General features: G+C 67.4%; 56 protein-coding genes (1 of these 56 cut by a window edge). 32 read left to right on the top strand and 24 right to left on the bottom strand.

All coding sequences use genetic code 11. The features are described 5' to 3' along the window. Window positions 1-67 precede the first annotated feature (67 nt). The 8 genes from ACMGDM_RS15355 (at window position 68) to ACMGDM_RS15320 (ending at window position 9,426) form a co-directional block, all read left to right on the top strand. Window positions 68-1,024 carry a cupin domain-containing protein gene (locus ACMGDM_RS15355; RefSeq protein ID WP_436804990.1) on the top strand — a complete coding sequence of 319 codons (957 nt, stop codon included), beginning with the start codon at window positions 68-70 and terminating at the stop codon, window positions 1,022-1,024. 23 nt (window positions 1,025-1,047) lie between these two features. Continuing rightward, window positions 1,048-3,051: an outer membrane protein assembly factor BamB family protein gene (locus tag ACMGDM_RS15350; protein WP_436804989.1), complete on the top strand. Its 2,004-nt coding sequence runs from the start codon at window positions 1,048-1,050 to the stop codon at window positions 3,049-3,051. Window positions 3,052-3,074: 23 nt separating this feature from the next. Next, window positions 3,075-3,512: a c-type cytochrome gene (locus tag ACMGDM_RS15345; protein WP_436804988.1), complete on the top strand. Its 438-nt coding sequence runs from the start codon at window positions 3,075-3,077 to the stop codon at window positions 3,510-3,512. Between the two features lie 88 nt (window positions 3,513-3,600). Beyond that, window positions 3,601-4,788, top strand: a complete 1,188-nt coding sequence (locus ACMGDM_RS15340) for a CaiB/BaiF CoA transferase family protein (protein WP_436804987.1) — start codon at window positions 3,601-3,603, stop codon at window positions 4,786-4,788. Next, complete coding sequence (locus ACMGDM_RS15335; protein ID WP_436804986.1) at window positions 4,785-5,561, top strand: enoyl-CoA hydratase; 777 nt, start codon at window positions 4,785-4,787, stop codon at window positions 5,559-5,561. The genes ACMGDM_RS15340 and ACMGDM_RS15335 overlap by 4 nt, the downstream gene beginning before the upstream one ends. Before the next feature lie 7 nt (window positions 5,562-5,568). Then, window positions 5,569-6,714 carry an L-lactate dehydrogenase gene (locus tag ACMGDM_RS15330; protein ID WP_436805169.1) on the top strand — a complete coding sequence of 382 codons (1,146 nt, stop codon included), beginning with the start codon at window positions 5,569-5,571 and terminating at the stop codon, window positions 6,712-6,714. A 55-nt stretch (window positions 6,715-6,769) separates the two neighbouring features. Beyond that, the gene (locus ACMGDM_RS15325) at window positions 6,770-8,104 is read left to right on the top strand and encodes an amidohydrolase family protein (RefSeq protein ID WP_436804985.1); all 1,335 of its coding nucleotides are present in this window, start codon (window positions 6,770-6,772) and stop codon (window positions 8,102-8,104) included. After that, window positions 8,101-9,426, top strand: a complete 1,326-nt coding sequence (locus tag ACMGDM_RS15320; protein ID WP_436804984.1) for an MFS transporter — start codon at window positions 8,101-8,103, stop codon at window positions 9,424-9,426. The genes ACMGDM_RS15325 and ACMGDM_RS15320 overlap by 4 nt, the downstream gene beginning before the upstream one ends. Window positions 9,427-9,445: 19 nt before the next feature. Here the strand turns inward: ACMGDM_RS15320 and ACMGDM_RS15315 are convergent, their stop codons facing one another. From ACMGDM_RS15315 to ACMGDM_RS15305, 3 genes are all read right to left on the bottom strand, one after another. After that, window positions 9,446-10,177, bottom strand: coding sequence for a GntR family transcriptional regulator (locus ACMGDM_RS15315; RefSeq protein WP_436804983.1), 732 nt, complete (start codon window positions 10,175-10,177; stop codon window positions 9,446-9,448). 233 nt (window positions 10,178-10,410) lie between these two features. Continuing rightward, complete coding sequence (locus tag ACMGDM_RS15310; protein WP_436804982.1) at window positions 10,411-11,451, bottom strand: ferritin-like domain-containing protein; 1,041 nt, start codon at window positions 11,449-11,451, stop codon at window positions 10,411-10,413. An 11-nt stretch (window positions 11,452-11,462) separates the two neighbouring features. Then, entirely contained in the window at window positions 11,463-12,446 is a 984-nt protein-coding gene (locus ACMGDM_RS15305; RefSeq protein ID WP_436804981.1) for a ferritin-like domain-containing protein, read from the bottom strand. 265 nt (window positions 12,447-12,711) lie between these two features. Between ACMGDM_RS15305 and ACMGDM_RS15300 the strand changes: the two genes are divergently transcribed. Beyond that, window positions 12,712-13,011, top strand: a complete 300-nt coding sequence (locus tag ACMGDM_RS15300; RefSeq protein ID WP_436804980.1) for a hypothetical protein — start codon at window positions 12,712-12,714, stop codon at window positions 13,009-13,011. Window positions 13,012-13,344: 333 nt separating this feature from the next. Further along, complete coding sequence (locus ACMGDM_RS15295) at window positions 13,345-13,620, top strand: hypothetical protein (RefSeq protein WP_436805168.1); 276 nt, start codon at window positions 13,345-13,347, stop codon at window positions 13,618-13,620. A gap of 150 nt (window positions 13,621-13,770) precedes the next feature. Here ACMGDM_RS15295 and ACMGDM_RS15290 read toward each other — a convergent pair whose 3' ends face one another. Both ACMGDM_RS15290 and ACMGDM_RS15285 read right to left on the bottom strand, forming a co-directional pair. Then, complete coding sequence (locus ACMGDM_RS15290) at window positions 13,771-16,194, bottom strand: bifunctional diguanylate cyclase/phosphodiesterase (protein ID WP_436804979.1); 2,424 nt, start codon at window positions 16,192-16,194, stop codon at window positions 13,771-13,773. A gap of 626 nt (window positions 16,195-16,820) precedes the next feature. Continuing rightward, a complete protein-coding gene (locus tag ACMGDM_RS15285; RefSeq protein WP_436804978.1) occupies window positions 16,821-17,984 on the bottom strand; it encodes a class I SAM-dependent methyltransferase in 1,164 nt (387 codons plus the stop codon). A gap of 193 nt (window positions 17,985-18,177) precedes the next feature. On the opposite strand from ACMGDM_RS15285, the gene ACMGDM_RS15280 reads away from it, so the two are divergent. From ACMGDM_RS15280 to ACMGDM_RS15240, 9 genes are all read left to right on the top strand, one after another. Next, entirely contained in the window at window positions 18,178-19,461 is a 1,284-nt protein-coding gene (locus tag ACMGDM_RS15280) for an MFS transporter (protein WP_436804977.1), read from the top strand. 194 nt (window positions 19,462-19,655) lie between these two features. Next, a complete protein-coding gene (locus tag ACMGDM_RS15275) occupies window positions 19,656-20,609 on the top strand; it encodes a hypothetical protein (protein ID WP_436804976.1) in 954 nt (317 codons plus the stop codon). 59 nt (window positions 20,610-20,668) lie between these two features. After that, the gene (locus tag ACMGDM_RS15270; RefSeq protein ID WP_436804975.1) at window positions 20,669-20,986 is read left to right on the top strand and encodes a hypothetical protein; all 318 of its coding nucleotides are present in this window, start codon (window positions 20,669-20,671) and stop codon (window positions 20,984-20,986) included. Between the two features lie 214 nt (window positions 20,987-21,200). Continuing rightward, window positions 21,201-21,329: a hypothetical protein gene (locus tag ACMGDM_RS15265; protein ID WP_436804974.1), complete on the top strand. Its 129-nt coding sequence runs from the start codon at window positions 21,201-21,203 to the stop codon at window positions 21,327-21,329. 74 nt (window positions 21,330-21,403) lie between these two features. Next, on the top strand, window positions 21,404-21,823 hold the full coding sequence (locus ACMGDM_RS15260; RefSeq protein WP_436804973.1) for a DoxX family protein: 420 nt from the start codon (window positions 21,404-21,406) through the stop codon (window positions 21,821-21,823). 171 nt (window positions 21,824-21,994) lie between these two features. Beyond that, on the top strand, window positions 21,995-22,504 hold the full coding sequence (locus tag ACMGDM_RS15255) for a phosphatase PAP2 family protein (RefSeq protein WP_436804972.1): 510 nt from the start codon (window positions 21,995-21,997) through the stop codon (window positions 22,502-22,504). A 382-nt stretch (window positions 22,505-22,886) separates the two neighbouring features. Then, window positions 22,887-23,630, top strand: a complete 744-nt coding sequence (locus tag ACMGDM_RS15250) for a response regulator (protein ID WP_436805167.1) — start codon at window positions 22,887-22,889, stop codon at window positions 23,628-23,630. Between the two features lie 14 nt (window positions 23,631-23,644). Further along, complete coding sequence (locus ACMGDM_RS15245; RefSeq protein WP_436804971.1) at window positions 23,645-24,568, top strand: cytochrome-c peroxidase; 924 nt, start codon at window positions 23,645-23,647, stop codon at window positions 24,566-24,568. A gap of 32 nt (window positions 24,569-24,600) precedes the next feature. Next, on the top strand, window positions 24,601-26,934 hold the full coding sequence (locus tag ACMGDM_RS15240; protein ID WP_436804970.1) for a DAHL domain-containing protein: 2,334 nt from the start codon (window positions 24,601-24,603) through the stop codon (window positions 26,932-26,934). Between the two features lie 455 nt (window positions 26,935-27,389). Here ACMGDM_RS15240 and ACMGDM_RS15235 read toward each other — a convergent pair whose 3' ends face one another. From ACMGDM_RS15235 to ACMGDM_RS15220, 4 genes are all read right to left on the bottom strand, one after another. Then, window positions 27,390-27,749, bottom strand: a complete 360-nt coding sequence (locus tag ACMGDM_RS15235) for an efflux RND transporter periplasmic adaptor subunit (RefSeq protein WP_436804969.1) — start codon at window positions 27,747-27,749, stop codon at window positions 27,390-27,392. Window positions 27,750-27,974: 225 nt separating this feature from the next. Then, entirely contained in the window at window positions 27,975-28,517 is a 543-nt protein-coding gene (locus ACMGDM_RS15230) for a VOC family protein (RefSeq protein WP_436804968.1), read from the bottom strand. Between the two features lie 208 nt (window positions 28,518-28,725). Continuing rightward, the gene (locus ACMGDM_RS15225; protein WP_436804967.1) at window positions 28,726-29,529 is read right to left on the bottom strand and encodes an alpha/beta fold hydrolase; all 804 of its coding nucleotides are present in this window, start codon (window positions 29,527-29,529) and stop codon (window positions 28,726-28,728) included. Window positions 29,530-29,567: 38 nt separating this feature from the next. Then, window positions 29,568-29,987: an Ohr family peroxiredoxin gene (locus ACMGDM_RS15220; protein ID WP_436804966.1), complete on the bottom strand. Its 420-nt coding sequence runs from the start codon at window positions 29,985-29,987 to the stop codon at window positions 29,568-29,570. A 119-nt stretch (window positions 29,988-30,106) separates the two neighbouring features. On the opposite strand from ACMGDM_RS15220, the gene ACMGDM_RS15215 reads away from it, so the two are divergent. Then, complete coding sequence (locus ACMGDM_RS15215; RefSeq protein ID WP_436804965.1) at window positions 30,107-30,562, top strand: MarR family winged helix-turn-helix transcriptional regulator; 456 nt, start codon at window positions 30,107-30,109, stop codon at window positions 30,560-30,562. 23 nt (window positions 30,563-30,585) lie between these two features. Here the strand turns inward: ACMGDM_RS15215 and ACMGDM_RS15210 are convergent, their stop codons facing one another. From ACMGDM_RS15210 to ACMGDM_RS15190, 5 genes are all read right to left on the bottom strand, one after another. Continuing rightward, window positions 30,586-31,347, bottom strand: a complete 762-nt coding sequence (locus tag ACMGDM_RS15210) for a winged helix-turn-helix domain-containing protein (RefSeq protein ID WP_436804964.1) — start codon at window positions 31,345-31,347, stop codon at window positions 30,586-30,588. A 92-nt stretch (window positions 31,348-31,439) separates the two neighbouring features. Next, window positions 31,440-33,053 carry a GMC family oxidoreductase gene (locus ACMGDM_RS15205; RefSeq protein WP_436804963.1) on the bottom strand — a complete coding sequence of 538 codons (1,614 nt, stop codon included), beginning with the start codon at window positions 33,051-33,053 and terminating at the stop codon, window positions 31,440-31,442. Window positions 33,054-33,293: 240 nt separating this feature from the next. Then, window positions 33,294-34,499: a benzoate/H(+) symporter BenE family transporter gene (locus ACMGDM_RS15200; protein WP_436804962.1), complete on the bottom strand. Its 1,206-nt coding sequence runs from the start codon at window positions 34,497-34,499 to the stop codon at window positions 33,294-33,296. 75 nt (window positions 34,500-34,574) lie between these two features. After that, window positions 34,575-35,657, bottom strand: a complete 1,083-nt coding sequence (locus ACMGDM_RS15195; RefSeq protein WP_436804961.1) for a GAF domain-containing protein — start codon at window positions 35,655-35,657, stop codon at window positions 34,575-34,577. 397 nt (window positions 35,658-36,054) lie between these two features. Beyond that, the gene (locus ACMGDM_RS15190) at window positions 36,055-37,338 is read right to left on the bottom strand and encodes a cytochrome P450 (protein WP_436804960.1); all 1,284 of its coding nucleotides are present in this window, start codon (window positions 37,336-37,338) and stop codon (window positions 36,055-36,057) included. 205 nt (window positions 37,339-37,543) lie between these two features. Here ACMGDM_RS15190 and ACMGDM_RS15185 point away from each other — a divergent pair, with 205 nt between their 5' ends. Beyond that, window positions 37,544-38,002 carry a lysozyme inhibitor LprI family protein gene (locus tag ACMGDM_RS15185; RefSeq protein WP_436804959.1) on the top strand — a complete coding sequence of 153 codons (459 nt, stop codon included), beginning with the start codon at window positions 37,544-37,546 and terminating at the stop codon, window positions 38,000-38,002. Between the two features lie 28 nt (window positions 38,003-38,030). Here the strand turns inward: ACMGDM_RS15185 and ACMGDM_RS15180 are convergent, their stop codons facing one another. Next, window positions 38,031-38,894 (bottom strand): alpha/beta fold hydrolase, encoded by an 864-nt coding sequence (locus ACMGDM_RS15180; protein WP_436804958.1) that lies wholly within the window; start codon window positions 38,892-38,894, stop codon window positions 38,031-38,033. Window positions 38,895-39,308: 414 nt separating this feature from the next. Here ACMGDM_RS15180 and ACMGDM_RS15175 point away from each other — a divergent pair, with 414 nt between their 5' ends. Then, window positions 39,309-40,037 (top strand): hypothetical protein, encoded by a 729-nt coding sequence (locus ACMGDM_RS15175; RefSeq protein WP_436804957.1) that lies wholly within the window; start codon window positions 39,309-39,311, stop codon window positions 40,035-40,037. Between the two features lie 116 nt (window positions 40,038-40,153). On the opposite strand, the gene ACMGDM_RS15170 is transcribed toward ACMGDM_RS15175, so the two are convergent. Next, entirely contained in the window at window positions 40,154-40,540 is a 387-nt protein-coding gene (locus ACMGDM_RS15170) for a winged helix-turn-helix transcriptional regulator (protein WP_436804956.1), read from the bottom strand. Between the two features lie 533 nt (window positions 40,541-41,073). Here ACMGDM_RS15170 and ACMGDM_RS15165 point away from each other — a divergent pair. The 6 genes from ACMGDM_RS15165 to ACMGDM_RS15140 all read left to right on the top strand — a co-directional run bounded on the left by ACMGDM_RS15165 (window position 41,074) and on the right by ACMGDM_RS15140 (window position 45,874). Continuing rightward, window positions 41,074-41,892, top strand: coding sequence for an SAM-dependent methyltransferase (locus ACMGDM_RS15165; RefSeq protein ID WP_436804955.1), 819 nt, complete (start codon window positions 41,074-41,076; stop codon window positions 41,890-41,892). 197 nt (window positions 41,893-42,089) lie between these two features. Continuing rightward, window positions 42,090-42,737: a LysE family translocator gene (locus tag ACMGDM_RS15160; RefSeq protein ID WP_436804954.1), complete on the top strand. Its 648-nt coding sequence runs from the start codon at window positions 42,090-42,092 to the stop codon at window positions 42,735-42,737. A gap of 22 nt (window positions 42,738-42,759) precedes the next feature. Then, entirely contained in the window at window positions 42,760-43,098 is a 339-nt protein-coding gene (locus ACMGDM_RS15155) for a hypothetical protein (protein ID WP_436804953.1), read from the top strand. Window positions 43,099-43,243: 145 nt separating this feature from the next. Next, window positions 43,244-44,605 (top strand): DUF418 domain-containing protein, encoded by a 1,362-nt coding sequence (locus ACMGDM_RS15150; RefSeq protein ID WP_436804952.1) that lies wholly within the window; start codon window positions 43,244-43,246, stop codon window positions 44,603-44,605. A 156-nt stretch (window positions 44,606-44,761) separates the two neighbouring features. Then, a complete protein-coding gene (locus tag ACMGDM_RS15145; protein WP_436804951.1) occupies window positions 44,762-45,352 on the top strand; it encodes an FMN-dependent NADH-azoreductase in 591 nt (196 codons plus the stop codon). 96 nt (window positions 45,353-45,448) lie between these two features. After that, entirely contained in the window at window positions 45,449-45,874 is a 426-nt protein-coding gene (locus ACMGDM_RS15140; protein WP_436804950.1) for an Ohr family peroxiredoxin, read from the top strand. A 184-nt stretch (window positions 45,875-46,058) separates the two neighbouring features. On the opposite strand, the gene ACMGDM_RS15135 is transcribed toward ACMGDM_RS15140, so the two are convergent. The 3 genes from ACMGDM_RS15135 to ACMGDM_RS15125 form a co-directional block, all read right to left on the bottom strand. After that, window positions 46,059-46,568 carry a cupin domain-containing protein gene (locus ACMGDM_RS15135; protein ID WP_436804949.1) on the bottom strand — a complete coding sequence of 170 codons (510 nt, stop codon included), beginning with the start codon at window positions 46,566-46,568 and terminating at the stop codon, window positions 46,059-46,061. A 262-nt stretch (window positions 46,569-46,830) separates the two neighbouring features. Continuing rightward, window positions 46,831-47,619, bottom strand: a complete 789-nt coding sequence (locus ACMGDM_RS15130) for an SDR family oxidoreductase (protein ID WP_436804948.1) — start codon at window positions 47,617-47,619, stop codon at window positions 46,831-46,833. Further along, window positions 47,616-47,951 (bottom strand): nuclear transport factor 2 family protein, encoded by a 336-nt coding sequence (locus ACMGDM_RS15125; RefSeq protein ID WP_436804947.1) that lies wholly within the window; start codon window positions 47,949-47,951, stop codon window positions 47,616-47,618. The genes ACMGDM_RS15130 and ACMGDM_RS15125 overlap by 4 nt, the downstream gene beginning before the upstream one ends. Before the next feature lie 95 nt (window positions 47,952-48,046). On the opposite strand from ACMGDM_RS15125, the gene ACMGDM_RS15120 reads away from it, so the two are divergent. Further along, window positions 48,047-48,940 carry a LysR family transcriptional regulator gene (locus tag ACMGDM_RS15120; RefSeq protein WP_436804946.1) on the top strand — a complete coding sequence of 298 codons (894 nt, stop codon included), beginning with the start codon at window positions 48,047-48,049 and terminating at the stop codon, window positions 48,938-48,940. A gap of 101 nt (window positions 48,941-49,041) precedes the next feature. On the opposite strand, the gene ACMGDM_RS15115 is transcribed toward ACMGDM_RS15120, so the two are convergent. The 5 genes from ACMGDM_RS15115 to ACMGDM_RS15095 form a co-directional block, all read right to left on the bottom strand. Then, on the bottom strand, window positions 49,042-50,955 hold the full coding sequence (locus tag ACMGDM_RS15115; RefSeq protein ID WP_436804945.1) for a M61 family metallopeptidase: 1,914 nt from the start codon (window positions 50,953-50,955) through the stop codon (window positions 49,042-49,044). Window positions 50,956-51,068: 113 nt separating this feature from the next. Next, entirely contained in the window at window positions 51,069-51,797 is a 729-nt protein-coding gene (locus ACMGDM_RS15110; RefSeq protein WP_436804944.1) for an SDR family oxidoreductase, read from the bottom strand. After that, window positions 51,794-52,471, bottom strand: a complete 678-nt coding sequence (locus tag ACMGDM_RS15105; protein ID WP_436804943.1) for a DedA family protein — start codon at window positions 52,469-52,471, stop codon at window positions 51,794-51,796. Before ACMGDM_RS15105 ends, ACMGDM_RS15110 begins: the two co-directional genes overlap by 4 nt. Next, window positions 52,468-52,845, bottom strand: a complete 378-nt coding sequence (locus ACMGDM_RS15100; RefSeq protein ID WP_436804942.1) for a hypothetical protein — start codon at window positions 52,843-52,845, stop codon at window positions 52,468-52,470. Before ACMGDM_RS15100 ends, ACMGDM_RS15105 begins: the two co-directional genes overlap by 4 nt. Before the next feature lie 9 nt (window positions 52,846-52,854). Next, window positions 52,855-53,646: a MipA/OmpV family protein gene (locus ACMGDM_RS15095; RefSeq protein WP_436804941.1), complete on the bottom strand. Its 792-nt coding sequence runs from the start codon at window positions 53,644-53,646 to the stop codon at window positions 52,855-52,857. A 280-nt stretch (window positions 53,647-53,926) separates the two neighbouring features. On the opposite strand from ACMGDM_RS15095, the gene ACMGDM_RS15090 reads away from it, so the two are divergent. The 3 genes from ACMGDM_RS15090 to ACMGDM_RS15080 form a co-directional block, all read left to right on the top strand. Next, window positions 53,927-54,934: an AraC family transcriptional regulator gene (locus ACMGDM_RS15090; RefSeq protein ID WP_436805166.1), complete on the top strand. Its 1,008-nt coding sequence runs from the start codon at window positions 53,927-53,929 to the stop codon at window positions 54,932-54,934. A gap of 154 nt (window positions 54,935-55,088) precedes the next feature. Then, window positions 55,089-56,063, top strand: a complete 975-nt coding sequence (locus tag ACMGDM_RS15085) for an SDR family oxidoreductase (protein ID WP_436804940.1) — start codon at window positions 55,089-55,091, stop codon at window positions 56,061-56,063. A gap of 38 nt (window positions 56,064-56,101) precedes the next feature. After that, on the top strand, window positions 56,102-56,237 hold the beginning of the coding sequence (locus ACMGDM_RS15080; RefSeq protein ID WP_436804939.1) for a DUF2147 domain-containing protein. It continues 320 nt past the right edge of the window; the window shows 136 of its 456 coding nt (coding positions 1-136); the start codon lies at window positions 56,102-56,104; its stop codon lies beyond the right edge, outside the window.

The following is a 56,237-nucleotide window of genomic DNA, read 5'->3' as shown; positions in this document are numbered from 1 at the left end:
CATACAAGATTGCACCTGTCCATACAAACGGTGCGCCTACGGGCAGCGTCGCAAAAAGGAGAGTGGGATGAAAGGGTTGCTGTACCTGTGCGGCGCACTCGCGACGCTCGGCGGCGGGGTCGCGGCCTCTGCCCAATTCTCCGGGCGCGAGGATCCGATGCCGGTCACCCAGCCCAAAATGCCGGGCGAGTATTGGGCGCCCAAGCCCACGCAGCCGACCGCTTACAGCGCCCCCAATAAGGTCCATTGGAAGCTCGCCGACATCCGCGCGGCGCATCGCGGCCAGAGCGACTGGGTCCATCCCGTCGTGCGCAACCCCGAGCAGGACGCGGACTACGTCTCGCTCGGCGCGGGCAAGAAGACCAAGCCGCGCTTCTTCGCCGACGACCGCATCATGTTCATCGTGTGGGACGGCAGCCTGCGCGTGACGATCGACGGCGCCGAGCCCTTCACCGCGACCAAGGGCTTCATGGTCAGCGTGCCGTTCCGCCACGTCTATTCGGTCGAGAATGTTGGGCAGCAGCCCGCGGTCTGGTTCGAGGTGCGCCAGGCCGGCACTGCACCGCTCTACCCGGCCAGCGAGACCCCCGATCCGGTCAAGGGCCGCACCTATGTCAAGGTGACGGGCAACCCCGGCCCGGCCAAGGACCGCGACACCAACCCGATCTACGTCGACTTCTTCAAGACGATCGCGGTCGGCGACAAGCCGTACAACGGCAAGTTCGTGTGGGACGATCACTGGACCTCGAACATCCTTCGCGGCAAGGCCGCGGACGCGGTGCCGCCCGACACCAACAAGGGCCATTTCCACACCGAGTGGACCGAGTTCTGGTTCATCATGGAAGGCAAGATCGGCTACAAGATCGAGGGCTATCCCTATTTCACCTCGGAGCCGGGCGACGTGGTGACCGCGGCGCGCGGGCGCTGGCACCGCGCCGGCAACGATCCCAGCGCGCCGATGTCGACCCGCATCCCGATCAATCCGCGCCCCGTCATTCTCCACAACTTCGAGCCGGCGCACTGAGGCGGCCGGCAGGGGATCGCGTGATGCGCTTCACCCGACGCGCGCTGCTGGCGCTGCCGCCGCTCACGCTGCTCGCGCTGCGCGCGCCCTTCGCGGCGGCGCAGGTCAGCCCGCGGCAGCGCGCCCCCGGCGACACCGACTGGCGGCACTATGCCAACGATCTGGCGAGCACGCGCTACGCCGCGCTCGACCAGATCAACGCGGCGAATTTCGACAGCCTCGAGGTGGCGTGGCGCTTCCGCACCGACTCGCTCGGCGCGCGCCCCGACTATCAGCTCGAGGCGACGCCGCTGGTGGTCAACGGCGTGATCTACTCCACCGCCGGGTCGCGCCGCGACGTGGTCGCGCTCGACGCCGCGACCGGCGAGCTGTTGTGGATCCATCGCGAGGATGAGGGCGAGCGCGCGCGCAAGGCACCGCGCCAGCTCTCCGGGCGCGGCGTCTCCTACTGGACCGACGGCACCGAGGAGCGGCTGCTCTACGTCACGATCGGCTACCGGCTGATCGCGCTCGACCCGCGCACCGGCCAGCGCATCCCCGGCTTCGGCAGCGACGGCGCGGTCGATCTCAAGACCGAGTTCGACCAGGAGATCGACTTGATCGAGGGCGACGTCGGGCTCAACTCGACCCCGCTCGTCGCCAAGGACACGGTGGTGGTGGGCGCCGCGCACACCGCGGGCAACGTCCCCAAGACGCGCGACAACGTTCGCGGCTACGTGCGCGGCTATGACGCGCGTACCGGGCGACGAAAGTGGATCTTCCACACCATCCCGCGCCCCGGCGAGTTCGGCTATGACACCTGGCTCGACGGCACCGCGACGATCGGCAACGCCGGCATGTGGTGCCAGATCTCGGCCGATCCCGCGCTCAACCTCGCCTATCTCGGCATTGAGCTGCCGACCGGCGACGTCGGCGGCCAGTACCGCCGCGGCCCCGGCCTGTTCGGCGAGAGCATCGTCGCGGTCGACCTCGATAGCGGCGAGCGCAAGTGGCACTACCAGCTCGTCCACCACGGGCTGTGGGACTATGATATTCCCTGCGCCGCGATGCTGCTGGACGTGCCGGTCGGCGGGCGCACGCGGCAGCTGCTCGCGCAGCCGACCAAGCAGGGCTTCCTCTACGTGCTCGACCGCGCCACGGGCAAGCCGATATGGCCGATCCCCGAGCGCAAGGTGCCCAAGGGCGACGTGCCCGGCGAATGGTACGCGCCGACCCAGCCGATCCCGTCGCGCCCGCCCGCGTATGACGTCCAGGGCGTCGGCGACGACGACCTGATCGACTTCACCCCGGAGCTGCGCGCCAAGGCGCTGGCGGTGGCGAAGAACTATCGCCGCGGCCCGCTCTTCACCCCAGCCTCGATGTTCGAGCGCGAGGGCACCTGGGGCACGCTCACCGCGCCCAATTTGACCGGCGGCACCAACTGGCCCGGCGGCGGCGCCGATCCCGAGACGGGCGTGGTCTACGTCTATTCCAAGACCGTGGCCGACGTGATGAGCGAGCTGCCCAACGACGATCCGAAGCGCTCCGACTTCGCCGTCATCAACGTGCGCGGCATGCCCGACGCGCCGCGCCGCGGCGACCATACGTACGGCGCGCTGACGGTAGAGGGGCTGCCGCTGCTCAAGCCGCCTTACGGAAGGATCACTGCGATCGACCTCCGGCGCGGCGCGCATCTGTGGCAGGTGGCGCACGGCGAGACCCCCGACACGGTGCGCAACCATCCCAAGCTCAAGGGCATGACCATCCCCAAGACGGGACGCCCGGGCAACGTCGGGCCGCTGGTGACGAAAACGCTGGTGATCTGCGGCGAGCCCGGCGTCTTCACGCTGCCGGACGGGCGCCGCGGCGCGATGCTGTGCGCCTATGACAAGGCCAGCGGCGAGCAGAAGGGCGCGGTCTACATGCCCGCGGGCCAGACCGGTGCGCCGATGACCTACATGCTCGACCAGCGCCAGTACATCGTCATCGCGATCGGCGGGGGCGCGTACAGCAGCGAGCTGGTCGCCTTCCGTCTTCCCGCCGCGTGAGCGGCCCGTCCTCAGAGGTGCGCATGACCCATCCGTCGCTCCGCCCGTTGCTCGCCGTCGCGCTGGTCGCGCTGCCCGCGGTGGCGCTGTCGCAGGCCGCGCCGCGCAGCGTCTGGGGCGGCGTCTACAGCGCGGTGCAGGTGCAGCGCGGCGCCGCGGTCTACGCCGCCAGCTGCGCGAGCTGCCACGGCGACGCGCTCGGTGGCAACGACCAGGCGCCCGCGCTGGCGGGCAGCGGTTTCCTCGCCAATTGGAACGGCCAGACCGCGGCGGCGCTGTTCACGCGGATCAAGACGACCATGCCGCTCGACAATCCCAACTCGCTCGGCGCCGCGAAGGTGGCAGACGTCGAGGCGATGATCCTGTCGAAGAACGGCTTCCCCGCGGGCACCGCGGACCTGCCGAGCGACCCAGGCGCGCTCGGCGCGATCGCCATCACGCAGGACAGACCGGGATCATGAGCACGCGCCAGCCCTTGCCGCCTCGCGCGAAAGTTGTATGCAATTCGCGTAAGATGAATACACATAGGCGCCGAGGGGCGGGGCGGGGATGATGACGGGCGATCAGCCGCTGGCGGGGATCCGGGTGCTCGACGTGTCGCAGGTGATGGCGGGGCCATTCTGCTGCATGCTGCTGGGCGACATGGGTGCCGACGTCATCAAGGTGGAGCCGCCGCACGTCGGCGACAGCTCGCGTCGCTCGATGGGCTTCCGGCTCAAGGGCGAGGACAGCCCCGGCTTCCTCGCGCTCAACCGCAACAAGCGCAGCATCGTGCTCGACCTCAAGGACGCGGCCGACCGCGACACCTTCTACGCTTTGGTCGACACCGCCGACGTGCTGGTGGAGAACGGCCGTCCCGGCGTCGCGGCGCGGCTGGGCATGGGCTATGAGACGCTGCGCGCGCGCAACCCGCGGCTGATCTACGCCAGCATCTCGGGCTTCGGTGCGAGCGGACCCTGGGCGGCGCGGCCCGGCTACGACCTGATCGCGCAGGCGATGTCGGGGCTGATCAGCGCGGTCGGCCTCCCCGACGCCGAGCCGGTCAAGAACACCACGCCGGTGGGTGATCTCGGCTCGGCGCTGTTCGCGGCCTATGGCATCCTGTCCGCGCTGCTCGTGCGCGAGCGCACCGGCGAGGGGCAGCTCGTCACCGCCTCTCTGTTCGAGGCCGCGCTCGGCTTGTCGGTGTGGGAGACCGCGGAGCTGTGGGGCACCGGCAAGAGTCCGCGCCCGCTCGGCAGCGCCAATCGCATGTCCGCGCCCTATCAGGCGGTGGAGGCGGCGGACGGCTGGTTCGTCTTCGCCGCCGCCAACCAGAAGCTCTGGCTCGCGCTGCTCGGCGTGATCGATCGCGCCGAGCTGGCGGACGACCCGCGCTTCGTCGACAACAGCGCGCGCGTTGGCAACGCGCGCGAGCTGATCGAGCTGCTGCGGCCCAGCTTCCGCGCGCGGGCGGTGGCGGAATGGGTCGAGGCGCTGCTCGCCGCCGGCGTGCCGGCCGGGCCGATCCTCGACTACGCCCAGTCGACCACCAGCGAGCACGCGCAGGCGCGCGCGATGGTGCAGGACATACCGCACCCCGTAGAGGGCAGCATCAAGGCGCTGGGCTTCCCGGTGAAGCTGTCGGCGACGCCGCAGCAGGTCCGCTATCCCCCGCCGCTGCTCGACCAGCACGGCGACGAGATCCGCGGCGAGCTGCGCGCGGCGGGCCGGCTGGCGCAGGGCGCCACGGCGTGAGCGCGGGCGTCACCCGCTACGAGAAGCAGGGCGCGGTCGCGCGCATCACCTTCGACCGCCCCGCGGCCTATAACGCGCTCACCTGGGACATGTGGCGCGGGCTGGGCGAGGCCTGCGCCGCGATCGCCGCCGACCGCGAGGTGCGCGTCGTCACGCTGCGCGGCGCGGGGGGCAAGGCGTTCGTCTCGGGCACCGACATCGCCGGCTTCAGCGACTTTACCGGCGGCGAGCAGGGCGTTGCCTATGAGGCCGAGATGGACGGCTATGTCGGCGCGGTCGAGGCGCTGCCCCAGCCGGTGATCGCGATCGTCGACGGCTGGGCGGTCGGCGGCGGGCTGGCGCTGGCGTTCGCGAGCGACTTCCGCGTCGCCGCCGCGGGCGCGCGGTTCGGCTCGCCGCTGGCAAGGACGATCGGCAACTGCCTGTCCGCGCGCGGCTATGGCCGACTGGTCCAGCATGCCGGCGTGGCGATGGCGAAGCGGCTGCTGCTCGGTGCCGAGATCGTCGACGCGGCCGAGCTGCACGCGCTCGGGCTGGTCAATGCGGTGGTCGCGCCCGCGGAGATCGACGCCACCGTTGCCGCGCTGGTCGAGCGGCTGCTCGCGCACGCGCCGCTGACGATGGCGGTGAGCAAGGAGGCGATCCGCCGCGCCGCGGTCGCCGCGCAGCCCGACATCGCCGACCTGATCGCGCGCGTCTACGGCAGCGCCGACTTCGCCGAGGGCGTGCGCGCGTTCCTCGCCAAGGACACGCCGCAGTGGCGTGGCGCGTGAGCGGGCGATGATCGCCGCCTCGGTCGACGATTTCCGGGAGATGGCGCGGCGGCGCCTGCCCGATTTCCTGTTCGAATATATCGACGGCGGCTCCTATGCCGAGGAGACGCTGCGCGCCAACACCGCCGACCTCGCCGCGCTGCGGCTCCGCCAGCGCGTGATGCGCGACGTCGACGGGCTCAGCCTGCGCACGACGCTGATGGGGCAGGCGGCGGACTTCCCGGTGGCGCTCGCGCCGATCGGGCTCGCCGGGCTGTACGCGCGCCGCGGCGAGGTGCAGGCGGCGCGCGCGGCGGCGGCGGCGGGGGTGCCCTTCATCCTCTCCTCCTCGTCCTGCTGCGGGATCGAGGAGGTGGCCGCGGCGGCGCCGCTGATGCTCCAGCTCTACATCATCAAGGACCGCGGCTTCATGGAGGACCTGCTCGCGCGCACCGCCGCCTTGGGGGTCGAGACGCTGGTGCTGACGGTCGACCTGATCGTGCACAGCCCGCGCCGCCGCGACGTGCGCACCAGCCTGACCGGCGACCAGGGCGCGGCGGCGCGGCTGCGGCGCGCCGTGGAGATCGCACGCCATCCGGCATGGGCATGGGACGTCGGCGTGCGCGGGCGGCCGCACACGCTCGGCAACTATGCCGCCAAGATGCCGGGCGGCGCGGGGCTGGCCGAGTTCACCGCCTGGGTCAGCCGCAACTTCGACGCCTCGGTCACCTGGGCCGACCTCGACTGGCTGCGCCGGCATTGGCGCGGGCGGCTCGTCATCAAGGGCGTGCTCGACGCCGAGGACGCGCGCGACGCGGTCGCGGCCGGGGCGGCGTCGATCATCGTCTCCAACCACGGCGGCCGCCAGCTCGACGGTGCGCCTTCCGCGGTCGCGGCGCTGCCGCGCGTGGTAGAGGCGGTCGACGGGCGCGCCGAGGTGCTGATGGACGGCGGCATCCGCTCGGGCACCGACATCCTGCGCGCGCTCGCGCTCGGCGCGCGCGGCGTGCTGCTCGGGCGCGCCTGGGCCTATGCGCTCGGCGCGCAGGGCGGGGCGGGGGTGACGCGGATGCTCGCGCTGCTGCGCCACGAACTGGCGGTCGCGATGGCGTTGGCGGGGCAGCGCGACGTGACGGCGGTCGGGCGCGACGTGCTGGTCGCGCCGCCGCGCTGAGCGATCGCTCATGCCGCACCGCCGCTTGATGCTGGAACAGCCTGGGAGGATGACGATGCGACGGACGATGACGGGTGCGGCGCGATGGGCATCGCTCGCGGCGCTGCTGCTGGCCGGTGCGGCGCAGGCGAAGCCGGTGCTCTATCGCGGCTTCACGCTGATCGACGGCACTGGCGCGGCGCCGCGCGCGGGGCAGGCGATGCTGGTCGACGGCGCGCGGATCCGTTGGATCGGCGCGCAGGGCAAGGCGCCGAAGCGGCGCGGCGTGCGCACCGTCGACCTCGGCGGCAAATATCTGATGCCGGGGATCATCGATCTCCACATCCACATCGGCACCGTGCGCGACCTCGCCCAAAAGGCGGAGTATTTCACGCCCGAGTCGGTGCGGCGCGACCTGCGCACCTATGCCGCCTTCGGGGTGACCACGGTGCAGTCGATGGGCACCGACAAGGACAGCGTGCTCGCCATCCGCGACGCCGGGCGGGACGGCCCGCAGACGATGGCACGACTGCTGACCGCGGGGCAGGGGCTGGTGTTCAAGGGCGGCTATGGCGGCGTGCCGGGGATCAACCATCCCGTTGCGACGCCGGAGGAAGCCGCCGCCGAGGTCGACGCGCAGGCGCGCAAGGGCGTCGACTATATCAAGCTGTGGATGGACGACGAACTCGGCGCGATGCCGAAGATGCCCTATGCGATCAGCAAGGCGATCATCGACGCCGGACACCGCCGCGGCAAGCGCGTGCTCGCCCATGTCTTCTACCTCGCCGATGCCAAGATGCTGGTGGCGCAGGGGATCGACGGCTTCATGCACAGCGTGCGCGACAGGCCGGTCGACGCCGAGCTGATCGACGCGATGAAGGCGCGCGGTGTGTGGCAGGGCGCCGGCACGCTCAGCCGCGAGGCTGCGGTCTATGCCTTCGCCGCGGACAATCCGCGCACCCGCGACCCGTTCTTCCGCCAGGCCGCCGACCCCGCCACAATCGCGGGGCTGGAGAGCCCCGAGCGCGAGAGAACGATCGCGTCGAGCCGCATCTATCCCGCGCTGCCCAGGATCGACGAGCAGGCGCGCGACAATGAGTTGGCGCTGGCGCGCGCCGGCGTGCGCTACGGCTTCGGCACCGACGCGGGGCCGCCGGGGCGGCTGCCGGGCTATTCCGAGCATTGGGAGCTGGAGCAGCTGGTGAAGGCCGGCTTCACCCCGACGCAGGCGATCCACACCGCGACCGGCCGCTCGGCGCAGTGGCTCGGCACCGGCGACCGCGGCGTGATCGCCCCCGGCCGGCTCGCCGATTTCGTCGTGCTCGACGCCGACCCAACGCGCGACATCCTCAACAGCCGCCGCATCGCCGCGGTCTATGTCGGGGGCAACAAGGTGCCGTCGGTCCGATGAGCGGGGTGCCGCTCGCCGCGGCGCCGGCACCCGAGGCGGCCGGGGCCGCCGCGGCGGCGCGGCCGACGCGGGTGCGCCACGTCGTGCTGTGGCTCACCGTGCTGGCTTACATGATTACCTATATGGACCGCGTGGTCATCTCGGTGACCGGGCCGATGATCCAGCAGGAATATGGAATCGGCGATCGTGCCTGGGGCTGGGTGCTGGGGGTGTTCCAGATCGGCTACGCGTTGTTCCAGATCCCGGGCGGCTGGCTCGGCGACCGCTTCGGTCCGCGCCGCGTGCTCACCGCGGTGGTGGTGTGGTGGTCGAGCTTCACCGCGCTGACGACCGCGACGTGGAGCATCGGCTCGCTGATCGCCTGCCGCTTCCTGTTCGGCTGCGGCGAGGCGGGCGCCTTCCCCAACGCGACGCGCTCGCTCAGCCGCTGGATGCTGCCCTCCGAGCGCGGCTTCGCGCAGGGCGTGACGCATGCGGGCGCGCGGCTCGGCGCGGCGCTGACGCCGTTGCTGGTGGTGTGGCTGATGATCCACCTCGGCTGGCGCGCGCCGTTCCTGATCTTCGCCGGGCTGGGGCTGGTCTGGGCCGCAATATGGTTCGGCTATTACCGTGACCGGCCGCAGGATCATGCCGGCACCAACGCCGCGGAGCGCGAGATGATCGCGGCGGCGCTGGCGCCACAGGCGGCGGCGGGCGCCACGGCGCGGGTGCCGTGGCGGCGCATCCTGGCGCAGCCGCAGCTCTGGCTGATCTCGGCGATGTATTTTTGCTATGCCTATTCGATCAACATCTTCCTGACCTGGTTCCCCAAGTATCTCGGCGAGGTGCGCGATTTCGAACTGGCGCGGATGGGGCTGTTCGCCAGCCTGCCGCTGATGGCGGGCGTGATCGGCGACGTGGCGGGAGGTTGGGTGTCGGACCATCTGCTGCGGCGCACCGGCCGCGTCGCCTGGGCGCGGCGCGCGGTCGCGGTGGTGGGGTTCGCGCTGGCCACGGTGGCGATCCCGGCCGGCGTGCTGAGCGCGTCACCGCTGGTGAGCGTCGCGTGGTTTGCGCTCGCGGTGTTCGGTCTCGAACTGACCGTCGGGGTGTCCTGGGCGCTGACGCTCGACGTGGGCGGGGTCTACGCCGGCTCGGTGTCCGCGGTGATGAACACGTTCGGCAACGTCGGCGGCGCGCTCGCGGCAGTGATCACCGGCTATATCCTCCACTGGAGCGGATGGAACGCGGCGATGTACGTGCTCGCCGCGCTGTCGGCGCTGGGCGGGCTGCTGTTCCTGCGGATCGACGCGTCGCGACTGCTCTATCGCGACGCCGGCTGAGCCCGGCGCCGCGGCGGCGTCACTCGGCGCCGGGCGCGCTCCTGTACGCCCGCGACCTTTGCTCGCGCCGCGCGCGCTTGCGCGCCTCCTGAATGCTGGCGGCGCCGTTGTCGAAATGCGCCTCCATCAGGTGCGCAACCGCGGCGAGGTCGCGTGCGCGAAAGGCGCGCTCGATCTCGACATGCTCCTGGAACGCCTCGGCCCAGCGCGCATGGTCGAGCGTGCTGACGTGGCGCGCGCGCTCGGCCCGCGGCAGCAGCAGCCGCCACGCCAATACCAAAGAGGAATTGCCGGAGGACTCGACGATATGCTCGTGGATCAGCCGGTTGGCCTCCAGATAGCGCGGCCGGTCGCGCAGCTCGAAATAATGCGCCAGATCGCCCTGCAACTCGGACAGCACCTCCATGTCCTCGGGCCGCATCCGCTCGCACGCGAGCCGCGCCGCGAGGGATTCGAGCGCGCCCAGCACGCTGAAGACGTCGGACGCCGCCTGTTCGTCGAGCTGGCTGACCTGTACCGTCCGGTTGGGCAGCAGCGTCACCAGCCCTTCCGCCGCCAGCGTCCGCAACGCTTCCCGGACGGGGGTGCGCGACGTCCCGAACTGCTCGCTGAGCGCGACTTCGCGGAGTGGTTCGCCGGGCGCGAGCTCCCCGGAGAGGATCATCCTTCGCAGCAGCGTGACCGCCTCCTGATGGCGGTCGCCCTTGCGAGCGGGCGCGCGGGTGTCGGCGGGAGGAGCGTCGGCAGACATTGCATGCTCATAACCGCTCATGTCGACAACGGCAAACCGACGGCGATCGTGCTGGCGGGTATAGCAAGGGCGCCGAAATGCCGGTCGATGATCATGGCGTGTTAAGAATCCGGCTGGGTTGTTCGCACCCCCAGGCTCCGCGCGCTCGACCGTATCGCCGAGCCTGAAGCCAGGTGAACGCCTGGGGCGGCAACGCGGCGGCCGGCGCTACGCCGGCGCGAGCGCCGCGTGAATCAGCCGTTGGCGCCGCTGCTCAGGATCGTGCCGTTGAGTCCAGACGGGAAGAAGCCGCCGTTCGTCACCGCGGCGCTGCTCTGGAAGACCACGTTGAGCACCTGCGCCGCACTCCGCCCCAGCACCAGCCCGCCATTGTCGGTCGGGACGATGTTGGCGGCGCCAGCGGTGCCGATGTCCTGGTCGGTCTCGCCCGCGCCGTCGAGCGAATCGCGTGACGCGGAGATCTGGCTCACCCGCGTGTAGATGCTGGGCACCGTCAGCCCGCGACGCCACAGCTCGGACCGGATCGTCGCGTCATGATAGCATTCGGCCGCGAGGATCCCGGCGCTGGCCTCGAGGTAGGTCTTGCTGGTGAGCAGACGCGCGGCGCCGCGGTAGGCGGTGACGCCGACGTCGGTGAGCAGATAGGCGCCGATCAGAAAATTCTCGTCGCTCGCATAAGGATCGAAGATGTCGCCCGCGCCGACCACCCCGGCGGCGCGTGCGGCCGCGGTGAAGGCGCCGACGGTGCTGGTGTTGCCAACGGTCACGCTGGCGCTGCCCGAGATGTTGATCGCCGGCTGCGCCACGCGCGCGCCGCCCAGCGTTTCGCGCAGGAAGCGGATATGGCCGATCTCGTCGGCGGCGATCTCGCGGGCATATTCGGCGACCACGTCGTCACTGAAGTCGACCGCGCGCGCCGCCCCCGCGCCGCTGCCGGTCACGACCGGACCCTGGGTCCCCAGGCCGGTCAGCAACGCGCCGTCCACCCCGTTGCCGGAGACGGCGTAGGCGTAATAGGCGCCTTCGAGATATTCGAGCTGAAGGGCGAAGTTGAGCACCGCCACGTCGGTGACGCCGCCGCTCGCCGTGGGAGTCGGCGCCGGCGTGGTGCCGCCGCCGCCATTGTCCTCGCCATCGTCACCGCAGCCGGACAGCAGCGCGAGTCCGCCCGTCATCGCCGCGGCGCCGCCGCACAAGCGGATGAAGCGTCGGCGCGCCTGGCGCTGCTGCTCGGCGCGCTCCATGAGGTCGAGGAACTCGATCGGGTCGCTCATCGCCGTGCTCCTCAGTTCGCGCCGGAGCGACGCAGCGCCGCGTTGGCATTGTTGGTCCCCGCCGGGAAGAAACCGCCGGCGCTGACCTGCTCCTTGGTGAGATAGGCGATGTTGTGGACCTGCTCGACAGTGCGGCTGAACACCAGCCCGCGCCCGTCGGTGGGGACGACATTGGCGGCGCGGCCGTAGATCGAGGTGACCGGCGAGATGCCCTGGTCGTCATCGTCGACCCGGCGCGGCGGCCCGTCCGACTCGTCGTCGCCGTCGAGGTCGTCGCGCGCGTCGGAGATCTTGTCAGCGTTTTCGCGCAGATCGTCGATGTCGACGCCGCGGCGGTAGAGCGCGCTGCGGATCAGCCCGGCGTGGAACGCCTCGGCGGCGAGCAGCCCGGCCGCGGCGTCGATGATCCCGACGTCGCTCAGCAGCGGGGCGGCACCCTTGTAGGCGGTGACGCCGACGTCCTCGAACAGGAAGGCGGCGAGCAGGAAATTATCGTCGTTGGCGTAAGGATCGAACACGCCGCCGCTGGCGTCCAGGTCGATGTCGGCGGCTTTGGCTGCGGCGGTGAAGACGGTGGTAGAGAGATCGATCGCGGGCTGCGCAACCGCGGCCCCGCCGAGGGCGCGGCGCAGCGTGGCGACGTGCGCGACCTCGTCGGCCGCGATCTCGCGCGCATATTGAATCACCGCGGGGTCCGACAGCGCCGCGCGCCGCGCCCCGGTGACCGCTCCCTGCGTCTGCGTACCGGTCAGCTGGTCCGCCGCCAGTCCGGCGCCGGTGACCGCATAGCTGTAGAATTGCGCCTCGAGATATTCGAGGTTCAGCGCGAAGTTGAGGATGTCGGCGTCGCTCGGCGCCGCCTGCGCGCTGGCCTCCCGCGCCACCATCAGCCCGCCGACGCCCAGCACCGCTAATCCAGCGGCGTTGCGGAAGAAGGTGCGTCGTCCGTCGCGCCGCCGCGCGTGCGCCTCGATCAGTCTCTCGCCCGCGGCCATTCGATGCTCTCCTCTTCGACGCGGCGCGACGTCGCGCGAGAGGGATACGAGGGGGCGGCGAAAAGGATGCGTCCAGGCCGCAACGATCGGGTCGCGACTTGCTGATCTCCGTGGCGCTGGTCCTGGCGATGGCGCGCTTGCCGTCGAACTAGCAAGCGGACGGCGGATGCCCTCCGCCATGTAGCGCCCGGTGCGGCCGCTTTGACAACAGCGAAGTGGGCGCCTCTTCTGGTACGCCTCGCTACCCTCGCTAGAGATGTCCGGCATGTCCCATCCCATCACCTTCGTCGTGCTGGTGGCGGCGGTGCTGCACGCCAGCTGGAATGCGCTGCTGCGCGCCGGCTCCGATCGGCTCTGGTCGATGACGGTGATGTGCGCCGCCATTGGGATCGCCTGTGCGGTGGCGGCTCCCTTTGTGCCGCTTCCGCTGTGGGCGAGTTGGCCGTACGCGATCCTCTCTGCCATCATCCATGTCGGCTACAGCTTGTTCTGGTGCGGACGTACCGCACCGGGGATCTGGGGCAGACCTATCCCATCTCGCGCGGGTCCTCGCCCGTGCTGGTGACGCTCGGTGCAGCCGCTTTCGCGGGCGAATGGCCCGGCACGGTCGCGCTTGTGGGAGTGGCACTCGTATCGGGCCGCATCGTTTCGCTGGCCTTCCAGGGCCGCGCGATTGGCAGGGCCGGGTTGCTGAGCGCGCTGGGGACGGGGTGCCTGATCGGCGCGTACAGCGTGACCGACGGGATCGGCGCGCGGCTCTCGGGCTCGCCGGTCGGCTATGCGGTGTGGATGTGCCTGCTTTGGAGTGCGATGACACCGCCGGTGTATTTCGCGCTGCGCGGCCGACTTGATCTGCTGCGCGGCGCGCGAGACGCTGACAGCAGCAAGCGGCGGTCTCGTGTCCCTCGTGGCGTACGGCATCATCATCGTCGCCATGTCGCTCGGTCCGATGGGACCCGTCTCCGCTCTCCGCGAGACGAGCGTGGTGTGTGCCGCTGTGATCGGCCGTCTATTCCTTCATGAACGGCTGACCGGCTTCCGCATCGTCGCCTGTTCGGTGGTCGCTCTCGGCGCGATCTGCCTCGGGCACGTCGGAAGCCGATCCGCCGGGCGGGATCACACGTCGTCACGGCCGCTCGTCCGGCTGATGTCCCCGCTTCGTCACGTTCGTTGATCGCGTGTGGCCTGTCGCCTTCGCTTCAGCTCACCTCCTCAACCACCTTAGCCTCGCGCAGAGGTGCGGCCGAGATGCATGAAGACGCGAACTTGCCGCCCGCTTCGTTTGCCAGGGCCCTGTGCCGATTGAGCGAGGGAGCATAGCGGTTCAAGCTGACATGGCGGCTTCGGGCGGGGCGCAGCCTGCGTCCGCCGCGGGGAATCTACAGGCCTGCGTGAGGTCGAGAACCTGGTTGAAGGCTGCGCCGGTGAGTGGCCGGCTGATGTGATAGCCTTGGATCGTGTCGCATCCCTCGGCGACGGAGAAGGCGAACTGATCGCTTGTCTCGACGCCCTCGACGGTCGTGCCGATACCAAGGCATGCGCTCATCGTTATGATCGCCCGGACGATGGCCGCGCTCTCCGGATCCTCCGGTATCTGCCGTACGAAGGATTGATCGATCTTGATCTTGTCGAACGGGAACTTCCGCAGATAGCTCAGAGACGAGTAGCCGGTGCCGAAATCATCCATCGAGATCCGGATACCCGCACTCTTGAGCTCCCTCAGCGTGACGAGCGTGTTCGCCTCATCGCTGAGGAGAACGCCCTCGGTGATCTCGAGCTCGAGCCGGTTGGCGGCCAATCCGGACGACCGGAGCGCGGACAGCACGATGGAGGCGATTGCGGGATCACGGAACTGGGCCGGCGAGAGGTTCACGGCGACGCTGATATGCGGTGGCCAGGTCGCCGCCTGCGCGCACGCCGTGCGGAGCACCCAATCGCCGAGCGGGAGGATCAGTCCGGTCTCCTCGGCGAGCGGGATGAACTCGACCGGGGAGACGAGACCGCGGTCGGGATGGTTCCACCGGACAAGTGCCTCGGCCGCGGTGATCTCGCCGGTCTTGGCGTCGACCAAAGGCTGATAGTGGAGCTCGAGCTCTCCCCCGCTGATCGCGTGACGCAAGCCGATCTCGAGTCTGCGACGCTCTTGCGTCTCCTGGTCGAACACGGGATCGTAACGGCGCCATGTAGCGCGGCCGTCGGACTTGGCCGCATAGAGCGCGAGATCGGCGTTGCGGAGTAGCTCGGCTGGATCGTCACCGTCATCAGGCGCCCAGGCGAAGCCGACACTCGCGCCGAGATGAATAGCTTGGCCGTGATACAGGAACGGGCGGTTGCCGATCGTCCTTACCAGACGCTCGGCCAGGATCGCGACCGAGTCAGGGTGATCCGCGGCGGCCTGCAACACGGCGAACTCGTCGCCACCGAGGCGCGCCAGCACATCATCTTCCCGCAGGGTGGCCTGTAACCGCTCCGCCACCATCTGCAGGATGGCGTCCCCTGCGGCGTGGCCGAGCGTGTCATTGACCGGCTTGAAGCGGTCCAGGTCCAGCATCAGCACCGCGAAGGACCGGTCGCGATCACGGCGCGAGGCAGTGTGCAGCGACAGCAGGTCGAAGAAGCGCGTGCGGTTCGCCACACCGGTGAGGGAGTCGTTGAACGCCAGCGTGCGCATGCGCGCCTCGGTGCGCAGGCGCTCGCGCTGGTCCCGCACGGCGATGACCATCTGCAACTGATGTCCGAGCGTGACCTGCGAGCGGAGGACGCGCACCGGGATCGTCGTGTCGTCGGCGCTGACCAGCTGTGCCTCGCGTTCTTCCCGCTCCGGCAGGCTATCGAACTCGATGCCGGGGAGCAGCGAGCTGAGCGATCGGTTCGCGAGACCGCCCGTCGCATGGCCGGAAAGCCGCTCGACGCTTCGGTTGGCCGTGACCACAATATCGTCGCGACAGATCAGCAGCCCCTCCAGCGCCACGTCGGCGAGTTCGCGAATGCGACGCTGGTCCTGCCGAACCCGTGCCTTTGCAGCCAGGTCGAAGCGCCACCCGATCACCGCGAGGGTGAGCAGCGCGATCGATACGCCGGCTACCCAGGGCGTCACCATGGCCGGCGACATTGCGCCCGTCGGCAAATCGACGGCGGGATCGCTCCGCAGCGTCATGGCGGCCATCCCGCAGAAATGCAGCACGCCGATGGCGAGGAGAAGGAGTGCCGGCGCCGCGCGCCGGACGCGATGGCGGCGATGCGAGAGCGTCATCATGCCCAGGCCGGCAATCGGCACGCCGAGAAGCAGCGAGAAGAGGATGAGCGCCGGGTTCCAACTGACCGAACCGCGAACCAGATAAGCAGACTGTCCGACGTAGTGGAGCCCTGCGATCCCGACGCCGATGATAAGCCCGGCGACAAACTGTCGGACGCGCTGGCGGGATCGCATCGAGACGAGCATGCCGGCGCCGATGCCGAGGATCGCACAAGCCAGCGACAGGATCGTGGTCACCGGATCGAAGGCGGCGTCAACTTCGGGCCGAAACGCAAGGAGCACGATGAAGTGGGTCGCCCAGGCGGTGCAGCCGCCCGCGACGATACTCACCGTCGCCCATCGCGGTCGCGCACTCCCGCTGGCGCGCATCGCGTGACGTGCGATGGCGAAGGTCGCGTAGACACCCACCGCGCAGACCAGCGCCGCCATGCTCGCGAGCCGGTGATCGTGGTCATGCACGATACAATGCACGATTGTTTGAAGGGTACGCATGCGGCTCGCGCTAGACCCAGTCTCTTAACGTATGATCAGCAGCGCGCGTGATTGCGCATGATCTAGAGCAAGTCCTTGCCGGCGTCTCTCATCCCCGCCTTATCGGGGTCACCTCGAAGCGCTCGCTGCCCGAGACACGGCCGTGAACCTGCTGACCGGGTCGGGTCTTGTGGTCTGCCATCCTATGCTCCGTCGCAACGAACTGCCCAATGCGCGTGCAGATCGGGGGCCCGGCGCAACTCAGGCGATGCCCTCAGGCGAACGCTTTGTCGTATCTGCTCATTCTGCCCGCATCCGATCGGAAAGGTCCGCGTTCGTGACGCGGGAGGAACGACCATGACCGATGATCCCGTCTTCTGCCGCGAGCGCGCCGAACTTGAGCGCGGCCATGCCTCTGCATCCCCTCTGGCTCGCGTAAAGGAACGCCACCTCGAATCGGCCGCGGCGTGGGACCGCATGGCAGAGCGGGGCGATGCGTGCCGGCGATCGCAGGCGCGGAGGGCCGCGATCGGCTCCGAAATGTTGATGCCGGTCGAGTAGAAGCGGGACGGACGCGTCGCTGCTCACAGCCGGAGCGGCACGTGCGTGGATCGAGGCGGACCTGCTCTCCGTGCCGTCGCGGCGGCTCAGCCAAACGGCGGCCGCTTGCGGGCCAGGATCAGCGCGCCCTTTTCCGCCGGTTGCAGCAGATGCAGTTGATGATCCTCAAAGCCCGCTTCCTCGAGAAGCTGACCAAGCTCGGCATAGCCATAGGTTCGCGTGCCCGTCTCCGACAACAAGGTGAGATCGAATGCGGCGGTGAACAGGGGCGGGGTGGTCTCGTGCGGATAGTCGTGGAGGATCAATGCGCCCTCGGGCCTCAAGGCGCGGCTCATGTTGGCGAGATTGGCGCGGTTCTCCGCCGGTGACATATTGTGCGCGACCGAGAGATACAGCGCGAGATCGTAGCCCTCGCCCCAATCGCCGTCGCGAAGGTCCGCCGTTCGCAACGTGATCCGGTCGGCCAGATTCTCGCGCTCGATCCGTGCCTGCGTCTCCGACAATGCCGATCCGAGGTCGACGATCACGGCGTGGAGGTGCGGGAAGGCGTGGCAGAGCGTGATCGCGTGATGGCCATGCGAACCGCCGAGATCCAGCAGGCGGGCGGGTCGGTTCGGAAGATCAACGAGGGAGCGGACGTGCGGTGCGAGATGCTGCGCGAAGGTCGCCATGTAACGGGCGAAGCGAACGCCCAGATCGGGCTCCTCCTCCATCCGGTCCCAGAGCAATCTGCGCGGATGTCCGGCGAGCACCGTTTGGGGCAGATCGCCCATGATCCGCCAGGCATCCGAGGTCCAGGCAAGGCCCGTGCTGTAATCGGCGGCCGCATCGCTGGTGAACCAGCTCGCCGTCGCTGGCGTGTTGGCGATGCGGTCACCGCGACGGACCAGAAAGCCCGCGGCCGCGAGGAAGTTCACCAGCCGTTCCGTGCCGTTCGCACTGGCCGAGAGCGTGCGCGCCAGCGCGGATACCGTGAGATCGCCGTCGACGAGCGCTTCGAAAAGGCCGAGCCGGCCCGCCGTCGCAAGGGCGCTGGCCGTCATCATCGGCAGATAGGCGTGCAACATCGGCAGCGTCGCCGCGTCCTCGGCGGGCTGAGGTCGTAGGTCCACCATCGTCTGATCGCCTTCATTGCGCATGGCTACCGTCCTTTGTCGCAGATGTTGCGGCATTAGACCCCGGGCGACTGACCGGAGGATGTCGCGGCCACGAGCATCGCCTACAGGCGAAACACTGCTGCGATGGCCCACAGGATTACGTCGGGAGCGATCGTCCGATCGCGAGATCTCGCTGCGACGGTAACGCAAGCCGGCTGGACGTGGCGGTGATCCGTGGCAGAGCACATCGGCTCGACGGCATCGCGCGGCCGAAGAAAAGGTCCTGTCGCCGCGGCGACGCCCGTCGGTCGCCGGCCGCGTCGCACTTATGTTTGGATGAAAGCGGATGCTGGAACGAAGCCTTGTCGATGATCGCGGCCGGCGGGAGGCACGGCAATGGCGGATGGTCGTCCTTGCGGCCCTCGGCGGTGCAATTGAATATTACGACTTCGTCGCTTTTGGCATCTTCGCTCCCGCGATCGCGACGTCATTCTTCGGCGAGGACGATGCGAGAGCACTGACGATCAGCTTCGCCATCTTCGCCTTGGGCTATGTCGCGCGGCCGGTCGGAGGGTTGGTGTCGAGTCACTTTGGTGATCGGCACGGGCGCAAGATCGTCTTCATCACCACGATCATGCTGATGGCGGGCGCGACGATGGCGATCGGGCTGATACCGTCCTATGCCCAGATCGGCATCGCCGCGCCGCTGCTCCTGCTGGCGATGCGCCTGGTCCAGGGGTTATGCATCGGCGCGGAGCTGCCCGGGGCCGTCACCTATGTGGTCGAGACGGTGGACCGCCGGCCCGCCCTCGCCTGCGGCGTCGTCTTCGCCCTGGTCAACCTCGGTGTTCTCCTCGCCACCCTGCTCAACGTCGCGCTGACGCTCTCGCTCGCTGCGCCTGACGTAAAGGCCTTCGGCTGGCGCATCGCGTTCATACTGGGCGGGATGCTGGGGTTCGCGAGCCTATGGCTGCGACGTCGCCTGGAAGAGACCCCCGAGTTCGTGCGGGCGCGGGCACAAGTCCCGGCCCGGCCGATAGCCGAAGTGGTGCGGCGACAACCGTGGGAACTCGCCCTCGGCGTGGCGGTCGCCGCGCCGACCGCCATGGTCAACGGCCTGTTCTTCGGGTATCTGCCCGGCTATCTCACGATCGTGCTCCACTATGAGGCGCGCGAGGTCGCGGTGGCCCTCAACCTGGCGCTGATCGTGATCTCCGTCGGATTGATCGCGGCCGCCTGGCTCGCGGATCACATCCCCGCCCGGCGCATGCTGCTCGTTTCGTCGCTCGCGTTGATGCTGGGCGCTCCCCTGCTTTTCACCGCGCTCGTCGCGCATGCCGCGCCGCTGGTGCTGCTTCTGGCGCTGCTGGGATTGTGCGTCGCTCCGGCGAACGGCACCTTCGCCTTCCTGCTCGCCAATCTTTTTCCGTCGCGACGCCGTTTCAGCGGGACGGCACTGTCGCTCAACATCAGCTTCACGGCGCTGAGCGGGCTCGGACCGCTGATGGCGACCGCGGCGATCGCGACATCGGGTACGGCCTCGGCGCCGGGCTGGATCATCGCGGCGGCGGCCTTGCTGGGTGCCGCTGCGGCCATGGCGCTCGCCGCTGCGCGGGATCATCTCCGCTAGAGGGCGATCACTCGGACTGGCCAGGGCGCGGGAGACCGCCCGTCAAAGCGTTGCCGATGTAACCAACCCGAACTGCCGCGACTCCGAACGTGCTGATAAGCGAGCGGAAAGCTTCGCGCGTCGCGACGGGCCGGTCATGGCCGGGCGATCCGAGGCAGCGGCGTGGCTCGAGGGGCAACGGGTGGGGAAGGGTGATGACGGTTCCTGGTGCGACCCTGCTGGCCTCCGCATCGCTGCTCCTGCTGTCGCTGACCGGCGCGAACGCCGCCCGCAGCGCCGGCCGGGTGAGCCGATGTGCCTCTGTCGATCCTGCGAGCACGTTCAGGCAGCGGGTGGCGCCACCGTCAGCGGCGATCCTCGCGACCTATCGCGGATCAGGCGCGAAGAACGTCAGACCGCATCGGCTCACCGCCGCCGAATGGGCGAAGGTGGACGCGGCCTTCGGGGCGCTGCCGTCGGCGCATCGCGACGTTCTGCGTCGCCATTTGCGCCGCGTCAGTTTCGTGGCCGCGTCGACGGGAGGGGGCAATGCGCTCACGAGCCCGGCGGAGCCGGGATGCGGCGGCAAGCTGTTCGACATCACGCTGCGGGCCGGCCTGCTCGACGAGACGCTCACGACCTTCCTGACCACCAAAGAGGCTACCTTGTTCGAACCGGACGGTTCCGGCACGACGGTGCGCATCGAGGCCGGGACGACGAGCGCGGTACGGTATGTCCTGCTGCACGAGGCTACCCACGTCGTGGACGGCGCGCTCGGCCTGTCCGCCGTGCCGACTGCCGCCTTTCGCCAGGGTGTCTGGCGGCCGGGCGAGGAACGTGCCCTTGCGGCCCCCTATGCGAGCAACCCGGTCAATGGCATCGCCTGGCGTGGTGGACCGCGGCGGCCGATCGGCCGAGCGGCCGAACTGTATCGCGGCCTGAGCGAAACGCCGTTCGTATCGGTTTACGCGAGCGCCTCGGCCGGCGAGGATCTCGCCGAGATCGCGGCATGGCGGCAGCTTGGATCGAGCGGCATCCGCCCGGTCGTCGACGTGCGACATGGCGACGGGAGCGTCGCCTTCCGCTATTCCCCGCTAGAGGCCGATAGGGTGCGCGAACGGCTCGCGCGGTTCGACGCGGGAGGCAACTTGACCCCGCCTCGACAATGACCCGCGGCGTGCCGCCTTCGTTCGCTGCTTCCGCCGCCTTGCGTGGGTCGCGCCCGCGAATGCTGCAGTCGCTTGCGCTGATCCTCGCCGCAGCGGCTCTGTCAGCCTGCGCGAGGTTTGCCGACCTCTTCGTCGCGCGGGATCCCCAGCGGCTCGCGACGAGCGCGGAACTCCAACTCGGTGATGACCGGCAGCCGTTGCATCGAATCGGTGGAGCGTGGGTCGCGGCGCGACGGATCAGAGGCGATGCCCATGGCCGTATCGTACTGCATCGCCGCGACGGGTCGGTTATCGACTGTGCGATCGGCTATGTCACGCCGAGCGCCGGCACGCTCTGGCATTTCCGCCTGACGCGGCCCGCCTGCCGGCGAGAATAGCCCTCGTCTCCTCATCGGCGCCGCCGCGTGTTGCGATCGTCATCGACGCGCACCTCGCGGCAACCACGACGTAGGACTGGGGGCCCATCCCAGCGCCATGGACCGCTTGACCGACCCCCTAGTGTCGCCGACGGCGCGAGGCCCGCGCCACCTTTGCCCGACGCCTGCGCGATCGCTGGCGACCGCATCAGCTCGGGCGCGTGGGCCCTCGTTCATGCGATACGCGCTCGGAGGTTTCGTCATCGGGCTGCTCGTGGCGCCGGGCGTGCTCGGCACACCGACTGTCGGCGCGGTGAGCGTCGCCCACGCCGACCTGCCGCAACCGGTCAGCGAGCCGGGCTGATCGGGCGCGGACCCGAGCATGGCTCGTCAGCCGCCGGCATCCGGGCCGGGTCTGGCCAAAAAGGAGTGAACCACATGATCAGCGCCGAGCCGCGCCCGGCGGCGCCCGCCGCCCCGATTGCCGTCGTGCTCGCGCGCACGATCCTCACCTTTCCCTTCTGGTGCAGCGGACTTCATAAGTTGCTGTTCTTCAAGAGCGGTGTCGCCGAGATGACGCACTTCGGTCTCGAGCCCGCGGTGCTCGTCAACCTCGCCACGATCGCGATCCAGCTCACCGGGTCCGCCATGATCATCGCTGATCGCGGGCGGGCGGCGGGAGCGCTGCTGCTCGGCTTCTTCACCCTCCTGACTATTCCGCTGGTCCACCATTTCTGGTCGATCACCGAGGAGCCGTTCCGTACCATCGCGTTTCACACCGCGACCGAACATTTAGGGCTGATCGGCGGCCTGCTCGTCGCCGCGGTGACCGGCGGGTCCACCCGTGCGGGGCGCTGACCCCCTGTGTTCTTGAGAGGCCGCCGTAGCACGCATGACCCGGCCGGCCGGCGCGACTCTGGTTGCACGCAGTCGCTGTCACGCCCGCTTGTCCGGGCTGCCGTGGTGGCGCTGGCGGTCACGGTATTCGGAGCCACGCTTGGGCCGCTGCCCACGCCGCTCGAGCGATCCTTGAGTGACGCGTTCGTGGACGCGGCTGGGCCGGCGTCGCTCGGTATGATCCCGTCGCTGGTGACGCGATGGGGTGAGATGTCGATCCTGCTCCCGGTGGTCGCGATCACGGCTGCCGCCTTATTCTGTCGCGGCGATCGCGCGACCGGCATGCGCTATCTCCTCATGGTGGTGAGCGGTTACGGGGCGATGCGGCTGGTGAAGCAGCTGGTCTGGCGTGAGCGTCCGTCGATCGTGGACGGTTTCGAGGTCGTCGCAGGATCGGGCTTTCCCAGCGGCCATGCGACGATGAGCGCGCTGGTGTTGCTCGCGTCGGCGATGACCGTGCCGCGCCTGCGGCGGACGCTTACCGGGCTCGCGCTGATGCTCACGATCGCCGTGGGGCTCAGCCGGCTCTCGCTTGCGGCGCACTGGCCCGGCGACGTTGTCGCGGGCTGGCTTCTCGGCGGTGGGTGGGTGTTGGCCTGGCGTTGGTCCGGCGTGTGCGGCGGTGCGCCGGCACAGCGCTAGTGCAGCGCGCCGGCCGCGACATGGTGCCGGCATCAGCGGGTCGCAGCAAACGACATATGGCATGATCTGGGGGCGCTCGGCCGTGATGCCGGCACCGCGCCGTCGCAACGCCATCGTCGCACGACTAGTCTCACTTGTTACAAAGTCAGTTTGTTGCAGCGACGTGCAGTAACAACAGGGAAGCCGATGGCGTACAGTCGCCGGCGTTGCCCGATGCTGCGGGACATCGCCACTCGGTTCGTCGCTCATTTGCTGTCGATGGTCTTCGATCTCGGCCAACATGTTACGACTGTGACACGCGATGTTCATCGAAGCATTGCGTGACGATACAGCGCCGCGGCAATGCTTTGGCGTATGATTGAGGTGACTCCCGGTGACATATATGGAATCCAGCGACTTCGCGGCGCAAGCGAGGGCCGCGCGGATCCTCGTCGTCGATGATGATGCAGCGATGCAGCGCATGATCGTCAGCTACCTGGGTGATCATCAGCTGCGCGCCTCGGCGGTGAGCGGGCGCAAGGGCCTGATGCATGCGTTGATGGCGCGCGAGCCCGATCTCGTGATCCTGGATCTGCATCTCGGTGACGATGACGGACTGGAGATCCTGCGCGAGCTGCGCGCGCGCAGCGTCGTGCCCGTGATCCTGATCACCGGCAATCGTCGCGACGAGATCGATCGGGTGCTCGGGCTCGAGCTCGGGGCTGACGATTACCTGACGAAGCCGTTCGGCCTGCGTGAATTGCTCGCACGTGTCCGGGCGACGCTGCGCCGCCGGTCGATGGATCGGCTGAGCCCGGCCAGGCAGCGCGAGCAGGTCTATCGCTTCGCCGGCTGGTCGTTCGACCAGCGGCAGCGGAAGCTGACCTCGCCGACGGGGGACAGCGTCTCGTTGACCAAGGGCGAATTCGCCTTGCTCAGCGCCTTCGTCCAAGCTCCCCGGCGCACGCTGACGCGCGAACATCTGCTGCAGGCCACGCGAGTCCATGAAGACGTCTTCGACCGTAGCATTGACGTCCAGATCCTGCGGCTCCGGCGCAAGCTCGAGGACACGCCGAGTGCCCCGCGGTTCATCTGCACGGAGCGCGGCGTCGGCTATCGCTTCGACGCGGAGGTGGAGATCGCGTGAGGTCCGACCGTGCCGTGCTGGCGGCGGCAGCGGGCCTCGTCAGCGTCGCCGTCGTCACGGCCCGGGCGGCGCGCCTGCCGCTGCCGCAATCCCCGATACTGGCGCTCCCGCCTGCGGCGCCGCCGCAGGCCGATATGGCGCGACGGATCGCGCTCGGACGAACGCTGTTCCACGATCGACGATTGTCCCGCTCGCGGCGGGTGAGCTGCGCCTCGTGCCATGATCTGACGACCAACGGCGCAAGCCGTGGTCCGCCGGTGCGCGAACCGGGAGTCGCAGCGATGTCGTTCGACACGCCGACCGTCTTCAACAGCGTCCTCGCGTTCCGCTATGGCTGGGAGGGGCGCGTGCGTGGGCTTTCCGATTTCACGCGACACACCATGCGCGTTTCGATGCGTACCGGGCCGGCGACCTGGCGACGGCTTGCCGCTGACCCGAGGCTGCGCAAGCGTGTCCGGGCGGCTTATGGCAGCGACCCGAACGAAGCCGTCGTCGTTGATGCGCTCAGCACCTTCGTTCGGACGCTGGTCACGCCGGATGCGCCGTTCGACCGGTGGCTGGCCGGCGAACGCGATGCGCTCACCTCCCGTCAGGTCCGCGGCTATCTTCGCTTCACCAGCCTGGGCTGCGCGAGCTGTCATCAGGGCGCTGCGGTCGGCGCCAATATCTTTCAACGGCGTGGCATCTTCCATCCGCTCGGGGATGGCGGACCGCGCTACCTCCGCGTGCCGAGCCTGCGGAACGTGGCGGTGACCGGGCCTTATTTCCACGATGGTCGCGCGGCGAAGCTGCCCGACGCGATCCGTCAGATGGCGCGCGCCCAGCTCAATCTCACAATCAGCAACCGCGACGTGAACGATATCTCTGCCTTCCTCGAGTCGCTCACGGGGTCCTATCAGGGCCAGCGGCTCCGTCGCCCGGACCGACCACCGCGATGACGGTGCGGCACCTTCTGAGCGGGGCGACGCTCGTGCTGGCGCTCGCGGCGACAGGGCTGCTGATGATGGCGATCCGGCTGTCGACCGAGCGGCGTGACTGGCTCCGGCGCGCGAGCGATCAGGTGACGACCTATCGGTTGGCGCAGCAGTCGCTCCAGCTGGATCTGCTCAATGCCCGCGCCGGTCTGCTCCGAAACTATGATCCCGTGAATGCCGCCACCACGGCGATGCGCGACAGCCTCTTCGCGCTCGAGCGCCTGCCCATATCGCCGGGAGTGCGCCACGTCCTGCACCAACTTGAGGAGCGATGCGCGGCGCAGGAGATATTGGTGGAAGGGTTCAAGAGCGCGAACGCGCTGCTGCAGAACTCGCTCACCCGCTTCGCCGCCAATGAAGGAGCCGAGTCGGAGGCGCGGCGGGTGCTGTCGGCACAGGTCCTGCGGCTGACCCTGGACACCAGCCCGCGCACGGTACTCGCAGCGCAGAACGCGGTCGATCAGCTGCCCGAGGCACGCGGCGACACGCCGGACGGACAGATGATCGCGCACGCCCGCCTGCTGGTTGCTGTGCTGCCGCAGATCGACGCCATGCTGCACCGATTGCGGCTCCTGAATGCCGCTGCGCGGACCGACGCCTTGGATGCCGCCCTGCGCGAGGACGCGCTCCGCCAGTCGCGGCTGGTCCGACGCGTGAACCTGGCGACGGCGATCGCGATGGTCCTTCTCGCTGGCGCGAGTCTCACCTTGATCCTCTTGCATCGGCTGCGCACGCGGGAGTTGCATGCGCAGGCCGCCAACGAGCGCCTGAGTGCCGCCATCGCGATCCCGCTCATCGATAGCGGACACACCAGCTTCCGCTCGCGCGTGCAGGACGCACTTCATCGACTTGCCTCGCACATCGAAGCGCGGCGTATCCAGCTCCTCGTCCCCGGCCTGACCGAGCAGACGTGTCTTTCCTGGCCCGACGAGGCGGAGGCGCGGTGGCTGCCGGAGGTCATCTGCGCGGCGGACAAGGACCAGGCCTGGGTCGGCGATCGACTGGTGATGTCGCGCGCGTCACGCGGCAGCCACCCCACGCTCGATGCGTCGCTGCGCCGTCTGCGGATCGACGCTCTGGTGCTGTTGCGCACGGCGTCGACCACACAGGTGGTCATCGGCATCGAGCCGCGCGATCACGCCTCGGCGCAGCGCCGCGATCATCTCGCGGGGATCGCCTCGGCCACCATCGCGATCGCGCACGGTGCGCGGCGCGAGGTCCTGCGAGCCGAGCGCGAGCGCCTCGAGCAGACGCTGGCACGAGCTCGACGAATGGAGACGATCGGCGCCATGGCCAGCGGGGTGGCGCACAATTTCAACAATATCATGGGTGCGATCAGCGGCTTCGCGGAGATGGCGCAGGAGCGGATCGGCAGCGCCCATGCCGCCCGCCATCCGCTCCGCGAGATCGGCGAGGCGGTGGCGAGAGCGCAGCATCTGGTCGGCGACATCCTGACCTTCGCCAAGCAGGGGCGATCGAGCAAGGCGAAGGTGGAGCTCGATCGCGTCGTGCGCGACTGCGGGCGGTTGTTCCTCGCTGCTACCCGCGATCCCGGTGCAATCCACATCGTGGCACGATCGTCCTGCTCGGTGCTCGGGGCGGAAGCAGACCTGCAGCAGGTGTTCCTGAACATCTGCAACAACGCTCGGCAAGCGGGCGGGGAGCGGCCGATTGCGGTGGTGACAGGCCGTCATGGTATCGCCGAGACCCGCGCGTTCAGCCACGGCGCGCTCGACCCCGGCTGCTATGCGACGGTGACGATCGACGACGATGGACCCGGCGTAGCTTCATCTGCCTGCCCCCGCTTGTTCGAGCCGTTTTTCACCAGCAAGCCGGGCGGGACCGGCCTGGGCCTCTCCACCGCCTGGGAGATTGTCCAGGATCACGGCGGCACCATTGACGTGGGCAGCGGGGAAAGCGGCGGCGCGCGCTTCACGGTGTGGCTTCCGATCGCCGCGGACGGCTCATCGGCCCCGGTCGGCGATGGCACCGGCGTGCTGCTGCTCGGAGAGGAAAGCGAACTCGCCGCCAACGAGGATTTGATCGCGGGCCTCGGTTATGAACCCAGCGGTTTCGCGTTGAGCACCAGCGTGACGGCTCTCGCCGCGGCGCTGTCACAGAGTGAGGCGGTCCTGATCGTGAGCCGGCACGCGGCTCCCGCCGCCACCGTCGTGCAGGCGCTCACGCCGCTGCTCGACGGGCGGACGCTTTTGTTGTCAGTGAAGGATCTGCCGCGGGATAACGCCAGCCTGTCGGCGATCCTGCTGCGCTATCCTCTCGATGAAAACGAACTCGCCGGGGCCCTGGCACGACTTCCGCGCATCGGGTGAGCACCGGGCTCAGCTCCAGGCGGATCGGCCGGCGCACAGATAAGCTCAGGTTGAGGGGCGCGCTACCAAGGTAATATACTCGCCTCGCGTCGAAACGGGCGAGCATCTCCGGCGCGATACAGGCCATCTCGGAAAGAGGAGGCTTGTATCCGCACGAAGAGTGAAAGTGGCGAACTGGTGCCGCGTGATCGCCTCGGGCGGCGAATCGTCGAGTCCCTTGTCGACGGTCTGGTGCTTGCTGCGGTCGCTTATTATCCCACCGCCATGGGAGTGGAACATTGTGCGCAGGTCGCCGCCAGATCGACGCGACGCGCTTCCTGATTTGCGCCCGCCTGCGCAGCGGCGCCAGCTCGCGCCAGTAGCGGAGATGGTTCTCGCCTTCACGCCGGACCGTGCCAACGTGCGTCGCCACGAACGGGCGATCCCGGGCCGGTCGACCTGCGCCCGAGCGGCGCCTATCGTTGCACCGCCACGACAACGGCCTGGCCCGATGTCAGGCTGGGGTCGGCCGTCGCGATTAATCGATCGTGTGCTGCGATCCCTGTCACGTACGCCACGCGGGTGTCGGCTCTGCGCACGCTGACAGGGTTGCGGCGCACGACAGGGGTGCCGGCGTGCGCATCGATCACCCAGACGCTCGTGTTGCCATCGGTCGTTTCCAGAGCGGACGCGGGGATCCTCAGCACGTCGCCGGACGCGCTTTCCGGATAAACAGCTTCGATCAAGGTCGGGTTGGGATAGGAGATGGCGGTAGCGGCCGCCGACCGCCAGAACGAATAGGCGAAGAGGCTGGTCGCGAGTAAGAACAACAGCATTGCGGCCGCGCCGAGCCGGTTCAGTGGGGCAGATCGCGTGCTCTGACCCCTTGGTTTGGATTGCTGAGGCAAGGTTTGGCACAAAGGTATCATCGACCATTCCCTTTGCTGGTCTCAGGTAACGTCATCCGCAGCGCATGGCGCAGCAGCATCAGGCCGATCGACGGCCCGAGCGGACGCGGGTGCGTGTAGTTGTCGTGACACCCACCCGCGTGCGGCGATCGATCAGGCGTCGCGGGCGAGATGATTGTTCGGGGTGCGATCACCGGCGAGCCAGCGCGCCAAGCCGCGGTGAGCGTCTTCCTTCGCGTCGCCACCGTGATGATCGGGGTCGACGCACAATTCGATCATCTGGCCGTCAGGGTCTTCGACGTACAGCGATTTGGCATAGCCGTGATGGAATTCCATCGCCGGGATGCCGGCTGCGGCCAGACGCCCGTGGAGAGCGGCTTGCTGCTCCGGCTGGATCTTCAGCGCGAGGTGGACGAACAGGCCCTGCCGCTTGGCGGCATGTTGCGCCTGCAACGTCGGATCGGCGAAGTTGAAGAACGACAGCGAGCTACCGTCGGCCAGGCCGTAGGACGCGAGCGCGAACTCGTGCTCGACCCCGCCGAGCGTCTCGCGCTCGATCCAGAAGTCGGTGAGGGGAATGCCAAGCACTTCCTCGTAGAAATGACGCGTCCGCTCATGATCGGCAGAGACATAGGCGGCGTGATGAAGACGGGCCGGCAGCAGGGCGGCGCTCGCGGCAGGGATGGGGTGGCTCACGATAGTTCCTTTTGGCTCGGGGAAAGGTCGCAGAAGGTCGATCGGTCGCGCTACGATCGCGCTACCGTTTGTTGTTGTGCTATGACCATTGTTGGTGACGCGCCGTCACCTCGACCGATGTCGCTGGTCCGTGCGGTCGTTTGCGGCGGTGGCTTGTCAGCCGGAGCGGGTCGGGGACATCGCCCGCTCCGCGACGACCGCTCGGGATTCAGCGCGAAGGGCGCTTGTGGGCAGCGTGCTTGGCCGCCCGATCGATGACGTCGGCGACGACGGTCGGCTGCGTCATGAAGACCGCGTGGCTGGCTTTCACCTCGGTGACGTCGGCACCGATGCGGGTTGCCATGGCGTGCAGCATGCGCTGATCAAACGCCTTGTCGTCGGTCGCGATCACGGCCCAGCTCGGGCGCGTCCGCCATGCCGCGTTCTGGAGCTTCGCGCCGAACGCCGACATTGCGATCGGTACCTGCGAGTCGCGCATGAATGCCGCGTCCGTATCGGTAGCATCGGCGGCGAAACCGGCCTTGAACTTGCTTGGGTCGATCGTGCCGAAACCATCGGGACTGGTCTTGAGCACGAACTCGGGCGGCGTCGTGTAGCCCTTGTACTGATCGGCGGTGGTCTCGCCGGCATCAGGCGAGAGCGCCGATACATAGACGAGCCCGCTGACCTTCGGGTGAACGCCGGCCTCGGTGATGACCGTGCCGCCCCAGCTGTGCCCGACCAGGATCGTAGGACCATCCTGCTGGTCAAGCGCGCGCTTCGTGGCTGCAACATCGTCGGCGAGCGATGTGAGCGGGTTCTGGACGACGGTCACACGATAGCCGCGGCGTGTGAGGTTGGAGTAAACTCCGCGCCAGCCCGAGCCGTCGGCGAAGGCGCCGTGCACCAGCACCACGTTCCTGGCCGGTGCGGTCTGCGCTGCCCGCTGTGCGACGGCGGGAGCAGAGGCGCCGGTCGCAATGACGGTCAGAGCGGCCGCCGCGGCAATGAGATAACGCTTCGAATACAGCATCGTTCTTTCCTTTCCTTACAATAAAGATGACTAGAAGATCACGCCCGGCTAACGTGAACGGGATGATGTTGACGGGCAAGATGCGAGAGCGGGCAGACTTCGTCCGCTTCCGTGACCAGCGCGTCGGCGAGATCCTCCCCAAGGCCGGGAAGATCCACCGCCAGAGCGACGCGCAGGCCGAAGCCGAAATTATCGTCGCGCAGTCCGATCCCGACTGTCGCTGCGACGCTGCTGTTTCCGGGCAACATGATCTTGCGTCGTTTGGCCACGGTGCGCAGCGCGCGCATGAAGCAACTGGCATAGCCCGAGGCGAGCAGTTGTTCGGGGTTGACGCCGCCACCGCTGCCGCCGAGCGCACGCGGCGGCGTGATGGTCAGCGTGAGCTCGGCATCGCCGAAGCATATCACGTCGCCATCGCCGCCAGACATTCGGGCCTGGGTCTCGTACAGGATGTTCATGCGAACCTCCAAAGCGCGATAACCATTATCGCGATAAGAGCTATGGGGGATTCGTTCGCCCTTGTCCAGATATTTTTTATCGCGATATATGAGACCTGACATGATCGCGGAGGTAGCGGATGAGCGGGGAGCGGCCAGCGGGGCCTGTCGAGCTGGAGCACCAGCTCTGCTTTGGGGTCTATTCGGCCGGCATGGCGATCCAGCGGCTGTACAAGCCGCTGCTGGACCGGCTCGGGGTGACCTATCCGCAGTATCTCGTCCTCAACGTCCTCTGGCGTGACGACCATCTCACCGTCGGCGCCATTGCGGAGCGGCTGTCGCTGGAGCCGAGCACGCTCACGCCTTTGCTCAAGCGCCTTGAAACGGCGGGGCTGGTGCAGCGCGCCCGCAATCCCGACAACGAGCGACAGGTGATCATTACCCTGACCGAGGAGGCGGGCAGATTGCGCTCGGAAGCGCGCTGCCTGAACGACGCTTTGCTCGAGGCCTCGCGGGAGACGCCGCACGAACTGGCGGCGTTGAACGAGCAGATCACTCGACTGCGCGACGCCTTGTACGAGCATGTCGCGCCCTGACGGGCGCGTGGCGAGAATGTGCCTCAGAAAAGGGGTTCCACATCCGCATCGAGCCGGTAGCCGAAGCCGCGTTCGGTTCGGATGAGGCCCGCACCGCCCGAGCTGCCGGCCAGCTTCTTGCGCAGGCGCAAGATCTGGACGTCGATACTGCGATCGAAGATGTCGTCATGCGCACGGGTCGCGCGCATGAGGTGAACGCGCGACAGCGAGCGACGCGGTGCCGCCAGCAGCGCCACCAGCAGGCCGTACTCGCCCTTGGTCAGGTCGACCGTGGTTCCGTCCGGCGAGACGAGAATGCGGTCGGCGTGCCGCATCTCCCAGCCGGCGAAGCGATAGCCGCCGCGGAGCGGCGCATTGTTGATCCGGCCCAGCTCCTGGCGGCGCAGCACGGCGCGCGCCCGGGCCGCCAGCTCGGTCAGGTTCAGCGCTCCGGTGATGAAGTCGTCGGCGCCGAGCTCGAGCCCCACCACCGCTGACACGACATCGTCCTCGGCGTCGTCATACATGATCACCGGGACGTGCGATCGACTCCTGATCTCGCGCAGCACGTCCAGCGCGTCGCGGCTGCGCAGGCGGGCGCTGAGCGCGATCAGACTGAGCTGACTGTTATGCAGCTGGTGCGCGACATCGCGCGCGCCCGCGCCCACCGACGTCCAGCGACAGTCGCGCAGGTAGGAGACGATCCGCTCGCGCCCGCGGTCATCCTCGTCGACGACGAGGATGCGACCGAGGCTGGCAGGGCGGGCGACCGGTTCTACCCGGTCGGTCATGGCGAAGTGATACACGGCATGGTCCTCCACACGCCACCCGCGGCCCAGTTCCGCCGCAGGTGGTGCGCCCGCCAGGCAAGGCGGGCGCCAGGTTGCAGGTGAGAACGTCAGATCCGATGCGTCTCGCGCAGCCGCGCGGCCGCCTGTTCGCCGATGATCGCACACGGTGCCTGTGTGTTACCGGTGGTGACACGCGGCATGACCGAACCGTCCGCGATGCGCAGTCCGTCGATGCCATAGACCCGCAGCGCACCATCCACGACGGATTGCTCGTCACGCCCCATCTTTGCGGTGCAGGTCTGGTGCCAGTAGGTCACCGCCGAGTCGCGGACATAATCCTTCAGCGCGTCGCCGGTCAGCTTGCCCGGCATCGCCTCGCCACGCACGAGCGGACGGAAAGCCGCCGCGTTGCCGAGATCACGGCAGAGCTCGACGCAGGCCAATGCTGCTTCCATGTCGGCCGGATCGGACAGCATGTTGGCATCGATCTGCAACGGCAGCGCGGGGTCGGCGCCGCGCAGGCGCAACCGACCGCGGCTGCGCGGCTGCGCCAGCCCGGCGAACATGGTCCAGCCATGTTCGGGGACCCCGCGCGTCGCCGTACGCTCGCTCGGTACGGGGAACTCGACCTGGCAGAACAGCAGGTCGGGGGCTGTCAGCTCGGGCCGGCTCTTCCAGTAGAGCGTGGCCTCGCTGCCGCTGTTGCGCGGCGCGATCGGCTCGGCATATTCCCAGATGCAACCGAACGAGACGTGATCTTGGAGGTGGCCGCCGACGCCGGGGAGATGCTGTCGCACCGGGATGCCGACGCGGCGCAGCTCCGCTTCGTCGCCGATGCCCGAGTGCATGAGCACCTTGGGCGTCTGCATCGCGCCCATCGAGAGCACCACTTCCTGGGAGGCGCGGATGGTGAAGCGCTGACCGCCGCGCATCACCGCGACGCCGGTCGCGCGCTTGCCGTCGAACGTCAGCCGCTCGACGGCCGTCTCGGTCAGCACCGTCAGATTGGGACGATCCAGGACCGGGTGAACATACGCCCGGTACAGCGAGTGACGCCGACCGTCGCGCACCAGCATGTCGGTGATCGCAGCACCCCCGTCGCCTTCCATCATCCGCCCGTTGGGGCTGTCGAAGGTCGGGATGCCGACTTCCCTCGCGGCGTCGAGCAGCGCGTGAGCCACCGGGCTGGGATCGCGCGCGGGCTGAACCCAGACCGGTCCGCCGCTACCACGACGATCGGGATCCGGAGCGCCCTGCCAGTTCTCGATGCGTCGGTAGATGTCGAGCACATGATCATAGTTCCAGCGGTCGTCACCCGCTTCGGCGGCGAAATGGTCCCAGTCCGCGCGGTGGCCACGTGCCCACACCATGACGTTGACGCTCGTGCCGCCACCGAGACCCTTGCCCATCGCCATCGACAGCGCGCGGCCGTTCAGGTGCGGGTTCGGTTCGGCGACGAAGCCCCAGTCTCGCTCGGTGCCCAGATTGGTCGGCCATAGCGCCGGATCGAGCACCGCCTCGCTCTCGTCGCTGCCGCCGGCCTCGATCAACAGCACCTGTACGGCCTCGTTTTCCGCCAGGCGGCGCGCAACGACTGAGCCGGCGGCCCCGGCGCCGCACACGATGAAGTCATAGGCAGGTTTCAACTCGGCGGTCAGTCGCGCCTGGTTCTCAGTGGCGCGGCGGCGTAGCGCCAGCGCCTCGTCGTGATGGTCAGTCATCGTCAAACTTCCTCGTAAGCTGACGCGAGCGGCGCGAGGGCATGCGGGTCCGTTCGCCGCAGCACGAGGCGCGCGCGACCGGACACGTATTTCTCTGACTTTGCTCACGTCACCGGCTCGCACGGCGGGAACGGCCCGCCGTCCAGTATCCCGAGGGTATGCGAATCATCTCGCCGCCTTCGGTAGAGCGCAGGTATCAGTTCTATCAATTCCAGCAAAACTATTATTTCATGATGCAGATTAGTCCTGCGTGCGCGAGCGTCCGTTTTCGCTCTCCTGCGCCGTCGCTGAACGGCGCAGCACGCGCGCCGCGGCAAGGGAGGCGATGCCGGCGACCAGGCCCCAGAGGGCAGGACCTAGCCCCAGGATCAACACACCCGAAGCCGTGACCAGGAACGTGAGCAGCGCGGCGTCGCGGTCACGCGGTTCGGTGAAAAGCGTGGCCAGCGCGGCGCTGAGTGGCGGGATCAGCGCCACTCCCGTCAGCGCGGCAATCAATCCGCCTGGCAGCGCCAACAGCTGGCGGACGAGCAGCGGCGAGAAGGCGGCAAGAAGGACATAGCAGCCGGCGTAGATTACTCCCGTCATCCATCGGCGATCCGCCTCCGGGTCGGCATCCTCGCTCGTGCAGATGGCGGCGGTGATCGCGGCCAGGTTGACCGCATGTCCACCGAAGAAGGCCACGACGAGGCTGGCCAGCCCGGTGCCGAGCAGCAGCGGGCCGGGCGGTTCCTGGTATCCTGACCCTTGAAGGACTGCGAGGCCGGGCAGGTTTTGCGACACGAGGGTGACGAAGAACAGCGGCAAGCCGACGCTCACGATGGCAACCGCGTCGAACGTGGGCGCGACGGGAATGAGGCTGCCGAGCGTGGCGCCCGGCGCGGGTTGGCCGATCTGGTTGCGCGCGAGCGCAAGCGCGATGCCGGCGCCGAGCGCCGCGAGCAACGCATAGGTTGGTCGGCGCTGCCGTGTCAGAACAAACACCGCCACGATCGTGACGACGAGCAGCGGATCTACGCTTCCGAGACGAAAGAGCTGGAGGCAGAAGGGCATGAGCACGCCTGCCAGCATCGCCGCGGCCAGCCCCGCCGGCAGCGCCGCGGCGAGGCGGGTGAGCGCGGGGACGGCGCTCATCGCGATCGCAGCGAGCGCCGCGACGAGGAAAATGCCGATCGACATGCTCCATGTCAGCCCCGGGGTCGCCGCGAGCAGGGCGGCGCCGGGCGTCGACCAGGCAAGGATCACCGGCACCCGCCGCCAGATCGACAGGGCCGCACTGCCCGCCGCGATGCCGAGGCACAGGGCCGTCACCGCGCTGCCGATCTGCGATGGGGTCGCGCCAAGGGTCTGCATCGCCTGCACGACCAGCGCGACGGTGCCGCCGAAGCCGATGATCGCCGCGACGACGGCAGCGATAAAGGCGGAGAGGGGTGGCAGCGGGATCATGGGTGCGTCGGTCTCCTCGCCGGCTCCCCGCCGGGGGATCGTTATGCCTGCGTCATTACGATCCGAGAAGCGCAGCTAGCGCTTGCTGTGCCCGGCGCTGCGCAGCTTACGATCGAGCGCCCGCAGCCGCACCTCGTCTGAGGCGACCGCGGCGAGCGCCTGTATCGTCTTTTCCTCGCGCTCACCGATGATCCGCGGTTTGCGATCGATGACGCACAACGACCCGACCACGAAGCCATCGTCGTCCAGCACCGGCGCGCCCGCGTAGAACCGGAAGCCGGGCTCGCCGCGGACCGCCGGATTGTCCGCGAACCGCGGGTCGGCGGAAAGGTCGGGGACGGTGAACACGTCACGTTGCATGATCGTGTGATTGCAGAAGGCCCAGCTCCGTGGCGTGTCGACCATGTCGAGCCCGACCCTGGATTTGAACCATTGCCGCGTCGGCGTGAGCAGCGTGAGGAGCGCGATCGGCGCGTCGAAGCTCTGCGCTGCCAACCACGTCAGCCGATCGAACCCGTCTTCGGCGTTGGAATTGAGCAAGCCCGAACGCTCGACCGCCATCAGGCGGCGCCTCTCGTCGCGCGACACGGGGAAGGCTACGCCCCAATCGGCCGTGCCCGCATCGTCTCCGGCGAAGGCCTCGCCGCGAAGGTGCTGTAGCGCCTGCGCCGGCGTCTCTGCCGCCCCGATCCGGGGCGTCAGGTCGGCGGGAAGCGGCTCCGGCGACGCCACCGCGATGATCCGGCTCGCCGCGATCGTCGTATTCGCAGCCAGGCTTCGCAGCAGTGGCGCGCTGTTGAGCCCCGACGCGCAGTCGACCAGCACGGCATGCGGCTGGGTCGAGCCGATCGTCACCAGCGCGGCGAGGACATCGTCGAAGTAATCGATCGTGAAATCAGTCGCCTGGGTCGCCGCCTCGCGGAAAGCGGGGAGTCGGTCGCTCGCGGCGATCACCACCAGGATCGCCGATGCCGCCGTGTCGCGCACCGGCTCTTTCGACTTGATCAGCGACAGCACGTCCGCGTGATAGACACGGCGATGACCGCCCGGCGTCTTCCAGGACGGAATCGTTCCCGCTTCGATCAGCAGCTGCGCGGTGCGGACCGATACGCCGAGCATCTTCGCGGCATCGGCAGTGGTCAAAATGTCCTTCGCCAAGCCTCTGACTCCTCGTCGGCCGCCTCCGCGCCTTGCCCCTGTAACAATCGTCACTGACGAAGCGACGCCACACTCGCATATATTGATAGAACCGGCATTTTGAAGTGAGGGGCCGTCCGGGCCACCTGCTCCGACCAGGACGGCTGCGCATGTAACGCGATGGTGTCGCGCTGGTGTAGACAAAGTTCTACGCGATCATCACATTGTATAGTGCAGTGGACGGAGTACAGGGCGCGATGGTCGGTAAGTATAGGCGCGCTGGGCGTGCAAACGTTATACGGGAAAAGGTCAGCGCCGCAATCCTGTTCTCCGCCGCCTCTCGTCTGTCGCCCTTCTGTGATTGGATCGACCTGGAGGATCGCTCGCCGAAATAGTCGAATGCCTTCCTTGAGTGTCGTCAACCGCCCGGCAGGCGCACCAGCACCTGCTGGTAGCCGTGGATGAAGGTCGAGCATGTGCGGGTCGGCGTCTCGCTCACCTCGAAGCTCGGCAGGCGCTGCAGGATCTCCTGCCACAGCGTCCGGATCTGCAGATCGGCGAGGCGCGCGCCGATACAGCGATGCACACCATAACCGAACGACAGATGACGCCGCGCGTTCGCACGATCGATGATGAACTCGTCCGCACGGTCGAACACGGCCTCGTCGCGGTTGGCCGACAGGTACCAGAGGACCACTTTGTCTCCCCGACTAATCGTCTTGTCGCCGACCGTCACGTCGCGGGTCGCGGTGCGGCGCATGTGGGCGAGGGGCGTCTGCCATCGGAAGATCTCGGGCGACAGGTTCGACAGCAGGTCCGGAGTCCGGCGCAGCTTCTCCAGCTCGGCCGGAAAGCTGCCGAGTGCGACGATGCTTCCGCTGATCGAATTCCGGGTCGTGTCATTGCCGCCTACGATCAGAAGCAGGATATTACCGTAGAGCTCCTGCTTCGACATGGTGCGCGTCTCCTCGCCTCGCGCCAGCAAGGAAAGGAGGTCGTCGCCGTCCGGGGAGCGCAGCCGTCGCGCCCAGATTTTATCGAACGTGTCGAAACACTCCTTGAGGACCTTCATCTTGTCCGCGAGCGTGGGATAAGCGGGGTGGCCGGGCATCGCGACCATCGCATCGGACCAGCGGATCAGATCGCGCGCCTGTTCCTGCGGGAAGCCGAGCAGTAATGCGAGGGTACGCGCGGTCAGCTCGACCGAGACCCGGTCGACCCAATCGAACCATCGTTCACGCGGGAGTTCATCCAGGATTTCGGCGGACCAGGAGCGAAGCAGCGGCTCGATCGCGGCGAGGCGCTCGGGCGCGAAAGCGGGCGCGATCACCCGGCGCTGTGCGGTATGACGCGGCGGGTCCATCGAGATGAAGGCGGGGAAGAATTGCGGATCGTCGGCACTCGAGCCGATGGTCACGCCGCCGTTGTGATGCTCGGACGAGAACGTCTCGGTATCCAGTTCGATCGCCTCGATGTCGCGGTGGCGCGTGATCGACCAATACGGCGCGAACTGGCCGTCCGCGCACCGATGAACCGGTGACTCGCGTCGCAGCCGGGCGAGGTAACGCGGCGCGAAACCAGCGCGGAAGAGTTCGGGCTGCGCCACGTCGAGACGATCGATCGGCAGATCCTCCAGGTCATCGACGAAGCGCTGTGCCGTGCTGTCGACATCGGGGGCGGCGGGTGCGGGTAAGGACGTCATTGAACGGCTTTGCGTGCACGAGGCTACGAACGCGCTACGTCGCGCGAGCATGCGGCGACCGGCGTAGTGATGGCGAGCCCGGTGCTCGCGCGATCTCGGCCTGCCCGATCGCTGCTTCGCATTGCCGGCGTAACGATGACGCCGCCGAGCGACATGCAAATGCGGCGCCGATCCCTCAGCGCAGGGTCCGCATCCAGATCACAGAATGGGAGAATATCCGGTGAGATCCTGCGTCACGATCGCCGCCACGTTGGCCCTTGCGCTGCTGAGTGCGTCGGCTCACGCCGCGCAAGGTGCGGGCGGCTTCATGCAAGACCCGCGTTACGCCGGCGCTCCGCCGGCCGACTGCCGGTCCACCGTCCAAATGCGTCATTGCGCTGCGGTAGAGCTTCGCTTGACCGACGCGCAGATGGCGATGCGCTACCGCGCGCTGCGCCGACGCCTCGGCCCCGCCGAGCGACGCGTCTTGCTCGATGAGCAGCGGGCGTGGTTCAGGTTTCGTGATCGATATTGTCCGGCGCGGGCGCGAGGACTCGGCACCCTGGCGGGCACGGCCGTCGCGCAATGCTGGATCGACGTTACCCGCGCCCACTCGCGCGATCTGGCAAACAGGCTGGTATCGCTGCGTCACGGCGGCGATGACGCGGGCGTGTCCGGCTGGTGATCGTATCCCAGCGGCCGCTCCCGGCGGGTCATTCCGCGCGCCGGCTCGCCTGGCGCAGGAAGGCGAGGAGCGATCGATTGAACAGCGCCGGCTTCTGCCATGGAATGAAATGCCCGGCATGCCGGAACAGCACCAGCTGCGCCGTCGGGATCGACCGCGCAAGGGCGCGAAAGTGCGTCGTCTTGATGAACTCGTCTTGCGTCGCTCCGGCGATCGTGGTGGGCGTGCGGATCCTCGCCAACTGCGCCGCGGTCGTATCGGGCTGCTGCGCCTGCATCGTGCGGACAGCGACACGTAACCGATCGAAGCTGTCCGGCTCGGGCGAGAGAGCTGCGTGATCGGCGGCGAGAACGCCCGCCACTCGAGCAAGGATCGGCGCCGCACCCGCGTCCCGCCTTACACTGGCCTTATCCATGTTGGCGCCGAAGGCATAGACGGCGCGCAGCCGGTCGCCGGCGCGCAGCGATAGCAGAAGGGCGACGATCGCCCCGTCGCTCCAGCCGATCACAGCGGGGCGTTCGAGTCGCAGCCGTGACATGACCGCTAGCACGTCGTCGACCAGAAGATCGTAGCGCAAGGGCAGGCTTCCCATCGTGCTGCGGCCATGGCCCCGGCTGTCGATCAGGATCACGCGGTGGCCCGCAGCCACCAGCGCGGGCACCTGTGCGTTCCAGCTGCGACTACTCGCCATGCCGCCGTGCAACAGGATGACCGGAGCGCCGCTGCCGATGCTGCTGTACCAAATCCGCGCGCCGCTGGTCTCGACATAGCCAGTGAGGCTGGTCGTCCGCGCCGGGGCGTACGCGCGCGGCGCGGCCCCTGACGCTGGAATACATGCCGCAGAGAAGGCGATTGCGAGCACGAGACCGTGGCGGCGCCGCCGCCGTGGCATGGAAGCGGACGCCTCAACCATTCCCATCATACCTTCCTCGGCGGACCCCGTTCCCGCACGATGTTCCAGACGACGTGCGTAAAAATGGCCCGGCGCAGGGGGAACGCCGGGCCAGGGGGAGGGCCTCGTGTGGAGACCCTCGGCTCGCACTTCTGTCCTGCTGCCTTCGGGTGACAGACAAGCTTCAATGAGCGCCCGACGAACGACGGTTGTAACTCAACGCTGCAATCGTCGGGCCGGGCGAACAGGTGGTGTCAGAAAGGGCGGTGATGGCGTGCAAGCATAACTTGCGCGCTTGTCATGGTCTGTCGGTTACCGACGAAGGCGTGAGGAAATACTGAGATAACGAGCCGGGCTCAAGGATCGTGACGCAAGTCGATCATCCGCGATCGACTATCATGAGTGGAGACTTTGATGCGTTCCTTTATCTGCCAACTGGCCATCGGCTGCGCCATGGTTCTGTCCACCCCCGCCGTTGCGCAGGAGCGCCCTGCATCGGAGGACGAGCGTGGTGCGGGATCCCTTTACCTCGGGGGCTTTCTGGGGGATCGTTTCGGCCGCGAGCAGACCTTGAGTGGAGCGAATGTGGCAGGGCAGCCCCGCGTCATCGAGACGTCGTCCAAGGATGGCTTGACCGGTGGCCTCGTCATCGGCGCGGTGGCGGCCACCGGCGCGTGGGGGCGGGCTCGCGTTGAGGCCGAGTTCGCGGCGAGCCGCAACAAGCTGGATACGCTCAGCCTCAATGGCCAGCAGCGCACGCTCCTTGAAGGGCGTCGCACCGTCACCACTCAGATGGTCAACCTGATCTACGACACGCCGCGTATCGCCGAGCGGCTGCGGCTCTCCCTGGGGGGCGGCGTCGGCCATGCTGCGATCGACTATGACACGCGCTATCTCGTCGCCGCGACCGGACCGGAGATCAACATTCCGACGAGTGTCTCCGGCAACATCGCCTGGCAGGGGATCGCCGGGGCCTCGATCGCGCTGGGCGGCGGGCTCGAACTGATCACCGACGTCCGCTACTCGCGGGTCAGCCGCCATCAGGTGGAGCGTTTCAACGCAACGGCCGGGACGCTCGATTCCGTTCTGTCCGGCCGGTACAGCAATGTGGTGGCGACCGGCGGCTTCCGCTACTTCTTCTGAGCCGTGCGGGGGCCGCGGCGCAGCGCTGCGGCCTCCACCTTGCGGGACGTGTGGCCATCCGCCCGCCCAGACGATTGCGGTGCCATCCGTTCCGATCAGCGCCTCTCCGGCGCCACCTAGCGCTCGCTTCGCTGGGCCTCGGCGAGATCGACGTCAAAGGCGGCTCGGCTGGCGGCCAACTGACTCATGTGGCGGTCTACCCACTGACCGATGCCATGTCCCTCGTCCGCGAGTGAATGTCCCATCGACGTCAGCGTATAGCTGACGCGGGGAGGCGTTGTGGGCTCGACATGGCGTTCAACCAGCCCGTCGCGCTGCAGGTTGCGCAAGGTGCGTGTCAGCATCTGCTGGGAGATCGTCGGGACGGCGCGCCGGAGTTCGTTGAAGCGCAGCGCGCCCGGCTGCAACGCGACCAGAACCGGCAGCGTCCATCGATCTCCGATCCAGCTGAGGTGCCGCGATATCTCAGCGCAGCGCGGCGAGGCGGCATCGTGAGGGCTCATGCTGTTCCGCCTTGATCCTGCGATGAAAAGACGTGGCTATCGTACCAACGCGTCGCCAGGGCATCAAGATGGGCGCCTGTCGATCAAACATGCGCCGAATGCGATTCCATAGTAGCGAGGCCCCGCCGAACGGTCGCGCGATGTGCGAGAAGTTTTGCATGGCAGTCCGGGGACAAGTGATAGGCGATCGGTTGCAAGCATCAGGTTGCACGTGCTCCGGTCGGATACGGACCTTGCTCTGCTTGCCGTTGTCGCGAACGCGTTACAAAAGTAAGAAGTTGGCGATTGTAACATCGTGTCAGGCGCATAGGTGAACAGCGCTGGTGGTACAACGATAGCCGGGTCATTCGATGACGCGTCGTCATGCCCCCACACTCCGGATGACGACGGGTCGTTCCGGAGCACGCGCCACGCCCGTAGCGGCAGGGGTGTCCTCATTTCTTGGCGGAAAGGCTGGTTGATCGATGACGGAGGTTCGGCTCCCGGACGAGGCGCGAGTGCAAGAACTTGCGCGTGCCACGCGGATGTTGGCCGTGATCGGGGCGGCGTTGAAGCTGCCGGATGAGAGAGGCGCTTCCTCTGCGCTCCAGGACGAGATCCATCGTGCGGCGGCCATCGCGCTCGGCCACGATGCAAGCGCGTCTGACATGCGCGCCGCCGCACGCCTCATGACGACGATCGAGATGGCGCTGATGGAAAGCACTGAGCTGCTGCACGACCCGGCTCGCTCAGGTGGCTGGAGCGCGACCGACGATCGCGTCCTCGAGACGCAGGCGCGCGCCTCCGCGGGCGCCTTTGACCGCATCGCGCAACTCGCTGGCGAGCGCCCGTCGCTCCGCCGGGCGCTGTCGGGCACCTTCCTGGACGTCGGAACCGGTGCAGGCGGCATCGCGCTTCGGGCGGCAGCGCAATGTCCCGCGCTGAAAGTGGTGGGCATCGACATCTGGGAGCCCGCGCTGGCGCTTGCCCGGCGCAACGTGCTGGCAAGCGAATACGGCGATCGCATCGAGATTGAACGACGTGATGTGGCGGATCTCGCAGCCGGGCCGCGGTTCACGCTTGCCTGGTTGCCGACCATGTTCATGGCTAGGCGGGTCGTGGAGACCGCCATGCAGCGGATCGTTGCCGCCTCGACCGATGACGCCTGGCTGGTCGCATCGCTCTACACGACGCCCGCTGATCCCTTCGCCGCCAGCATGTCGCGGCTCCGGACCTTGCGGAGCGGGGGCGACATCACGGACGCCGCCGAGCTGGTCGGGCTCTTCGAGGACCACGGCTATATCGACGTCGAGATCGATGTCGCTCCCGTTGCCACCTTCATTCTCGGTCGACGCCCGCCACCAGGCGAATAGCCCGCAACGGGTGGCGTTGCGGGGCGGGAAGTGGACATCATCCGTTCGGGCGCACCGCGTCGTCTGCCAAGGGGAGGATCGTGTCGCCTCCCCGCTCGATTGGTCGGCTGCCGCTATGGCTACGTGCGCAACACTGTGTGGTGTGCGTGAAGCCGCACTGAAGCGCGAGCACGGCAGGGACGCCTTCTTCGTTCCCGTTGCGTGAGCTGACCGTGACCTATGATCTGCTATTCGCCTATGTGGTTACCGCCACACTCCTGACGATGGTGCCGGGGCTGGATACCGCATCCGTGTTGCGGGCGGCGGCGGCAAACGGTGCTCGTCATGGCGTTTCGACCAGCCTCGGTGTCGCTGCGGGATGCTTCTGCTGGGGCACGATGACGGCCGCCGGACTGTCGCGACTGATCCAGGAGGTGCCGGCGGCCGGCAATCTCCTTCGCATCGGTGGGGCGCTGTATCTCGGCTGGCTGGGTGCCCAGCTTCTCCTGCGACCACGGGCCCAGATGGTCTCGGCCGCCGGGGACGCGTCAGGCCTGCCGCTGAGCCACTCGGCATGGCGCGGTTTCGCCACCAACATGCTCAATCCGAAGGTAGCGATCTTCTACCTTACGCTGCTTCCACAATTTGCGCCCGGCGATGGGGCGGCCATGGCGAGCACGTGGCTGCTCGCGATCATCCATGTGCTGATCGCTTTGGCGTGGTTCGTCTTGCTCTCGTTTCTCGCCGGCGGAGTGCGCTCGGTGTTGAGCAGCCCGCGCGCCTATGTGGTGCTCGATCGAGCGAGCGGGGGGCTCTTCCTCCTGCTCGGTGCGGGGATGGTCCATGCCGTCGCAGTGCCGGCGTGACGCGATGCGTCCAACGCAGCGGGTGATCGACCCCGATGAGCGGACGCGTGGGAGCGGCCGACGCAAGGAAAGCGGAAGCAAACCGATGTATCGAGGCTTCTTTCATCGCGCGCGACGTCGCGAAACTATCGTCGTCGCGCGCCGGTCCGGCAGCGGTTTGACGCATCCTTGGGGTTTGTATCTCGCGCAGGAAGCGCGCTGGTTCGACATCGTCTTCAGCACCGAAGAGGAGGCGGCAGCGCTCTGCCGTGAACTCGAAGATGCAGCGGCGTCGGAGAGATGGTGGCGTACCATCCTTTGGTGCTGCTGGCGGCGGCTGCACCTCCTGAACAGGGAGGATCAGCGCGATCGTAGCGGGTGAGGCAGAAGAGGGGCGTGCCGACAGGCGCAACGATCGACTGTACCGGCGGTCAAGGCGCACGTCGAACCACTATCGGATCAGCGATTGATCTCGCGCCAGTCCATTCACCTTCGCCAAATGGTTGAGTGAACAAGAAGCTCATGTCATGATCGATAGTGCTTGTCGCGCGACGAACGCTCGCGCGCCTCTTCCGCTAGGGGAGAGCAATCGGCTCGGGGCGCTCGATGTTCTTCGCGGGGCCGCGCTGCTCGGCATCTTGGCCATCAATATCCAGCTCTTCGCCGGATCTCCGGTGATCGCCTTCAACATACCATTGCGGGTCGTGGCGCAGAGTGGCGCTCATCCGATGTGGGACGAGCTCGCGATGTACCTGCAATGGACCGTTTTCGAAGGCAAGATGCGGGGGCTCTTCTCGCTGTTGTTCGGCGCCGGGGCGGCGCTGATGCTGGAGCGGCTGGAACAGCTTTATGGCAGGCGCGCATGCTGGACGATCGCGATCAGACGCTATGCCGTCCTGGCGCTGTTCGGCCTGCTCCACGGCGTCCTCATCTGGTCGGGCGACGTGTTGCTGATCTACGCGCTGACCGCGTTCCTGGTCGTCCTGCCGCTCCGCGGTCTGCCGGGCAAATGGCTGATCGGTGCGGGTCTGTGCGTCACCCTGATCGGCGGCAGCATGGGGGTGAGCAACGCCTTCGACCTGGGCGGTGCCCGGGTCAGGGCGCGAACCGAGCAAAGGGCGCACGATGTCTCGGCTCGCCATTCGGAGTCGCAAACGGGCGAGCACGGCACGCCGTCCGCTGCCCGCGCCGCTTATCGAGATCGCCTCGTCCGTCTCGACGCGACGCCTTCTCGCCACGTCAGCTACCGTGATCTCGTGTCGGCCGATGCTTCGGCTTATCGCGGCTTCGTCACGGCCGTGTTCGTCTCGGGCTGGATCCTGGAGACGGTTGGGCTCTTCATGATCGGCATGGGGCTGGCAAGATCAGGCTTTTTCGCCTCCCGTCTTCCGGCCGCATCCTATCTCGCGATTGCGGGCGTGGGATACGCCATCTCGATCGGAATCGTCGTCGTCGGTTTGCGGCATGCCGCGCGCTACGATTTCAGCGAGGCGGTCACCGTGGTTTCGATGATGTCCGCGTATGAAGGGCAGGTGGTGGCCGGAGCGCTCGCTCACGCCGCCTTCGGCTTATGGCTCATCGGCAGCGACCGGCTGCGCGTCGTCCGAACCGCGCTCTCGGCGGTCGGTCGACTGGCGCTCACCAACTACATCGCGACCAGCTTGGTTTGTCAGGCGATGTTCGCCTGGCCTGGCTTCGTCGTCGGGCGTGACCTGGACCATCATCTCCTCATCCTTATCGTCCTCGCGGTCTGGGCCGTGATCATCGCGGCCAGTCTCTGCTGGCTCCGATATTTCCGGCTTGGGCCGCTGGAATGGTGCTGGCGATCGCTGACCTATGGAAGCGTGCGACCGTTCAGGATGTCCGCACCGGCGGCAAGACGCCGATGATCGATCCTGGTTGATCTATTTGCGCTCGCGCTGCGTGACATGCGGCTATCTGTGGAGGTCATACGAATGTGACTTAGTCCCAAAAATATGCGTTCTTGAGCACCCTTCCCGGCTCACATAGCTGATCTTGGTCTTGAATCGGACCGGAGGTCGAAAGTGAATATCCTGCACCTTGACTCGAGCATCCTCGGCGAGGGTTCTGCCAGCCGCACCCTGTCTGCTGCCATCGTGGATGAGCTCGTGCGGGACGAGCCGGGCGCCGAGGTGACCTACCGCGATCTCGCCGCAGCGCCTTTGCCTCACCTGACGCTGGAGGCGTGGATGGCCTTGGACCAGGGACCGGACGTTGAGCAATTTCTCGCCGCCGACGTGATCGTGATCGGCGCGGGGCTCTATAATTTCAGCATTCCGAGCCAGCTGAAGGCATGGATCGACCGTATCGCCGTCAAGGGAAAGACCTTCAGCTACGATGAGCACGGCGTGGTGGGGCTGGCCGCGGGCAAGCGCGTCATCGTCGGTTTGGCCCGTGGTAACGTCTATAGCGATCCGTCGCCGCACCAATCATCCGAACATGCCGAGACGCTGCTGCGCTCCATCTGTCAGTTCATCGGTGCTGACGTCGAGTTCATTGTCGCCGAGGGCATCGGCTTTGGCGAGGAGGCACGCAAGGCGGCGCTCGAAGGCGCGCTGCAGCAGGTCCGCGGCCTGGCAAGGCGCGAGGCGCAGACCGCAACCATTGCGGCCTGAACCGAGGGCGTGCGGGGAGCGCAGGATCACGAGCCTGCCGCACGGATGTGTCATGCGAACGTCGCGGTTGCCGCTGATGCGAGGAGGAGCCCGGTCATGAACATTCTGTACGAAACGCGCGCCCGCGCCGTCGGCGGTCGGAGGGGGAGCGCGAGCGTCGAAGATGGCGCTCTCGCCTTCGCTTTTACCACCCCCGCTGCTTTGGGCTGTGACGGTGATCCCGGAACCAACCCGGAGCAGCTTTTCGCGTCGAGCTATGCGGCCTGTTTTCTCAGCGCGGTGCACTACGTGGCACAGCGGCGACGGCTCGCCGTTGCGGAAGAGAGCGCGGTGACCGCCTCGGTCGGCATCGGGATGCGGGAAGACTGCGCCGGCTTCGAGTTGCAGGTGCATCTGTCGATCAGCTTGCCCGGACTCGAGCCGAGGCAGGCGGCTGAACTCGCGCTGGAGGCGCACAAGGTGTGCCCCTATTCCCACATGGCACGTCATGGTGCGGACATCAGCGTCAACGTTCGCGATTGATCGCGGCAACCGTAAGCGCTGGTACGACCACCGCTTGTTTTCTCCCCCGAACGGCGTTCGCGACGCGCGCGGGCCTGTCATCCTCCGCGGCAGCAGTCGAAGCGACCGCTCGACCGGCGCCGCTTGGCAGAGCGGGTCGGCCAAGCGGTCGATCGACGTTCGGTGCTGATCGGAAGCACCGGGCTCAGGCGGACGTGGTCACGCTTGCGGCCTGCTCCTTCCTCGGAGCGAAAACGGAATAGACGTTGTCGTAAGGAGGCGGGCCGACGATCTTCGAGCCCAGGCGCTCGTTTTCCGCAGCGATCGCGGAAAAGTCGCCGTCGCGCGCGGTTTGGATCAGGCGGAATATCTCCTCCTGATATCCCGGTGAGAAGATCACCAGCATCCGCACGGGCGTATCCGAAAGATTTGCCCAGGCGTGCGGCGTTCCCCTCTTCACCGTCGCGGCCTCTCCGGCGGACAGCTCTACCTTCCGATCGCCGTTGGTGAGGTGGAGACGCCCCTCGATGACAGCGAAATGTTCTTCCTCGTTGGCGTGAAGGTGCAGCGGCACGCCATTACCCGGCTCGGCGACGATCTCGATGGTCACATAACGGCCGTCTGTTTCGGCGGCAGTCGTGCGGATCGTGTAACGCTCCCCGGGGGTGATCTGCCACCAGCCCTGTTCCCTATTCTTTTCGTACGCACTGTCCATGGTTTGCATCTCTGTAGGTGAACAAGAACCACTAAAGACACAATCCATCTTGCATGGACGCTACAAGCATGCGGGCCGGCCTTGCAGATGTAGCAAAGTCATCTGCTGGCCGGTTTGTTCGGCTCGGGGCAGTTGATCATCAAAAGGCGTGCCTGCTGTTTACTGGTGAGCCGCTGCCACGCTTATGCCTTGCTGGCGTCATTGTCGTCAGGGCATCGCAACGTAACAGGCAGCGCCCCTCAGGAGTCCCCGGCGCCTTGCGTCACACGGTCCGAACGGTGCCGCCATCGATGATGAACTCGGCGCCGTGGATCGCCGCGGCGCGATCCGAGGCGAGATAGGCGATCAGGTCGGCGACTTCGTGCGGCTCCGCCGCGCGTCCAATCGGGATGCCGCCCAGACCGTCGAGCACCATCTGTCGCGCCTGCTCGCGCGTTCCTCCATTGGCCGCCTGCAGGCGCTCAAGGAACTCATCCGTCGCTTCGGTCCTGATCCAGCCGGGGGAGACGGCATTGACTCGCACGCCCTTTGGACCGAGCTCCTTGGAGATGGACTTGCTGTAGGTCCGCAGCGCCGCCTTGGCGGCGGCGTAGGCCGTCGTCGACTCCGGCAGCGGCAGGATCGATTGGATCGAGGTGACGTGCACCACATTGCCCGCGCCTCTCCCGATCATCTGCGGCACGAGCAGGCGATCGAGCCGGACCGTGGCGAGCAGGTTGAGGTTCAGCTCGGCGAGCCAGTTCTCGTCGGTCAGCGCAACGAACCCGCCACCGGGCGACGTCGAGCCACCGACCACATGCGCCAGGACATCGATGCCGCCCATCCGATCGAGCGCCGCTTCGGCGAGCGCTCCGCTGCCCTCCGCGGTCGTCAGGTCCGCCCGGACGAAGATGGCGCCGGCGATCGGCTCGGCCTCGCCCCGGGCCGCGGTAATGACCCGCGCTCCCCCGGCCAGGAAGCGCTCGACGGTGGCGCGGCCCAGGCCCTTGGTGCCGCCGCTGACGAGCACCCGCTTGCCGGCGAATTCCGCCGAATCGATCGCGGCGCTCATAGCGTGATCTCCAGCGCGGTGATGGCGTCGTTCCGGAGCGTGAAGCCGTAGGTGAAGCGGATCGGACTGCCCTTGAAGTCGCCATGGGCGGGTCCCTCGACCACCACCTTGCCGTTCTCGTGGCGGATCGCATCCGGCGTGAAGATCGCCTTCACCGGGATCACCTCATCCTCGAACAGGGCGCGCAGCTCGGTGCGCCCCTCGAAACGCTTGCCGATGCCCGGGTCGACCACGACCGCGTCGGGCGCGAAAGGCTGCAACATGCCCGTCACATCAAGACGGGCGTTCGCCGCGACGAAATCGGCGATGGGCTTGGGAAGATCGATCGTCATTGCTCTGCTCCTTGACGTTGCGAGATCAATCTAGCGATATGTTTGCGCATGATAATCGCAGCAAATTGTCATCCGACATTGCGGAAAGCGGGATAATGGCCGCGCAAGGTCTGCTCGAGTTTGACGCCGTCCTTGCCATCGCACGCCGCGGTTCGTTCCGCGCCGCGGCGCTGGAGCTCGGGCTATCGACCACGGCGCTGAGCAATCTGATCGGCAAGCTGGAGCGCCGGCTCGGCGTCCGGCTGTTCAATCGCACAACCCGCAGCGTCTCGCTGACCGATGCCGGGCAGATCTTCGTGGAGCAGGTCAGGCCTGCGGTGAGGGCGCTGCATGAGGCGATAAGCGTGGCGCGGTCGCAGCAGGAGACGCCGTCCGGGACGCTGCGGATCAACGCGTTCGCGACCGGCGCGCGGGAAATCCTGCAACCGCTGTTGCTACGGTTCCTGCGGCGCTACCCTCAGGTCCATATCGACCTGGTCACCGAGGGTCGGATCGTCGACATCGTCGAGGCGGGTTTCGACCTCGGCCTCAGAAGCGCCGACCTGGTGCCGAGCGACATGATCTCCATCCCGGTCGGGCCGCCCCGCAGCTTCGCCGTCGTCGGATCACCCCGCTACTTCGAGGCGCATGGCGCGCCGCGCGTGCCACCCGACCTGCTGCAACACGCCTGCCTGCGAATCCGGCTGCCGAACGGCGCGTTGCATCGCTGGCAGTTCGAGCGAAACGGGGAGCCCATACAGATCGACGTCAACGGACCGATCACCCTGGACGAGGCAAGCCTCGCGCGCATCGCCGTCTTGGATCACGTTGGCATCGGTTACTTCATGGAGTCCGATGTACGCGAAGACGTCGAGCAAGGACGGCTGGTCCGGGTCCTGCAGGATTGGACGCCGCCACTGACGCGCCTCAGCCTCTATTATCCCAGCAGGCGCAATCCCTCCGCCGCCTTCAAGGCGTTGATCGACATGGCCCGCGCGGTAGATCAGTGATCGCGGTGGAAGCGGTTCTATCCAGGGGACAGCAGCGCCCTCTCGGCCCGGATCCGCGATAAGGTCGTGTGCCGCGGTCGCTTGGGGCGCGCATCTTGCCCTCAACGCGGCGCGAGGAGTGTCGCAAGCGTATCAGGCACGCCTTCGATACGCTCGAGCCGGGGATAACTTAGCGTTCCAGCGTAGTGTATTGTTCGATCGCTGCGTCGTCCGTCTTGTTCCACGGTCAGGACGACCCGGCGGCTTGACGCGCTGCGGACCCCGGACAGCAGTCTCTCACCGGTATATCGCTCATCATTGACCGCCAGGATCTTCATTCCGGGCCGCAATCCGGCGCGGAAAGCAGGACCGTTCCAAGCAACGGAGCGCACCGCTCCGCTTGTCGTGGCACCCAGGCCGATCGAATAGGAGAGGTCCGATATGCCGGCCTCTTCCTCGGCAGCGCGAAAGGCGGCGGTTGGTGTGTCGGTGAAGACGAGGCGCCAGCCGTGGTGTGTCAGCCCGGTCGTGGTGTCCAGTTCCTCATGCGCATCGATCCACGTGTTCAGGAGGGTCGACCAGTCAGCGGGGGCGACATCGTTGAGCGTGCGGCACAGATCGTCGAACGTGTAGGTTCGGGTAGCGGCGTCGGGCGTCGCACCAGCGAAAAAGCGGAAGGCGAAATCGTCGATGCCGCGGACTCCTCCGCTTCGCTTGCGCAGTTCGCCATCCATGGCGAGCCACAGCATGACACCTTCGGCATAATAGTCGCGACGGCGCTGCCAGTCGCGCCAGGGCACCGCCTGCCGCAGCATGAAGGAGGGGTAGTTGACGTCATCCGATAGCGATCGCCAAGCCCGGCCGGGACGCGCCGCGACGTCGGCAGCGTCGATGGCCAGCCTGTCGCGGAGTTCCGCCGGGGTGAACTGGCCCGCGCGGGTGGCGAGGATGCGGCCCCAGAATTCGGTCTGGCCTTCGTACATCCACAACAGGCTGCCGGAGACCGGAACGTTGGGGGTGGGTGCCCAGAGGTCTGCGGGCGTGCGGCAGAAGCCGTTCCAGGCGTGAACGATCTCGTGAGCGATCAGGTCGCGCGACAGGATCTGGCCGGGCCAGTCGCGGAAGTGTGTCGACGCAAGCTCGTTCTCGCTCGAGGCGCGATGCTCCGTCCCCCCGGCTGACCCATCGTCGCTCAGACGGGCAAGGATGTCGTAATGACGGAACGGGGCAGGGCCGAAGACGGCGCGCGTTTGCACGATGAGCCGCTTCAACTCGTCCAGCCGCTCACGCGGAACGGCAAGATCGCCTGATCGCAGCGCCACGAGGTCGAGCGTCACCGCGCCGCTGCCCGCGGGCGTAAGGGGCAGGTTCGAAACATAGCGTCCCGCGAGCACCGGAGCGTCGAGCAGCGTTTCCAGCGACGTCGCGGCGAAGCCCGTCGTCGCGCCGTGAACCCGCTTCGTCGCCAGCGACGTTGAAGCTTTCAGCCCGGGTGGGAGGGTCAGCGTGGCGGCGACGGCTATGTTTCGCGCGTACCAGCCGGCCGGGTAGAGGATCAGCCGCTGCCACGGCACCTTCACGATGTCAGCGGTGAGAAGGTCGCTGCCAGCAACCATCTGAAAGCCCACTTCGATCGACCGTACGCCCGCGGGTACGTCCAGGTGGAAGGCATGCGGATCGAGTGCGTCACGCTGCCAGCGGAGGGTCTTTCCAGCGGCCCTGATGGTCAAGCCGGCCAGATCGGTCACCGTCAGGCTCGGCCCGTGGCTGGCGGCCTCCCATCGCGGGTAGAGCAGGGTCGCCGCCGTCCCTGGCGCGACGGGAATGAGCTGTCGCACGGTGAAGATCTTGTGATCCACGTCCGTGGCGTCGACACGAAGATCCACGCGCCCGTCGAACGCGCGATCGACCGGGGCGGGCACGCTTGCGGGCCGCGCCGCATAGACGGGGCCGCGAGCCGATTGCGCAGCGGCTGTCGTGCTGGAGATCGCCAACGCGAACGCGAGCAGCCCGAGCGGATAGGATTGCGTTGCCACGAGAAGACAGCCCCCGACTTCCCAGCCCCCTGGTTTGCGGCAGCGAAATCGCCGGGCTGGGTCATGCGACTGATGACACGGGGAGAAGGCCCGACATAGACCGGTGAAGACGATCAAGCCTGAGCCGTCGGCCTGACGACCAACTCGCCGATATTCACCTCGGGCGGCTGTTCAATCGCATAGGCGATCGCGGCCGCGATGGCATCGGGGGACATCGCCAAGGATCCTCCCGCCGCGATCTGCTCGCGAAGGCGATCGTCGCGGATATGGTCGGCGAAGTTTGTTGCGGTGTATCCGGGGAGCAGCGTGGTGACACGCAGCGCCCCGGCAGTCTCCTGACGAAGCCCCTCGCAGATCGCCACTACCGCTGCTTTGGTGCCGGCGTACACCGCCATGTTGGGCACGATCTTCCTCGCTGCGGTGGAGGCGACGGCGATGAAATGGCCTGCCTTCTGCCGGCGAAAGATTGGCAGGGCAGCAGCGATGCCCCAGAGCACTCCCTTGACGTTGACGTCGACCATCATGTTCCAGTCCTTGACGCTCAGCGCATCCATCGGGCCGATCGGCATCGCTCCGGCATTTGCAACGAAGACGTCGAGGCGGCCGAAGGTGTCGATGGCATGGGCGGCCAGATCCTGATTGTCCTGGACGCTGACGACGTCGGTCGCCAGGCAGGTGGCGTCTCCGCCGGCTGCCCGTATCTCCTTCACGATGGTGCGAAGCCTGCCATCGTTTCGCGCGCCGAGGACAAGTTTGGCGCCTCTCGCGGCAAGGTAGCGCGCTGCCGTTTCGCCCATGCCGCTGCTGGCGCCGGTTATCACGATAACGGCATCTTCTATCATCGCTCGAGGCTCCGGTCTGCCGATCTGAAAGACTGGCGAGAGAATGTTGGATGCTGACGTGCGACCGATCGCACCACGTCGAGTGAGCGTGCCGCCAACGGCCTCGACAGCAGGGCTGCTCCGAGAAGAAGTCCAGAGCCGAGCGTGATCAGCGTCGTATTGGACGACCCTGTCAGGCGCACGATCAGGAAACCGAGTGACATGAACGTCATGTTCCACACGGCGAGTCCTGCGAGAACCGACATGGCGAGCCTGCGGCGATCATGAACCATCGTGCCCGCGACCATGGGCGCGAGGAGCCGCGCACCCGGAATGAGCTGGGCGGTGAAAGGAACCGAGGTACTGCTGCGGCGGATCTTCCTGAGGTATCGCCCCGCCGGATCGCGACGATGAAGGACGCGCTGGATGCGACCGGTCCCACCGTCACGAGCGGCGACGCTCACGCCAAGGCTGTAGGTCGCGAACGCCCCGGCACTGCCGCCGATGACCGAGGCGAGCATGGCCGTCGGTAGGCACCACAAGCCATTCGCCGCGGCAACGCCGATCGCCGCGAAGATCCCTTGGGACGGCAGGAGCGGAACCAGCCGCTCCAACAGCGTCACCACGAAAATGCCAGCCAATCCGAGTGGCGCGATGATCAGCAGGGCCTGGCCCAGCGGGTCGCCGCCCATCATGACGCAGCGCGCACCGACAGGGTTGGAAACATCGAGACGAGATCGTTCCGGCTCCATCCTGCCTCGGCGGCATCCGTGATGAGATCGGCGCGAATGGTGCCGACCCCCGTGGACAGTGCCGCGCTGATCGCCCGGATCACCTCGAGCCGCGGATCGGCGAGCGGGCCATGCTTTTTCCTGCCGAAGAGCAAGGCGAGCAGGCGAGGGCGCTGCCCGGCGCGCAGAACGACGGCAGGTTCACCCGGCATCCGACCGATCGCGATGGCGGCTGCCACCAGCGACCTCAGGTGGGAGCCCGCTCCCGCGGCGAAGGCGACCTTTGAACGCTCGACCGGTAGAGCGAGCAGTGCAGAGACGACGGGTGGTCGGCGCATGATCTCACCTCAGAAGCGATAGGAGAGCGTGACCCCGCCAAGCGGCTGCCACCGGCTGCCCTGATCGGTGACGGGGCTGTCGGCGAGGTCGCCGATGAGGTAGGTGGCACCCGCCCGGGCGATCACGCCGAAATGGCGATCGAAATAGTAACCGGCGCTGAGACCTGCCCCCACGTCGCGCATGCCCGAGCCCGGCCGGTAAGGCGTGAGTCCGCTTCTGACCGCGTCGGCCGCCGAGATGCCGAAATAGGTGCGCGAATAGTCTAAGTTCGCCCAGGTGGTCTGGACATCCACGGTGACGAAGGTGTCCGGCTTGCGGACGGCAGCGTAGCTGGCACTGGCGGTCGCGAGCAGCCCGTTGTGGGTCCGCGAGACGTCGTGGACGGCGGTCAGATCGAGCTGGAGCGATCCCTCGCCAAGCTGATCGCCGCCGAAGCGATAGCCGATGAAGGCGCCCGCCTCGATCGCGGTGTCGATTTCGGGAAGAAGGCCAACCGGGCCGTCAGCGTCGCTCCGATCAAGCCGTGCGCCGATCACGGGTCCGATCGCGAAACGCGGATCAGAGGCCAGGTCCGCCCGGCCGCGCAGGCCACGGAACTCGAAACTGATCCCCTGCCAGCGGACGTCGGCGAGCACGAAGGGGATCAGGCGCACGTCGCTGGCGCCGTCATATTCCGGGGCGACGCCTGCGCCGAGAGCAACCTGACCATGAGGTGCATCGCTGGGCGGCGCTCCCTGGGCGACGACAACCGAGGGCAGGCAGGCCATGCAAATGCCGACGAACGGAAGGATGAAGCGCATCGGATGATCCTTTGTTCGGTTTTGTGACGCTCACCGGAGATGCGCGCCAGGCAACCCAGCCAAATCGGCTTGATGGAAGTGTTGCAGGATGAACATGCAGCAGGCATTGTTCCCACCACGAAAGGGCATGCGCCGCTTACTTCGAAGTACGGGAACCTTGCTTGGCGTTTATGACCGACGGTGGGTGAGGTCTCTTGACCGCCTGTGTTTATCTGCCATAACTGAGCCACCTGATCTTGATCTGACACCATCAAGCTACAGGAGCAGTTCCGTGAACCGAATGCCCGATACCGCGAAAATCTTGCCTTTTCCTGCGGACGAGCGCAGCCACGCGGTGATGAACGCCGCCCCGCCAGGACCGCACAGCAGCGAAGAAGGTCGCACGCCGCCTGCGCTTCTCGATGCTGCGCAGGAGTTCCTGAAGTCGAGGGGCGGGGGCGAGGGGCATTTTCAGACGCCGATGAACGGCGTGCACGTCATGCGCGCCTTTCAAGAAATCCCGCCGATGCGCAGGATCTACCGGCCGTCGCTCTGTGTCGTGCTGAAGGGTGCCAAGCAAATCCTGTTCGGCGAAACGACGTTGATCTACAAAGAGATGGAATGTCTCGTCGTCAGTGTCGAGCTGCCAGCAAGCGGTCGCATGATCGGCGCAAGTTGCGAGACACCCTATCTCGGATTGAGCATCGATTTCGACGTGGCGATGCTGAAGGAGGTCATGCAGCAGCTGGCGAACCCGCCGCGCCCAGCTCCCGCGTCAGGCCCTTGTGTGTTCGTCGGTCAGGTCGACGCACCGCTGACTGAGTGCGTCCTGCGCCTCATCAGGATGGCGACGACACCTGATGCTGCCCACATTCTCTATCCATCGGTGATGCGGGAGATCTGCTACTGGCTGCTGACCGGGCCCTACGGCGCCGAGATCGCCAAGCTGACCCTGCCGGATTCGCATACCGATCGCGTCGCCAACGCCATCTACTACCTCCGCGACCATTTCGCCCAGACGCTGCGGGTGGAGCAGCTGGCGGAGGTCGCCCGGATGAGTCTGTCATCGTTCCACCAGCATTTCCGGACGATGACATCGATGACGCCGGTGCAATATCAAAAGCAGCTGCGGCTGCTCGAAGCGCGCCGGCTGATGGTCTCGGACGCTGCCAATGTGTCCGAGGCTGCCTATCAGGTCGGCTATGAAAGCGCTTCCCAGTTCAGCCGCGAGTATTCCCGCCACTTCGGTATCGCGCCGAAGCAGGATGTGATGAACTATAAGGCATTGGTCGCCTACGGGGCGAGGTAAGCCGCAGCGGTCCTGTCGGGCGCATACCGATCCTGCACGCGGAAGCGCCCGCAGGATCGGGCAAGTCTTATGGGGCATTCGGCATGGAGGAGGGTCGGGATCAGCGTAACTTGTGAAGCAGGCGCCGACACCGGCTTCGTGAAAGGCAAGTTCCATGACCCGCTGGACAGTTTCCGACATCCCGTCGCAAAACGGTCGCTCCGCCGTCGTCACCGGCACCGGTGGCCTCGGCTTCGAGGATGCCCTTGCGCTGGCGCGTGCCGGCTGTGAGGTCATTCTGGCCGGCCGCGATCCCTTGAAGGGGGCGGCCGCAGTGGACCGCATCCGGCGCGACATCGCCGGTGCGAAGATCCGGTTCGAGCCGCTCGACCTCGCCGAGCTCGCGTCGATCGCCGCCTTCGCTGATCGCCTGGGCAAACAGCGACCGAGCCTGGACATCCTGATCAACAACGCGGGCATCATGGTCCCGCCACGGCGCCGGACCACGGCGGACGGCATCGAGCTGCAGTTCGGTACCAATTATCTGGGCCATTTTGCCCTCACGGCGCATCTGCTGCCGCTGCTGCGGGCCGGCGTACAATCTCGCGTCATTTCCTTGTCGAGCGTTGCGGCTGCGGCTGGCGCGATCAACTTCGACGATCTCAACGCAGCGACGCGCTACAAGCCGATGCCGGTCTACAGCCAGTCGAAGCTTGCCTGCCTCATGTTCGCGTTCGAATTGCAGCGGCGCAGCGACGCGGGCGCGTGGGGGATCACCAGTATCGCCTCGCACCCGGGGATCTCGCGGACCGATCTGCTGCACAACGGCCCCGGGCGCTGGAGTGTACACGGCATCGCTCGTTCCTTCCTGCCGTTCCTCTTCCAGCCAGTGGCGCAAGGCGCCTTGCCGACGCTGTACGCCGCGACCTCGCCGGGCGCTGTGGCTGGCGGCTATTATGGACCTGATGGTCTGGGTGAATTGCGGGGTGCCCCGACCGCGGCCAAGGTGCCCCTGCAGGCTCTGGACGAAGGCGTCGCAGCTCGGCTGTGGGAGATGACCGAAGTCATGGCGGGCGTGCGCTTCCCGCCGGCCGCGCTCGACCCGAGCCACCCCCTACTCGAGCTCGTCTCCCCGGCAATTGCCGCCTGACCGCGCCCGCCTGAGCTCCATCTTTCCAAGGGAACATCATGATGAAAGCGATCAAGGCGTTGCTGCTGCTCGGCGTGCTCGGCGCGCACGCGACCGATAGCACCGCGGCTCCTGTCCAAGCTGCCGCGACCTCTGCGCTTCTCGGGACATGGCACGCGGAAGACGGAAGCCTCA

The organism is Sphingomonas larreae, assembly GCF_051400595.1.
Lineage (GTDB): Bacteria > Pseudomonadota > Alphaproteobacteria > Sphingomonadales > Sphingomonadaceae > Sphingomonas.
This window is presented reverse-complemented; position numbering and strand designations above follow the sequence as displayed.

Coding starts and splice junctions, on each gene's coding strand:
- ACMGDM_RS15355 (WP_436804990.1), top strand. CDS start 68: ATGAAAGGGTTGCTGTACCTGTGCGGCGCACTCGCGACGCTCGGCGGC.
- ACMGDM_RS15350 (WP_436804989.1), top strand. CDS start 1,048: ATGCGCTTCACCCGACGCGCGCTGCTGGCGCTGCCGCCGCTCACGCTG.
- ACMGDM_RS15345 (WP_436804988.1), top strand. CDS start 3,075: ATGACCCATCCGTCGCTCCGCCCGTTGCTCGCCGTCGCGCTGGTCGCG.
- ACMGDM_RS15340 (WP_436804987.1), top strand. CDS start 3,601: ATGATGACGGGCGATCAGCCGCTGGCGGGGATCCGGGTGCTCGACGTG.
- ACMGDM_RS15330 (WP_436805169.1), top strand. CDS start 5,569: ATGATCGCCGCCTCGGTCGACGATTTCCGGGAGATGGCGCGGCGGCGC.
- ACMGDM_RS15325 (WP_436804985.1), top strand. CDS start 6,770: ATGCGACGGACGATGACGGGTGCGGCGCGATGGGCATCGCTCGCGGCG.
- ACMGDM_RS15320 (WP_436804984.1), top strand. CDS start 8,101: ATGAGCGGGGTGCCGCTCGCCGCGGCGCCGGCACCCGAGGCGGCCGGG.
- ACMGDM_RS15315 (WP_436804983.1), bottom strand. CDS start 10,177: ATGTCTGCCGACGCTCCTCCCGCCGACACCCGCGCGCCCGCTCGCAAG.
- ACMGDM_RS15310 (WP_436804982.1), bottom strand. CDS start 11,451: ATGAGCGACCCGATCGAGTTCCTCGACCTCATGGAGCGCGCCGAGCAG.
- ACMGDM_RS15305 (WP_436804981.1), bottom strand. CDS start 12,446: ATGGCCGCGGGCGAGAGACTGATCGAGGCGCACGCGCGGCGGCGCGAC.
- ACMGDM_RS15300 (WP_436804980.1), top strand. CDS start 12,712: ATGTCCCATCCCATCACCTTCGTCGTGCTGGTGGCGGCGGTGCTGCAC.
- ACMGDM_RS15290 (WP_436804979.1), bottom strand. CDS start 16,194: ATGCGTACCCTTCAAACAATCGTGCATTGTATCGTGCATGACCACGAT.
- ACMGDM_RS15280 (WP_436804977.1), top strand. CDS start 18,178: ATGCTGGAACGAAGCCTTGTCGATGATCGCGGCCGGCGGGAGGCACGG.
- ACMGDM_RS15275 (WP_436804976.1), top strand. CDS start 19,656: ATGACGGTTCCTGGTGCGACCCTGCTGGCCTCCGCATCGCTGCTCCTG.
- ACMGDM_RS15270 (WP_436804975.1), top strand. CDS start 20,669: ATGCTGCAGTCGCTTGCGCTGATCCTCGCCGCAGCGGCTCTGTCAGCC.
- ACMGDM_RS15265 (WP_436804974.1), top strand. CDS start 21,201: ATGCGATACGCGCTCGGAGGTTTCGTCATCGGGCTGCTCGTGGCGCCG.
- ACMGDM_RS15260 (WP_436804973.1), top strand. CDS start 21,404: ATGATCAGCGCCGAGCCGCGCCCGGCGGCGCCCGCCGCCCCGATTGCC.
- ACMGDM_RS15250 (WP_436805167.1), top strand. CDS start 22,887: ATGGAATCCAGCGACTTCGCGGCGCAAGCGAGGGCCGCGCGGATCCTC.
- ACMGDM_RS15235 (WP_436804969.1), bottom strand. CDS start 27,749: ATGCTGTTGTTCTTACTCGCGACCAGCCTCTTCGCCTATTCGTTCTGG.
- ACMGDM_RS15225 (WP_436804967.1), bottom strand. CDS start 29,529: ATGCTGTATTCGAAGCGTTATCTCATTGCCGCGGCGGCCGCTCTGACC.
- ACMGDM_RS15220 (WP_436804966.1), bottom strand. CDS start 29,987: ATGAACATCCTGTACGAGACCCAGGCCCGAATGTCTGGCGGCGATGGC.
- ACMGDM_RS15215 (WP_436804965.1), top strand. CDS start 30,107: ATGAGCGGGGAGCGGCCAGCGGGGCCTGTCGAGCTGGAGCACCAGCTC.
- ACMGDM_RS15205 (WP_436804963.1), bottom strand. CDS start 33,053: ATGACTGACCATCACGACGAGGCGCTGGCGCTACGCCGCCGCGCCACT.
- ACMGDM_RS15200 (WP_436804962.1), bottom strand. CDS start 34,499: ATGATCCCGCTGCCACCCCTCTCCGCCTTTATCGCTGCCGTCGTCGCG.
- ACMGDM_RS15190 (WP_436804960.1), bottom strand. CDS start 37,338: ATGACGTCCTTACCCGCACCCGCCGCCCCCGATGTCGACAGCACGGCA.
- ACMGDM_RS15185 (WP_436804959.1), top strand. CDS start 37,544: ATGGGAGAATATCCGGTGAGATCCTGCGTCACGATCGCCGCCACGTTG.
- ACMGDM_RS15180 (WP_436804958.1), bottom strand. CDS start 38,894: ATGCCACGGCGGCGGCGCCGCCACGGTCTCGTGCTCGCAATCGCCTTC.
- ACMGDM_RS15175 (WP_436804957.1), top strand. CDS start 39,309: ATGCGTTCCTTTATCTGCCAACTGGCCATCGGCTGCGCCATGGTTCTG.
- ACMGDM_RS15170 (WP_436804956.1), bottom strand. CDS start 40,540: ATGAGCCCTCACGATGCCGCCTCGCCGCGCTGCGCTGAGATATCGCGG.
- ACMGDM_RS15150 (WP_436804952.1), top strand. CDS start 43,244: ATGATCGATAGTGCTTGTCGCGCGACGAACGCTCGCGCGCCTCTTCCG.
- ACMGDM_RS15140 (WP_436804950.1), top strand. CDS start 45,449: ATGAACATTCTGTACGAAACGCGCGCCCGCGCCGTCGGCGGTCGGAGG.
- ACMGDM_RS15135 (WP_436804949.1), bottom strand. CDS start 46,568: ATGGACAGTGCGTACGAAAAGAATAGGGAACAGGGCTGGTGGCAGATC.
- ACMGDM_RS15130 (WP_436804948.1), bottom strand. CDS start 47,619: ATGAGCGCCGCGATCGATTCGGCGGAATTCGCCGGCAAGCGGGTGCTC.
- ACMGDM_RS15125 (WP_436804947.1), bottom strand. CDS start 47,951: ATGACGATCGATCTTCCCAAGCCCATCGCCGATTTCGTCGCGGCGAAC.
- ACMGDM_RS15120 (WP_436804946.1), top strand. CDS start 48,047: ATGGCCGCGCAAGGTCTGCTCGAGTTTGACGCCGTCCTTGCCATCGCA.
- ACMGDM_RS15110 (WP_436804944.1), bottom strand. CDS start 51,797: ATGATAGAAGATGCCGTTATCGTGATAACCGGCGCCAGCAGCGGCATG.
- ACMGDM_RS15105 (WP_436804943.1), bottom strand. CDS start 52,471: ATGATGGGCGGCGACCCGCTGGGCCAGGCCCTGCTGATCATCGCGCCA.
- ACMGDM_RS15100 (WP_436804942.1), bottom strand. CDS start 52,845: ATGCGCCGACCACCCGTCGTCTCTGCACTGCTCGCTCTACCGGTCGAG.
- ACMGDM_RS15095 (WP_436804941.1), bottom strand. CDS start 53,646: ATGCGCTTCATCCTTCCGTTCGTCGGCATTTGCATGGCCTGCCTGCCC.
- ACMGDM_RS15090 (WP_436805166.1), top strand. CDS start 53,927: ATGCCCGATACCGCGAAAATCTTGCCTTTTCCTGCGGACGAGCGCAGC.
- ACMGDM_RS15085 (WP_436804940.1), top strand. CDS start 55,089: ATGACCCGCTGGACAGTTTCCGACATCCCGTCGCAAAACGGTCGCTCC.